Annotated in this window: 59 protein-coding genes, 1 tRNA gene and 1 pseudogene (1 of these 61 only partly in view); 37 read left to right on the top strand and 24 right to left on the bottom strand. The window is 52.7% G+C overall.

The window, feature by feature from the left end:
- Positions 1-40, bottom strand: partial view of a TolB-like translocation protein gene (locus O0S09_RS00300; protein ID WP_268921874.1) — the 5' end (the start) only. It extends 1,154 nt beyond the left edge of the window; the window shows 40 of its 1,194 coding nt (coding positions 1-40); it begins with the start codon at positions 38-40; the stop codon falls past the left edge of the window.
- Positions 41-193: 153 nt separating this feature from the next.
- Here O0S09_RS00300 and O0S09_RS00295 point away from each other — a divergent pair, with 153 nt between their 5' ends.
- The 6 genes from O0S09_RS00295 to O0S09_RS00270 all read left to right on the top strand — a co-directional run bounded on the left by O0S09_RS00295 (position 194) and on the right by O0S09_RS00270 (position 6,096).
- Positions 194-1,051 (top strand): hypothetical protein, encoded by an 858-nt coding sequence (locus O0S09_RS00295; RefSeq protein WP_268921873.1) that lies wholly within the window; start codon positions 194-196, stop codon positions 1,049-1,051.
- Positions 1,027-1,965, top strand: a complete 939-nt coding sequence (locus tag O0S09_RS00290) for a hypothetical protein (RefSeq protein ID WP_268921872.1) — start codon at positions 1,027-1,029, stop codon at positions 1,963-1,965. Before O0S09_RS00295 ends, O0S09_RS00290 begins: the two co-directional genes overlap by 25 nt.
- On the top strand, positions 1,940-2,725 hold the full coding sequence (locus O0S09_RS00285) for a winged helix-turn-helix transcriptional regulator (RefSeq protein WP_268921871.1): 786 nt from the start codon (positions 1,940-1,942) through the stop codon (positions 2,723-2,725). Before O0S09_RS00290 ends, O0S09_RS00285 begins: the two co-directional genes overlap by 26 nt.
- A 109-nt stretch (positions 2,726-2,834) precedes the next feature.
- Entirely contained in the window at positions 2,835-3,815 is a 981-nt protein-coding gene (locus tag O0S09_RS00280) for a magnesium transporter CorA family protein (protein WP_268921870.1), read from the top strand.
- Positions 3,816-4,526: 711 nt separating this feature from the next.
- The gene (locus tag O0S09_RS00275; RefSeq protein WP_268921869.1) at positions 4,527-4,757 is read left to right on the top strand and encodes a hypothetical protein; all 231 of its coding nucleotides are present in this window, start codon (positions 4,527-4,529) and stop codon (positions 4,755-4,757) included.
- 97 nt (positions 4,758-4,854) lie between these two features.
- Positions 4,855-6,096: a cache domain-containing protein gene (locus tag O0S09_RS00270; RefSeq protein ID WP_268921868.1), complete on the top strand. Its 1,242-nt coding sequence runs from the start codon at positions 4,855-4,857 to the stop codon at positions 6,094-6,096.
- A gap of 77 nt (positions 6,097-6,173) precedes the next feature.
- On the opposite strand, the gene O0S09_RS00265 is transcribed toward O0S09_RS00270, so the two are convergent.
- On the bottom strand, positions 6,174-7,190 hold the full coding sequence (locus tag O0S09_RS00265) for a BMP family lipoprotein (protein WP_268921867.1): 1,017 nt from the start codon (positions 7,188-7,190) through the stop codon (positions 6,174-6,176).
- Positions 7,191-7,253: 63 nt separating this feature from the next.
- Here O0S09_RS00265 and O0S09_RS00260 point away from each other — a divergent pair, with 63 nt between their 5' ends.
- Positions 7,254-9,257, top strand: coding sequence for an Nramp family divalent metal transporter (locus O0S09_RS00260; RefSeq protein ID WP_268921866.1), 2,004 nt, complete (start codon positions 7,254-7,256; stop codon positions 9,255-9,257).
- On the top strand, positions 9,247-10,443 hold the full coding sequence (locus tag O0S09_RS00255; RefSeq protein ID WP_268921865.1) for an ABC transporter substrate-binding protein: 1,197 nt from the start codon (positions 9,247-9,249) through the stop codon (positions 10,441-10,443). Before O0S09_RS00260 ends, O0S09_RS00255 begins: the two co-directional genes overlap by 11 nt.
- Positions 10,444-10,466: 23 nt before the next feature.
- Here O0S09_RS00255 and O0S09_RS00250 read toward each other — a convergent pair whose 3' ends face one another.
- Positions 10,467-11,186 (bottom strand): SAM-dependent methyltransferase, encoded by a 720-nt coding sequence (locus O0S09_RS00250; protein ID WP_268921864.1) that lies wholly within the window; start codon positions 11,184-11,186, stop codon positions 10,467-10,469.
- A gap of 261 nt (positions 11,187-11,447) precedes the next feature.
- On the opposite strand from O0S09_RS00250, the gene O0S09_RS00245 reads away from it, so the two are divergent.
- Positions 11,448-12,410 carry an EamA family transporter gene (locus tag O0S09_RS00245; RefSeq protein ID WP_268921863.1) on the top strand — a complete coding sequence of 321 codons (963 nt, stop codon included), beginning with the start codon at positions 11,448-11,450 and terminating at the stop codon, positions 12,408-12,410.
- 171 nt (positions 12,411-12,581) lie between these two features.
- On the opposite strand, the gene O0S09_RS00240 is transcribed toward O0S09_RS00245, so the two are convergent.
- Positions 12,582-13,073: a hypothetical protein gene (locus tag O0S09_RS00240; RefSeq protein ID WP_268921861.1), complete on the bottom strand. Its 492-nt coding sequence runs from the start codon at positions 13,071-13,073 to the stop codon at positions 12,582-12,584.
- A gap of 218 nt (positions 13,074-13,291) precedes the next feature.
- Positions 13,292-14,236: an ROK family protein gene (locus O0S09_RS00235; RefSeq protein WP_268921860.1), complete on the bottom strand. Its 945-nt coding sequence runs from the start codon at positions 14,234-14,236 to the stop codon at positions 13,292-13,294.
- Between the two features lie 161 nt (positions 14,237-14,397).
- Between O0S09_RS00235 and O0S09_RS00230 the strand changes: the two genes are divergently transcribed.
- Positions 14,398-14,988: a hypothetical protein gene (locus O0S09_RS00230; protein WP_268921859.1), complete on the top strand. Its 591-nt coding sequence runs from the start codon at positions 14,398-14,400 to the stop codon at positions 14,986-14,988.
- A 6-nt stretch (positions 14,989-14,994) separates the two neighbouring features.
- Positions 14,995-15,204, top strand: coding sequence for a helix-turn-helix domain-containing protein (locus O0S09_RS00225; protein WP_268921857.1), 210 nt, complete (start codon positions 14,995-14,997; stop codon positions 15,202-15,204).
- Positions 15,205-15,211: 7 nt separating this feature from the next.
- On the opposite strand, the gene O0S09_RS00220 is transcribed toward O0S09_RS00225, so the two are convergent.
- Both O0S09_RS00220 and O0S09_RS00215 read right to left on the bottom strand, forming a co-directional pair.
- A complete protein-coding gene (locus O0S09_RS00220; RefSeq protein ID WP_268921855.1) occupies positions 15,212-16,363 on the bottom strand; it encodes a winged helix-turn-helix transcriptional regulator in 1,152 nt (383 codons plus the stop codon).
- A 53-nt stretch (positions 16,364-16,416) separates the two neighbouring features.
- On the bottom strand, positions 16,417-17,796 hold the full coding sequence (locus O0S09_RS00215; protein ID WP_268921854.1) for a winged helix-turn-helix transcriptional regulator: 1,380 nt from the start codon (positions 17,794-17,796) through the stop codon (positions 16,417-16,419).
- A 108-nt stretch (positions 17,797-17,904) separates the two neighbouring features.
- Here O0S09_RS00215 and nadX point away from each other — a divergent pair, with 108 nt between their 5' ends.
- The 5 genes from nadX to O0S09_RS00190 all read left to right on the top strand — a co-directional run bounded on the left by nadX (position 17,905) and on the right by O0S09_RS00190 (position 21,250).
- A complete protein-coding gene (gene nadX, locus O0S09_RS00210; RefSeq protein WP_268921852.1) occupies positions 17,905-18,663 on the top strand; it encodes an aspartate dehydrogenase in 759 nt (252 codons plus the stop codon).
- The gene (nadA, locus tag O0S09_RS00205; RefSeq protein WP_268921851.1) at positions 18,660-19,562 is read left to right on the top strand and encodes a quinolinate synthase NadA; all 903 of its coding nucleotides are present in this window, start codon (positions 18,660-18,662) and stop codon (positions 19,560-19,562) included. The genes nadX and nadA overlap by 4 nt, the downstream gene beginning before the upstream one ends.
- On the top strand, positions 19,562-20,389 hold the full coding sequence (gene nadC, locus O0S09_RS00200; protein WP_268921850.1) for a carboxylating nicotinate-nucleotide diphosphorylase: 828 nt from the start codon (positions 19,562-19,564) through the stop codon (positions 20,387-20,389). Before nadA ends, nadC begins: the two co-directional genes overlap by 1 nt.
- A 140-nt stretch (positions 20,390-20,529) precedes the next feature.
- Positions 20,530-20,955: a hypothetical protein gene (locus O0S09_RS00195; RefSeq protein WP_268921849.1), complete on the top strand. Its 426-nt coding sequence runs from the start codon at positions 20,530-20,532 to the stop codon at positions 20,953-20,955.
- A 4-nt stretch (positions 20,956-20,959) separates the two neighbouring features.
- Positions 20,960-21,250 (top strand): hypothetical protein, encoded by a 291-nt coding sequence (locus O0S09_RS00190; RefSeq protein WP_268921848.1) that lies wholly within the window; start codon positions 20,960-20,962, stop codon positions 21,248-21,250.
- Positions 21,251-21,551: 301 nt separating this feature from the next.
- Here O0S09_RS00190 and O0S09_RS00185 read toward each other — a convergent pair whose 3' ends face one another.
- On the bottom strand, positions 21,552-24,059 hold the full coding sequence (locus O0S09_RS00185) for an InlB B-repeat-containing protein (protein WP_268921846.1): 2,508 nt from the start codon (positions 24,057-24,059) through the stop codon (positions 21,552-21,554).
- Positions 24,060-24,988: 929 nt separating this feature from the next.
- On the opposite strand from O0S09_RS00185, the gene O0S09_RS00180 reads away from it, so the two are divergent.
- From O0S09_RS00180 to O0S09_RS00165, 4 genes are all read left to right on the top strand, one after another.
- Complete coding sequence (locus tag O0S09_RS00180; RefSeq protein WP_268921844.1) at positions 24,989-25,288, top strand: hypothetical protein; 300 nt, start codon at positions 24,989-24,991, stop codon at positions 25,286-25,288.
- 53 nt (positions 25,289-25,341) lie between these two features.
- Entirely contained in the window at positions 25,342-25,632 is a 291-nt protein-coding gene (locus tag O0S09_RS00175) for a ribbon-helix-helix domain-containing protein (RefSeq protein WP_268921842.1), read from the top strand.
- A gap of 132 nt (positions 25,633-25,764) precedes the next feature.
- Positions 25,765-26,430 carry an ADP-ribosyltransferase family protein gene (locus O0S09_RS00170; RefSeq protein WP_268921841.1) on the top strand — a complete coding sequence of 222 codons (666 nt, stop codon included), beginning with the start codon at positions 25,765-25,767 and terminating at the stop codon, positions 26,428-26,430.
- 8 nt (positions 26,431-26,438) lie between these two features.
- Positions 26,439-26,600 (top strand): hypothetical protein, encoded by a 162-nt coding sequence (locus O0S09_RS00165; RefSeq protein ID WP_268921839.1) that lies wholly within the window; start codon positions 26,439-26,441, stop codon positions 26,598-26,600.
- Positions 26,601-26,810: 210 nt separating this feature from the next.
- Here O0S09_RS00165 and O0S09_RS10015 read toward each other — a convergent pair whose 3' ends face one another.
- From O0S09_RS10015 to O0S09_RS00150, 4 genes are all read right to left on the bottom strand, one after another.
- Entirely contained in the window at positions 26,811-26,984 is a 174-nt protein-coding gene (locus O0S09_RS10015) for a nucleotidyltransferase domain-containing protein (protein ID WP_425438229.1), read from the bottom strand.
- Positions 26,985-27,145: 161 nt separating this feature from the next.
- The gene (locus tag O0S09_RS00160) at positions 27,146-27,475 is read right to left on the bottom strand and encodes a nucleotidyltransferase family protein (protein ID WP_268921838.1); all 330 of its coding nucleotides are present in this window, start codon (positions 27,473-27,475) and stop codon (positions 27,146-27,148) included.
- Between the two features lie 91 nt (positions 27,476-27,566).
- Positions 27,567-29,063 (bottom strand): hypothetical protein, encoded by a 1,497-nt coding sequence (locus O0S09_RS00155; protein WP_268921836.1) that lies wholly within the window; start codon positions 29,061-29,063, stop codon positions 27,567-27,569.
- Complete coding sequence (locus O0S09_RS00150) at positions 29,053-29,742, bottom strand: hypothetical protein (RefSeq protein ID WP_268921835.1); 690 nt, start codon at positions 29,740-29,742, stop codon at positions 29,053-29,055. Before O0S09_RS00150 ends, O0S09_RS00155 begins: the two co-directional genes overlap by 11 nt.
- A 169-nt stretch (positions 29,743-29,911) precedes the next feature.
- Here O0S09_RS00150 and O0S09_RS00145 point away from each other — a divergent pair, with 169 nt between their 5' ends.
- The 7 genes and pseudogenes from O0S09_RS00145 (at position 29,912) to O0S09_RS00115 (ending at position 36,919) form a co-directional block, all read left to right on the top strand.
- Entirely contained in the window at positions 29,912-31,408 is a 1,497-nt protein-coding gene (locus O0S09_RS00145) for a class I adenylate-forming enzyme family protein (protein WP_268921834.1), read from the top strand.
- Between the two features lie 656 nt (positions 31,409-32,064).
- Positions 32,065-32,499: pseudogene (locus O0S09_RS10010) on the top strand (ABC transporter ATP-binding protein); the annotation flags it as partial.
- A 45-nt stretch (positions 32,500-32,544) separates the two neighbouring features.
- Positions 32,545-33,384, top strand: a complete 840-nt coding sequence (locus O0S09_RS10005) for an energy-coupling factor ABC transporter ATP-binding protein (RefSeq protein WP_425438230.1) — start codon at positions 32,545-32,547, stop codon at positions 33,382-33,384.
- Positions 33,381-34,151, top strand: a complete 771-nt coding sequence (locus tag O0S09_RS00130; RefSeq protein WP_268921833.1) for an energy-coupling factor transporter transmembrane component T family protein — start codon at positions 33,381-33,383, stop codon at positions 34,149-34,151. Before O0S09_RS10005 ends, O0S09_RS00130 begins: the two co-directional genes overlap by 4 nt.
- 5 nt (positions 34,152-34,156) lie before the next feature.
- Positions 34,157-34,588 carry an N-acetyltransferase gene (locus tag O0S09_RS00125; RefSeq protein WP_268921831.1) on the top strand — a complete coding sequence of 144 codons (432 nt, stop codon included), beginning with the start codon at positions 34,157-34,159 and terminating at the stop codon, positions 34,586-34,588.
- A gap of 109 nt (positions 34,589-34,697) precedes the next feature.
- Positions 34,698-35,780: a radical SAM protein gene (locus O0S09_RS00120; RefSeq protein WP_338148494.1), complete on the top strand. Its 1,083-nt coding sequence runs from the start codon at positions 34,698-34,700 to the stop codon at positions 35,778-35,780.
- A gap of 131 nt (positions 35,781-35,911) precedes the next feature.
- Positions 35,912-36,919 (top strand): FkbM family methyltransferase, encoded by a 1,008-nt coding sequence (locus O0S09_RS00115; RefSeq protein ID WP_268921829.1) that lies wholly within the window; start codon positions 35,912-35,914, stop codon positions 36,917-36,919.
- Positions 36,920-37,045: 126 nt separating this feature from the next.
- On the opposite strand, the gene O0S09_RS00110 is transcribed toward O0S09_RS00115, so the two are convergent.
- The gene (locus O0S09_RS00110; protein WP_268921828.1) at positions 37,046-37,939 is read right to left on the bottom strand and encodes a methionine synthase; all 894 of its coding nucleotides are present in this window, start codon (positions 37,937-37,939) and stop codon (positions 37,046-37,048) included.
- 296 nt (positions 37,940-38,235) lie between these two features.
- Here O0S09_RS00110 and O0S09_RS00105 point away from each other — a divergent pair, with 296 nt between their 5' ends.
- Positions 38,236-39,870: a cache domain-containing protein gene (locus O0S09_RS00105; protein ID WP_268921827.1), complete on the top strand. Its 1,635-nt coding sequence runs from the start codon at positions 38,236-38,238 to the stop codon at positions 39,868-39,870.
- A gap of 172 nt (positions 39,871-40,042) precedes the next feature.
- Here O0S09_RS00105 and O0S09_RS00100 read toward each other — a convergent pair whose 3' ends face one another.
- From O0S09_RS00100 to O0S09_RS00075, 6 genes are read right to left on the bottom strand one after another with little or no spacing between them, the layout of a single operon-like run.
- Positions 40,043-40,732 (bottom strand): site-2 protease family protein, encoded by a 690-nt coding sequence (locus tag O0S09_RS00100; RefSeq protein WP_268921826.1) that lies wholly within the window; start codon positions 40,730-40,732, stop codon positions 40,043-40,045.
- A complete protein-coding gene (locus O0S09_RS00095) occupies positions 40,733-41,917 on the bottom strand; it encodes an aconitase X catalytic domain-containing protein (RefSeq protein ID WP_268921825.1) in 1,185 nt (394 codons plus the stop codon).
- A 13-nt stretch (positions 41,918-41,930) separates the two neighbouring features.
- Positions 41,931-43,172 (bottom strand): UbiD family decarboxylase, encoded by a 1,242-nt coding sequence (locus O0S09_RS00090; protein WP_268921824.1) that lies wholly within the window; start codon positions 43,170-43,172, stop codon positions 41,931-41,933.
- A complete protein-coding gene (locus tag O0S09_RS00085) occupies positions 43,169-43,717 on the bottom strand; it encodes a UbiX family flavin prenyltransferase (RefSeq protein WP_268921822.1) in 549 nt (182 codons plus the stop codon). Before O0S09_RS00085 ends, O0S09_RS00090 begins: the two co-directional genes overlap by 4 nt.
- 5 nt (positions 43,718-43,722) lie before the next feature.
- Positions 43,723-44,928: an HD domain-containing protein gene (locus O0S09_RS00080; protein ID WP_268921821.1), complete on the bottom strand. Its 1,206-nt coding sequence runs from the start codon at positions 44,926-44,928 to the stop codon at positions 43,723-43,725.
- 6 nt (positions 44,929-44,934) lie between these two features.
- The gene (locus O0S09_RS00075) at positions 44,935-45,327 is read right to left on the bottom strand and encodes a hypothetical protein (RefSeq protein ID WP_268921819.1); all 393 of its coding nucleotides are present in this window, start codon (positions 45,325-45,327) and stop codon (positions 44,935-44,937) included.
- Between the two features lie 141 nt (positions 45,328-45,468).
- Between O0S09_RS00075 and O0S09_RS00070 the strand changes: the two genes are divergently transcribed.
- The 4 genes from O0S09_RS00070 (at position 45,469) to O0S09_RS00055 (ending at position 47,249) form a co-directional block, all read left to right on the top strand.
- Entirely contained in the window at positions 45,469-45,861 is a 393-nt protein-coding gene (locus tag O0S09_RS00070) for a winged helix-turn-helix transcriptional regulator (protein WP_268921818.1), read from the top strand.
- Between the two features lie 78 nt (positions 45,862-45,939).
- Positions 45,940-46,021: transfer RNA gene (locus tag O0S09_RS00065), tRNA-Leu, on the top strand.
- A gap of 56 nt (positions 46,022-46,077) precedes the next feature.
- Positions 46,078-46,668, top strand: coding sequence for a flavodoxin family protein (locus O0S09_RS00060; protein WP_268921816.1), 591 nt, complete (start codon positions 46,078-46,080; stop codon positions 46,666-46,668).
- Positions 46,665-47,249 carry a flavodoxin family protein gene (locus tag O0S09_RS00055; RefSeq protein WP_268921815.1) on the top strand — a complete coding sequence of 195 codons (585 nt, stop codon included), beginning with the start codon at positions 46,665-46,667 and terminating at the stop codon, positions 47,247-47,249. The genes O0S09_RS00060 and O0S09_RS00055 overlap by 4 nt, the downstream gene beginning before the upstream one ends.
- Positions 47,250-47,406: 157 nt before the next feature.
- Here O0S09_RS00055 and O0S09_RS00050 read toward each other — a convergent pair whose 3' ends face one another.
- From O0S09_RS00050 to O0S09_RS00035, 4 genes are all read right to left on the bottom strand, one after another.
- Positions 47,407-47,790, bottom strand: a complete 384-nt coding sequence (locus O0S09_RS00050; RefSeq protein WP_268921814.1) for a hypothetical protein — start codon at positions 47,788-47,790, stop codon at positions 47,407-47,409.
- 96 nt (positions 47,791-47,886) lie between these two features.
- Positions 47,887-48,111 carry an alpha/beta hydrolase family protein gene (locus O0S09_RS00045; RefSeq protein ID WP_268921812.1) on the bottom strand — a complete coding sequence of 75 codons (225 nt, stop codon included), beginning with the start codon at positions 48,109-48,111 and terminating at the stop codon, positions 47,887-47,889.
- Positions 48,108-48,962: a tRNA pseudouridine(38-40) synthase TruA gene (gene truA / locus O0S09_RS00040; RefSeq protein ID WP_268921810.1), complete on the bottom strand. Its 855-nt coding sequence runs from the start codon at positions 48,960-48,962 to the stop codon at positions 48,108-48,110. The genes O0S09_RS00045 and truA overlap by 4 nt, the downstream gene beginning before the upstream one ends.
- A complete protein-coding gene (locus O0S09_RS00035; protein ID WP_268921809.1) occupies positions 48,959-49,678 on the bottom strand; it encodes a CehA/McbA family metallohydrolase in 720 nt (239 codons plus the stop codon). Before O0S09_RS00035 ends, truA begins: the two co-directional genes overlap by 4 nt.
- Before the next feature lie 105 nt (positions 49,679-49,783).
- Between O0S09_RS00035 and O0S09_RS00030 the strand changes: the two genes are divergently transcribed.
- From O0S09_RS00030 to O0S09_RS00020, 3 genes are read left to right on the top strand one after another with little or no spacing between them, the layout of a single operon-like run.
- A complete protein-coding gene (locus O0S09_RS00030) occupies positions 49,784-51,211 on the top strand; it encodes a DUF4346 domain-containing protein (RefSeq protein ID WP_268921808.1) in 1,428 nt (475 codons plus the stop codon).
- A gap of 47 nt (positions 51,212-51,258) precedes the next feature.
- On the top strand, positions 51,259-51,855 hold the full coding sequence (locus O0S09_RS00025; protein ID WP_268921807.1) for a GNAT family N-acetyltransferase: 597 nt from the start codon (positions 51,259-51,261) through the stop codon (positions 51,853-51,855).
- Between the two features lie 5 nt (positions 51,856-51,860).
- Complete coding sequence (locus tag O0S09_RS00020) at positions 51,861-52,790, top strand: adenosylcobinamide amidohydrolase (RefSeq protein WP_268921806.1); 930 nt, start codon at positions 51,861-51,863, stop codon at positions 52,788-52,790.
- 7 nt (positions 52,791-52,797) lie between these two features.
- Here O0S09_RS00020 and O0S09_RS00015 read toward each other — a convergent pair whose 3' ends face one another.
- Positions 52,798-52,983, bottom strand: a complete 186-nt coding sequence (locus O0S09_RS00015; RefSeq protein WP_268921805.1) for a DUF1858 domain-containing protein — start codon at positions 52,981-52,983, stop codon at positions 52,798-52,800.
- A 116-nt stretch (positions 52,984-53,099) separates the two neighbouring features.
- Here O0S09_RS00015 and O0S09_RS00010 point away from each other — a divergent pair, with 116 nt between their 5' ends.
- Positions 53,100-55,016, top strand: coding sequence for an OB-fold nucleic acid binding domain-containing protein (locus tag O0S09_RS00010; RefSeq protein WP_268921804.1), 1,917 nt, complete (start codon positions 53,100-53,102; stop codon positions 55,014-55,016).
- On the top strand, positions 55,013-55,609 hold the full coding sequence (locus O0S09_RS00005) for an RPA family protein (protein WP_268921803.1): 597 nt from the start codon (positions 55,013-55,015) through the stop codon (positions 55,607-55,609). Before O0S09_RS00010 ends, O0S09_RS00005 begins: the two co-directional genes overlap by 4 nt.
- Positions 55,610-55,836: the final 227 nt, after the last annotated feature.

The raw sequence follows: 55,836 nt of genomic DNA, 5'->3' as shown, positions 1-55,836 counted from the left end.
TGATAAGGAGAAGAAAAACGATGATACATATTTTTTTCATATTTTTTCTTTTTTAGTCGGTAGTATTAATAATCTCTCACATTTTTCTCAAATCATTTCTTGTTTGGAATATTTTGATAAAATTGTGAGAGATTATTTATGCCATCCCTTACCCATTTGAAAATTAGTCAGATTCTTTCTGGCACAAAATTCGATGTATAAAGTAATGAAACTAATGAAAATCTCCCTGCTTGTATTTTTTGTTTGCATAACATTGTTGATAGCTACTACGCCCGTCAGTGCAGATGCAGGCATCCCTATCCCGATTACAGAACAACAGCGTGATGCAATCATTGAACAGATTAACGGAGCACCAATTACTACCGAGCAGTACCTTGCCATTGTTTGGCCTGAAATCTACAAAAAAATGGATTCTACGGATAAAACAAAGTTATCTACAATTTACAAAGTTTGGAATATGACTGAAGGTGAGAGAACAGCTGAAAGCCTGCTCATCACGTCCACCCATGATGGTCCAATCAGGGCCGCCGAGAGAAATGTGCTTATTGATGTTCTTGACGGGCTGGATATTACCTATGGTGAATTCATGCAGATTGTATGGCCTGAGCTTTATGCGACGATGCCTGACGATATGCGCCAGTCAATGATGACAACTCCCCGTCCAAAGTCCGCCTCAGCCATTAAGGAGAAGCAACTCATCCCAAGAAGTATAATCATTTCTGCAAATGCTAATTTACCAGTACAAAATGGTCGTTTTATGACATACGGAGCAAGTTCCACTGTCTCTGGTAACACTCCTGATTATCACTATGTTGAAGTATATCTGAAAAATGAAGTAGATACCACCGTTGACAGTACAGGATACGGAAAATGGCTCATAGATTATGAGAGTAATCCTTCACAAATGATGACAGTGAGTGCTCAAAATACGATCATGGATTTATCTACCAATTGGTATCGAACCCGTGCGGAAAGTCAGGCTCGAATTGGGGTTGATACCACATACAGTACCCCTGTATACAGCCAGTGGATGAAATACACGGCCGTCTAACCCAAATCATCGTTTATTTTTTATTTGTATGTCAACTTCACATTGTATTCTTCGACAAAATTGTGAGAGATTATTTATGTCGTTCTTTCCAAAGAAAAAATCATATCAAAACAGGAGGTGTCAAACTTTTGAAATCGTTTTCGAAAAAAATAGTACCATTCGCTCTCATCGTGATGGTCTTTCTGGTGATTGTATCTCCCACTGCTGCTCTCAGTGTTCGTGAGGAAAATTACCAAAAAGTACAGAACACTTTTGTTCTCATCGACCAACTCAATGGATCGAAAATGACGTCGGCCGAGTTCATGAAAACAGTATGGCCACACATCTATGAAAAAATATCTCCAGAATACCAGAAGAAACTCTCGGACATTACTCACTCTTGGGAGCTGACAAAAGGAGATACCAGCCACGGTGGCCTTCTTCTGACCAGCAGTATGGACAGTCCGGAGAAAAAGCAGGAACGATTACTTCTCATAGATGCCCTTTGGGGAGTGGAGATGACGGGTCTTGAACACATGGCAATAATTCAAACTGAGTTCTATCATGCCATGACTGATGAAGATCGGCTCAGTATAGCCGCTGAAAAATATCAGTCCGGTAAAGTTCCCCCGCAAAACCTCATTCGTGAAGGAGAAAACCAGTGGTACTCTACTAACATCTCGGAAAACATTACGCTCCTCACCTTCCGGTTGTGGTGGGAGAACGTGCAGGAGATTGAAAACAATCTCAGCATTACCATCTACTCTCCGGATCACGCGGTTTTTGGTCCCTTTGCCAATCCGGTTGCAGTTGCCGACACCCGGAAGATGCTTCTGGAAACAACCATCTCCCGCGAACAGGGGATTGCCGAAGGGGAATGGTGGTACTGTGTGAAAGGGGTGAAAGTCAATGGTTCGCAGACATACACTATCTAATGTCCTTGCCGTTCTGATGCTCCTCCTCCTTCTTTGCAGCGCAGATGCAGCAGCAGAAGAACAGATCGCCGCCGGTGACACACCCCGCAGTATCGCCGACGTTCCTTCCTGGATCACCGGAGAGATACGTACCTACACACCGGAATCCCTAGGGTACAGCGTAAACGGAGACAAACATCGTGACGGCTACTCCCTCCAGAACCCGCCCGGTACCGAACGCACCGCTGACGAACTCCCGCTCTGGATTCAGGTTGCCGGAATCTCCGGCACTCTCGTTTTTCTTCTCGCTCTCATCCATTTCCTGCCTGTCATGATAGGCCGCATCAAAAAAACGGATCCAAGTCCTGTCCGTGATTCACTGTATGCTGCCATTCTTGCCTCCCCCGGAAGTTCCGCTGCTGATCTCCGGGAAAAAACCGGCATCCACCATGAAACTCTCCGGTATCACCTGGCTGTTCTCGACAAAGAACAAAAAATCATCTCCCGAAAAATCAGCAGAAGCTATCACTACTTCCCAAACGGTTCCTCCCTCAGCCGTGCTGACACCATCCGCATGACTTTGTGCCAGAACCCTACCACCGAAAAAGTTCTTGGCCTCATCGAAAAAGAACCCGGTATCTCCGGTACCGTTCTTGCCGCCCGTGCCGGTATCAGCTCGGGAACCCTTACCTGGCATCTCGGACGCCTTCAGAAAAACGACCTCATCACCATCTCCCGTGTTGGTCGCGGCATGCGGATATTCCCGCAGGATCACACCTGATCCCCGTATCACTATTTTTCCGGAGATTTCAGTACTTCCCGATAGACTATATAGTCTCCATACAAATCAATCAAGTAGTACCGGCACAAATACTGCCGAGGAGATCCGCATGCTGGAAATCTACCGATCCGCAGACGCCCCGCATGGCCCGTCCAAAATTGACACCATCGAAAGCGGCAGCTGGATTCGCATGATCCAGCCCACCGAAGATGAGATCACCTACGTCTGCACCACACTATCCATTCCCCGCGACGACATCATCACTCTGCTTGACGATGAAGAAAGCCCCCGCATTGAACACGACGACGGCCGGACCCTCATCATCGTGGACACACCCTACGTGGACGATAGCACTGACCCTGAATCCCGTCCCGCAAAAACTGCCGGCATTACGAGCTACACAACTGTTCCGTCCGGCTTCATCGTCATGCAGGACACTATTATTACCGTCTCTCTTCGGAAAAATCCGGTTCTCCAGACCTTCATCGACGGAAAAGTAAAGAACTTTTCCACGGTGAAAAAAACCCGATTTCTTCTGCAGTTTCTGTACCGCAATGCCCGACTCTTCATACAGCACCTCCGGCAGATCGACGATCTGACCAACACCATTGAACACACACTCTATACAGCCACCAAAAACGAGGAACTCTTTGAGATGCTTCGCATCTCAAAATCCCTCGTCTATATGACAACTGCACTGAAAGCGAACGAAGCAGTGCTGGAAAAACTGTACCGGTTCCCTACGCCGGAGGTCCGCATGTATGAAGAGGATGAAGATCTTCTCGAAGACACCATCATCGAAAACCGGCAGGCACTCGAAATGGCCCAGACCTACAGCAGCACTCTTGGCCACATCATGGACACCTGCGCCTCCATCATCAACAACAACGTCAACAGCATCATGAAGCTGTTCACCGTCGTTACCATTCTTCTTACCATCCCGACGATGATCGCAAGCTTCCTCGGTATGAACGTCCTCATCCCGGATGATCTTTCCCAGAACCCGTTTGCCTTTCCTCTGCTCATCACAGGATCTCTCAGCATCTCGGCGGTTCTCCTGTGGCTGCTGTTCCGGAAAAAAATCATCTGACGGGATCCGTTCCGGAACCGGAGTGGCCCTGTTCCGAAAACACCGTTTCCCGGAGATACCGGCATGTCGCATCGTCATCCCTCACTCCCCGTAAAAACGCTTCAATTCCCAATTCAGTCAATATCGTTGGTTGAAAAAGTGCCCTCTCCCGATGACAGATAAACGCGCCCCGGCATTGCATCCTCCTTCTGCCGCCCGGCAAGCCCCGTTCCGCCCGATGTCGGGACATTTTTGAGAGAAAAACGGGTCGGGAGCAACGATGCCCAGTTGCGGGATACGGGCCTGCATGTACGGCAGGAAACGGCATTCTCCGTATGGGGGAAGGTATTCCATCATCGAAAACGGTGGCCGGGCTGAAACGACGTGTAAGAAAATCCGGCAAAACTGACCGAATGCGGACGTACAGAGAAATTCCTGGTGGAGCGTATTACCAGACACCACGTACGAATATTTGTGTAAGGTTGGTAAAAAATACCTGATACGGTATACCAACTGTTTGGAAAAATCGCATCGGGAGAGGGAATTTATCAAATATATTTATCTATACTTGGCACAATAGATATAATGTGATGTGTCGGTATGACCTGCAAAAAATTGTTTGAAAAATATCTGGTGCCGATAATAATCCTTATCATTATAGTTTGTGCCTGCATACTTTTTTTCTTCCCTCAGGGTTCGGGATACACGATACTAACAGACCCCCCGGAGGATATGCGAAGCACATCCGACACCATTACGCAGGATACCCGGAATCAGCTGAATACCGTTGCTGCTGATCTCAAAAACCTTGCCGACGGTCTCACCGGCCTTACGCCGGACGATCCCCTGGCTCGGGAACAACTCTACCTGCTCTATGAACAATATCCGAACGCAGCTGCAGTCGCCTGGGTTGACAACAATAACAGATACCACCCTCACCGCTCCGGCATTTTCCCTGACTGAGATCCTTTCCTCTCCGGAAATATCGCAGATATGCGAATCATCTTTCTCCTCTGATCCCCTGCTGCTCGTTGGTCCGGTTAACTCGGAATCACTGGGCATGATGCCCTGCTTCGTCGTACCGGTACGCGGAACAGACGGCAGTTACACAGGTTTTGTCCTCATGCCGTATGCCGCAGCTCTCTTTCAGCAAAATATCGCCGTCCCGAAAACCAGCCGGGAAAATCTCTGGACCGACGTATGGGTCATCAACAGCAAAGGAACACTCATATATCACCCGGATACCGGGACGATCGGTCAGAATCTCTATCAAGGCTACTTTGTAACCAAACATCCGGAACTCAAAGACGGTCTCTTCTACATCATCGAACATCCCGCAGGCTCGATCAACTATCGGGCATATGATCTGGCCGGTACACAGGTTGTGGAAAAAACCGGTGTCTGGCAGACCATCTCCTTTGGAGGACAGGATCTCCGCGTTGTTACGGAACAGTACCCCATCCCGCCCCAGGTGTATCCGTATGTGGAACATGCAGGGCCGGCCGATCAGGAGGAGTTCGTCCATAAGATGTACCACTATGCAAAAAGAGTGGGAATGGAAAAGGCAGTTGCTGAGTTCAATGATCCCAACGGTGCCTTTGCAGGAACAGGATACGACCTTTTCGCCTACACCATGGACGGCACGGAACTCGTTTCAGCCAAACAGGTTCTGCTTGGAGCAAACCGCCTCAATTACCGTGATGCGTACGGTATCCGCCCCGTCAACAGTATGATTCTCCGGGCCGAACAGGGGGGAGGATATGTTCATTACTACCGCATCGTCCCCTATACGGAAAATCAGGCGATACATACGTCATCCTATCTCCGGGCGGTTACGGAAGACTGGTTTGTCGGTGCCAGCAGAGTTGCCAGCGCAGTCCCCCAGACCTACACCATCAGCCAGCGCGAGGCCGTGACCAAAACGGTCCGGATAATTCATGGCTGGGTCACCGATTACGGAAAAGAGACCGCCCTCTCCATGATAATGGATCCCGCGCAGAACTCCGTCATCGGCCCGGCACGTATTCTTGCCGTCACCTATAACGGAACACTCCTCGCGGACACTCAGTATCAGGACAAAATCGGGGAGGATATCTTCTATCTTACCGACAGGCACGGTGTATCAACCATCCGAGAAGGAGTGATGATGGCGAAACAGGGAGGAGGATATTTGTATCTGGAAAAAAGCAATCCGGATGGAAATACGATTTCCCTGGTCTATGTGGAGCCGATGGATGGCAGCTGGTGTGTTCTGAGCATGATACGTCTGGAAACATATAACGTTACCGCGGATTTACTGTGAGGTGTGCGGCCCCGGTGTACCACCGAGAAAATTTCGGTCTGCTGCACACCTCCGCTTTGCAAAAGATCCGGCGGAAATTATTTCGCCGCGTACTCCTCTGCCGTTGCCGGGGGATCGATTCTTCCTTTTGCAATCTGCTTTGACAACTCCGCAATCTTTTCCGCAACCGCATCCGGAACTGCCGGATGCAGAGGTGCAAGTCCCGTCGCATTGTTCGCAATACCGAGCCAGATCTCCTGACCGTCATGGACTCTGCCGGCCGCATACTCAGTGATCGTCTGATACACCGCTTCTTCCAGGTTCTTCGTAACACTCGTCAGCATATTCTCCGGCGCAAGATCACGCTGATCCCGATCCGCACCGATCACATATGTCCCGCTCTCCTTCGCCGCCGCAATCACGCCGAGTCCCGCATCACCTGCCGCCTGTAAAATCACATCCGCACTGGTATCATACATCCCGTCCGCAAGCAGCTTTGCCGCTTCACGGTCATAGAAGTTACCGACAACAGCCCGCTCCACCGAAATGTACTGTCCCCGCTCTGCGGCTGCGGCCTCAACTCCTGCACGATACCCGTAGTAGAACCGATCTACTGCCGGAATATCCATTCCTCCGATAAACCCGACGGTGTTCGTCTTCGTCATCATCCCTGCCAGATACCCTGCCAGATAACTCGGCTCCTCTGACCGGAACAGCACATTCATCATATTCCCGGGCATTCCGGAACCCGCATGAAACACTCCGTCAAACGTTGCATAATGCAGATCCGGATTCTTCCGTGCAGATTCTGCTAAATACTCCGTCAGACTGTGGCCGGTGGAAAGAATCACCGCCGGTCTCTTCCTCTCCAGTTCGGCAAACGCCTCTGCTGCTTCACGGTCACTGTTTACCACATACAAAAGCGGGACAACAACTCCCTCCTCTGCGGACCGGTTCAGTCCGGCAACCGTCTGTGCATTAAATGAATCGCCTGCGTTTCTGATATCGACCACCAGTCCTGCGGATTTTTCCTCTGTTCCGGGTACAACACATCCCGCCGCACCTATGACGGTGATCAGCAGCAGAACTCCGCATATCTTCCAGAATTTACTCATCGCCATCTCCAAGATTATATATCTTCTCGTATCCTATAATAAAAAAACTCTGGCATCCGGACCATGATTGAAGTACCCGCCCTGCAAAAATTGAAAAAATGGTTTCGGGAGACCTTCGTCTTCTTCGGCCCCGGTCTTCTCCTTGCGATCACCGCAGCGGGAGAAGCAGGCGTCACCGAAGCAATTGAGATTGGTGCTCATCACGGTCTGACTCTTATCTGGGCGGTGCTGTTCACTCTTATCTTCAAATACGCATTTACCAACGGTATCGCCCGCTACACGCTTGCAACCGGCCACACCATATTCGATGCTCTAAGCCGCATCCCGGGCCCCAAGTACTGGGGTTCGGTACTCATCATCCTTGTCTATCTTGTTGAGATGCTCGCAATCGGCGCAATGCTGATGTTTGCTGCGATATTCCTCGACTATCTTCTGCCGGGCGTCTATAATGCGGTACTCATCGCACTGTTCCTCCTGCTCGTCTGCCTTGCCCTGCTGCGTACCAACTCCTACGAAATCCTTGAACTGATCGTAGCTGTACTGGTCGGCATTCTTGTCCTTGCCATTATTTTCTGCCTCTTTGAGTTCCCGCTCTCCCTCGGTCTCTTCGCTGCCGGTCTCGTTCCCAGCATCCCCGAAGGTTCCGAGATGGCAATTCTTGCCATCATCGGTGTTGTCGGGTCCGGTCTCAACCTCATGCTCTACTCTGTCTGGCTGCATGAAAAGTCCCGCCATCACTCTGAAACGGAACAGACCTGTACCCTGCTCAATGAATCCCACTTCCGCAAATACATCCGCAGTGTCAATCTTGACGTGCTGATCGGGTTCTTCTTTGTTGCAGCAATCACGATTGGTTTCATGTTTCTCGGCTTTTCCGGGCACGCCGTCTCCTTCATGGGACACGGAGCCCACCTCAGCCTTGACACGCTGATAACCCAGGTACTCTACATTGTCGGAACGCTGCCGTACGGAGCCTACCTGTTTCTCGCCCTTGTCACCTTCATCTTCTTCGGCGCAGTCGTCGTCAGTATGGATGGTCGTGCCCGTGCGGTTGCCAAAGTTATCCGGGGAATCGGAGCCGAGTCCGGCCATGAACTCCCGTCCGAACACAAACTCTACCAGATCATACTTCTCGTCTTTTCGGGAATCATCATCGCATCCTTTCTTATCAGCGATCCCATGCTCATCATCCGGAGAATTGCTGCATTCTCTGCGATTGTCTTCGGTGTGTTCGGGTTCATCGTCATCTATCTGGACTTAAAACTCCCGGAGTACGCACGGGGCAACCGCCTGTGGCTGATGATCATGGGCCTTGGCAGTGCGATCTCAATTTACGTCGCACTCCTGCTGGAGTCCGCATTTCTCACCTATGGTGTTCCGTTAATCGAGAGAATGATTGTAGTCGTGTTCGTGCTCTACATCTTCTCCAAAACCGAGCTGTTCCGTAAACTCATTTCCGGTCGTGCCGATATTCTCGACAAGTTCTGGACCGTGATTGTGTTTAGTGCAATCTCCATGTACGGGACGTTCCGCGGCATTCCGGTTGAAGGCGTCATCATCAACTTCCGCGATGTAGGGCCCATGATCGCCGGTCTTGTCGGCGGGCCGGTGATTGGAGGGGTTGCCGGTCTCCTCGGGGGTCTGCACCGGTTTGTACAGGGCGGCGATACGGCGCTTCCCTGTTTTGTTGCGACCGTTGCTGCGGGAGTCATTGCCGGATATGCCATTTACCGCTGGAAAGGAAGGATTACGCTCCTCCGCGTGACCCTGCTTGCTATCGGCGTTGAGTGTCTGCATCTGCTGGTTATCTTCCCGATGCTTTCCATTCCGTCCGGCGTCATGGCACCTGGTGCGGTGCTGAACATCATCTCGATTACCCTTCTGCCAATGTGCATGGTAAACATCGCGGGTCTGTTGATCTTCGCATACATTGTGCGGCGGTGCGAGGTGCTTTTCGTTCCGGAAGAGAAGTTCAGTCTGGAGAAACTGAAAGAAGAGTTCCGGCAGCTGATCACGCCTCCGGAAAAGAAGACAGATGAAGAGGAGGAAGAGATACATGTCAGGTAATCATGAGCGCTCTCCCCGTACGAAGTGGACCACACTGATCGATGTATTGATCGTTACCGCGGTCTGTGTACTGTTTGTGGTGGGAGTCCATCCGTTCGGGACTCCGCTTTCCGAACCGCTTCCGGAAGACAAGATACGACTGGCAGCTATTCTTCCGATGGAAGGAGCTCTTGCAAATTTCGGTGTCGGCTACAAGCAGGGAATGGAGATGGCGGTGGAGGATATCAATGCAGCCGGTGGTATTCGCGGTGTTCCGCTGGAGGTTGTGTACTTCGACGATAAAAGTGATCCCGAACTTTCGGTGGAGGCCATGGAAGCGGTTCATGATTCCGGTATTCCGGTGGTGATCGGGGCAATCGGGAGTGAAAATTCTCTGGCGATTGCGCCGTATGCCGGAACGTTTGATATTGTGATGCTGTCGCCTGCGTCAACGACCGGGGCACTGACTCTGTATCCGGCAGTGTACCGGACGGTTGCATCCGATGTGTATCAGGGCGGAGGTATGGCAAAGATCGTCGGCGGTATCGGGGGTGTGGACTCGATTGTGGTGGTGTGTCTGGACAATCAGTACGGCAAAAGTCTGATGCAGTCGTTTGAGCATGAGAGCGAGAACTATCTGATCAATGTTGACAACATCACCGAGATTGAGATCGATGACGATGAGCCAATGGATGTGAACTGGGTTGTGGAAACAATGGCGGAGGAACATCCGGATGTGGTGATTCTGATCGTGTATCCGGAGCAGGGTGTGGAGATCATGCGTGCTGCAGAGGCTGCGGGTCTGGATCCGGTCTGGTTCGGTTCGGATTCGATGACGTCAAGTGATGTGCCGGCGCAGGTCGGGTTGTATGCGGAGGGGATGATCGGGTTTACGCAGGCACATAAGCTGACGGTTCCTTCGTTTGCGAAGCGGTATTATCAGACGTATAATGCGACGTCGATCAGTTTCCCGGTCTCCTACGGGTATGATGCAGTTATACTTCTTGCAGCCTGTATTGAGGACGGCGGTTATACGTATGCGGGCATCCGGGAGTCACTGGACAATATCCGGCACGTGGGCATCTGCGGTCCGCGGGTGTTTGATGCGAACGGGGACGTGCAGCCTGCGTATGATCTGGTGATTCTTGAGGACGGTACGTGGCGGACGCTGAAGTGGAATGAAATCCTCACAAACGACGTATTATGATGTCGTTGATTTCGTCTGAATGATTACTGCCGGAATATGAACAGTCCCCAGCCCATGTACTCCCGTCCGTAGGCGAGGTATTCGTCCTGAATCTGTTCGAGGTAGGCGGCAAGTTCGTCGGCAGCCGGTTCGTTTTCGTGGAGGTCGATGTATTCGAGGGCACTGGTCCAGATGGATGATTCGTAGGTGTCCCATTCGTCAGGGGAGGCGGTGATCATGCCGGCAAGGGTGAAGCCGAGTTCGCGGGCAGTTACTGCGAGTTCGTAGGCGGTCGGGACTTCTGTCCATTCCCGGGCGAACTCCGGAGGAACCCGGTCGGTCTGCCAGAACCGGTCGCCGATGAGAACGGCACTGCCGTTCTCGTCGGCATATTCGGCGAGGTGGGCGAGGGCTTTTTCTGCGCTGCCGAAGATGAAGGATGTTCCAAGGGCGGTAACGATGTCGTAGGGTTCTTTGGGTGCAAGAACGGAGGCGTCGATACAGCGTATTTCGATTGGTGTTCCGGCAAGGATGTTTCGGGCGCGGGCAGCGGAGGCGGGGCGAACTTCAATGCCGGTTCCGGTGATGCCGAAGGTTTTGTGCCAGAGGGAGAGTGCGGTTCCGTTTCCGCACCCGATGTCAAGAACCCGTTTGCCGGCGGCGAGCCCCGCGATCTTTCCGGCCCGCAGCAGTTTTTCCTCGGAGATTGGGTTCATGATTTCGAGCGCCCCCTGCGTGATTGTTTCAATTTCCGCAAAATCCATAGTACTCAATAGATGTTGCCTGAAGGTGAAGTAGCTTTGCACGGGTCCATTCCTCAGGTATACCGCGTATCTCTTATTCAAAAAAAATCAACGTCAAAGTCTTTTTCTTCTGCTGTTTTTGATCCTGCAGTAAGCGATGTTTTATGCTTTGGAGGATATCCTCTACATCTTTAGTTGTGCACTGATCTATTTTTTCTGAGTTACTGCAATTGAATGCATAATTATTATACGATTCTCCACCCACTATACGTTCAGATTGGTATGGATCTGAAAAAGCTGTCCGGATCAGTTGTGCTGTGTTCGCTTCTTGTGCTGCTTGCGGCCTGCTGTTATGGTATTTTATCGACGATCGTAAAGATTGCTGTTGGAAACGGAGTGGGTATTCCGGTTATTCTGGTCGGTAAGTTCTTCTACGGTCTGATTATTCTGTTCGTTTTAGTGATTCTTGTTTATTTCCTGTTCCCGAGAAAGGACAAGCCGGTAAAGAGTACGATGCCTGCATGGAAACGCGGTGTGGTTCTGTTCTTCACGGGCATTGTGATGTGTCTGGTGACGGTCTGCTACTTCTATTCGGTGAGTTATCTGCCGGTTTCGGTGGCAGTTATTCTGCTGTTCCAGTTCTCGTGGATGGGCGTGGTGATTGAGGCGGTGGCAAACCGCAGGATGCCGTCGCGTAATCAGCTGATTGCGGTTGTAATCATCTTTATCGGTACGATTCTTGCCGGAGGAACAACCGGTTTTGGTATGGAGATTAATCCGGTTGGTGTGATGCTCGGTCTGCTTGCAGCCTTCTTCTATGCGCTGTTTGTGTTCCTGAGCGGACGGGTTGAGCCGTCGATGACCCCGATGAACCGGAGTTTTTTCATTGCGCTTGCGGGTTTTATCTTTGTGTGCGGTCTGATTGCCTGCATCGATACTCCTGCGGCAATTCCTGCCGGTATCTTTGCGGGTGATTCTCTGATTTACGGCGTGGCTCTTGGTCTGTTCGGTGTTGCGCTGCCGATTCTGTTCCTTGCAATCGGTGCGCCGCGGATCAGTACGGGTATGGCAACGATCCTGAATGCGGCGGAGCTGCCGGTTGAAGTTCTTGCGGCTGCGATTGTTCTGGTTGAGGCTGTCTCCGGTCTTCAGTGGGTCGGTGTGCTGGTAATCCTCGCCGGTATTGCGTTCCCGCATCTGATGGAGAAAAAAATTTCCAGCGGCCTTGCCGAGGACGCTGCATAATTTTTTTTGAAAATATTTTTTTCTGAAATTTTTTTGAAGCGGGTTCTGCGGTGTGGTTGTCACCTTCGTGAGGCACACGGGTTTTCGTCCCCTTCATACTATTTTGATTCTGTGTACCGGGTTATCTGCAGTTCGCAGTTGATACTGTCCTCCCTTACATCCCGGTTCCGGTTAACACCACATACGTTGTACGTATTGATATATCTCATTAAATCCGAACGACACCACTATCAAGGCCATGCCAATCATCATCCCATAGAGATATACCAGTTGTGTGAACCCGCTATGGGTTACGGGCAGAGAGGTGTATGATACTATCGCACCCCAGACTGCGATCACAAGAACAGTGCAGACAAGGGAGTAATGTACTATCTTTACGAGCATTCCCGGTTTTTGTGGGAGAGTTCCCAACTCCGGATTGATCGTTAGATATGCTTCCAATATGGGGATGACCGCCACGATACTGCCGCCCAGCAATAAACCGATGACGTAAACCGCAAGAGAGTATTCTGCAGTCTGCTGCAGGGTGTATGCATACTGCACGATGGGAAACTGGAGTGATTGCAGTGATACGAATAGTATTGCAAAAATAATTAGGGGGATATTTTTTCTTTTTATTTCCATTTTTGCGTCTCTCTTATCTGATTCCTCAGGAGGATCCATGGTATGGGTTGACGCCCAGTATCCAGGCGTATGGGTATGGACCGTTCGTAATCCTTTGGTGAGAGTTATTTTCCGCAAATATTATTTCTGTTGATCCCAGACTGACACATCTTCAAAAAAATTTTCCGGACTGCTGTGATCCTGATTTTATTCCGCCCTTTCCGCAGAACTTTGTTCTGTTGCAGGGTGATGATTCTCAGCCGGAGCCGCGTTTCGGGTTACTGTCCCGTGATCCGAAACGCTGCGGCAGCTGCGCCTACCAGCGGTGCTTTTCCGTCCAGCGTGGTGATCCGGATCTCCGGCACCCGCAGGTACCGCTCAATGGATGCGATCATTTTTCCTGCGACAAGCGAGGGATAGTTTCTGATGATTGGCCCGTCAAGGATGATCAGGTCTGGATTGTATGCGTTGATCACCGCGGAAAGGCCCCGGCCGTTGATCGTTGCCAGTGCTTCGACGAACTCGCAGCAGAGAGGGCTGCCGATCTCTGCCGCCCGTAAAATCTGTCCGGCGGAGATGTCCGCCTTTGCCGGACAGTGTCCGCCGCATTTTTTTGCATGCCAGGCATGGAAGAACTTTGGGATTCCTGCACCGCTTGCATACGCTTCCCAGTGGCCGCTTCCTCCGCAGCCGCAGCGGATATCATACCCGGTATCAACGACGATGTGTCCCACCTCGCCCGCGTTTCCGTCCGCACCCGTCAGCAGGGATCCGTTTGCGATGACGCCTGCGCCAATGCCGGTGGAGATGGTGAGATAGACAACCGTATGCGCGGAGTCTGCGCCGCCATAGAAGTACTCGCCGATAACTCCTGCCTTGCAGTCCGAGAGCATGACTGCCGGAACATGAAACAGACCTGCAAGAGGATCGCGGAGCAGAATCTCCGAGCAGTGCATGTTCGGCGATCCGACAACCGATCCGGCTTTTTGATTGACCGGGCCTGCGGTACTGATGCCGATTGCATCGGGCGTTGTGCCTGTCTCTTTCTCCATCGAAGAGATCATCGCGGCGATCTTTTCGGTTACCGCACTCCCGTCCGCACAGGAGTTCTTCGGCACCTCTTCGGCCCGGAACGCGATAACGGTTCCGTCTCTGCGGATGAGTCCGGTGCGGATATTCGTCGCACCGAGATCGACGGCGGCGACATGCAGATTCTCGGTCATTTCACTGGTGTTATATTGTGTTCCTTCGCAGATGAACTATTCCCTGTCAGGGGAATATATGTTCCTCAGATAATATTTATCGATAAACGATAATTTATTAATCTGAAACAACGTATAGACTGGTGAGGAGTTCCGGCATCTCTGTCCGGAACGTCTATCCTATGAATGAAACTGAAATTCAAACCAGTATACAAAAGAGTGCAAAGATTGCCGACATTGCCTTAAAGATCGGAAAGATTCTGATTGTTCTTACCACTCTGCTGCTTATCGCCGCCGTTGCTTTCACGCCGTTCATCTACGGAGTGGAAGGGCCGGCCGGTTTTTCCCAATGGGTCGTGGAAGAGGATCTTATGAGTACGTTTGGTCCCGGCGTTGTTGTTCCTGCCGGTGTCGATCCGGCAGCCGCGTTCATGCAGGCATCTGTGGTGTTTCTTGCCTCGGCACTCGCCTCTCTCGTACTTCTCGCCGGTATGATCTGGCCTGCGGCGACGATCTTTGCAGAGATTCGCAAAACGGGACTGCCGTTTACCTGGTTCAACGGGCAGCAGCTGAAGAAGGTTGCGATCTTCATGGGTCTGATTGCCTTCGTTCCCTCTGTCATTGAAGCTGTCGGCAGCATCATAATTCAGATCCCGCTGAATACCGCTTACCTCAGTATTGAGATGCTTCTTGCCGCAGCTATTGTTTATGGTATTGCCCATGTATTTGAGTACGGAACGCTCCTGCAGCAGCAGGCCGATGAGACTCTCTGAGGTACTATGCCCATTATTCTCCGACTTGATCGTGTCATGGCTGACCGGAAGATGTCGTTAAACGAACTCTCCGAGAAGGTCGGCGTGACCAACGTCAATCTCTCCAAGATTAAAACCGGCAAGATCAGTGCGATCCGGTTCTCCACGCTGGAGGCTATCTGTAAGGCGCTCAACTGTCAGCCCGGTGATATTCTGGAGTACCAGCCGGACGATTGAGTCCTGATCAGCTGTTCAGTTCTTCCCACACCTCTGCGGCTTCGGGCGTAAGCGTCCAGCCGCCGGAGGTTCTGGTGGCAATGCCCGATTTTGCAAATCTGCGGAGATGCCAGGCGAGTGTTGTCCCGGCAATTCCGATCCGGTCTGCCAGTTCTTCCTTTCCGATTCCGGGCGTCTCTGCGATCCCGCGAAGTATCTGTGCAGGCCGCTTGCGGGTGAGCACGGTGCGAAGGGTCCTCTCCATCGCCGAACCTCCGCCATTGGGTACCGGGAAGTAACGGATGCTTCTGAAGTAGGCGGCAGCCCTCACGATCTTTTTTCGTTCCAACCGATCCAGATTGTAGAGAATGGATCCACGGGAAAATCCTGTGGCGTCTGCGATCTCTTTCTGGGAACATCCGGGATGCTCCGCGATGAATGCCGCAATCCGCTGCGGTCGTGATGCGGGGTCCTGGGGGAGTTCAAGCATCCGCGAAAATCCGAGAGCGGCAACCCCTGCGATACAGAGCAGCAGAAGAACGGACCGGAGATAGTTCGGATGTTTCTTTGGCGGGATGAAGGGTTCTGTCGGGAAGTCCGGGCCGACAATGATCGTTGCGCTGTCAGTGCTGGTCCCGATCAGATACACTGATCCTCCGTACCGGAACTTGGTCGGGAGTGCAGGTAGTCCTGCATGAGCCATCGAGGCATTCCACCAGGTATAGATACGATCAATTTCCTCCCGCGTCGTAGTGTTCCTGACATGGATCGTGATCGCTGTGCCGCCGAACTTGATGAGGTTGACCGGCCCGTCCTCGATACTTCCGTAATATGTTTCAATGCTCTTCCAGAACTCTCCGCTCAGGTCCGTCACACAGGAGAACCAGTCCCTGGCCGCTTTTTCGTCATAGTCCTTCCCCGTCCACTCCCATATTTCGAGCGGTGTTGCTCCGTAGGAGACAATAACCGAGTCGCAGTAGTCCTGTTTGTCATCCCGCATCATGACTACCCTCATCACGGTTGCATTCTCCGGAATCGGTACCGGTACGGGAGTCATGACCGGTTCTGCGGCGTCTGCGGTATTTTGCTGTACTGTTATCTCCGCCGGAACGAAGAGCAGAACGGCAGTACCAATACTGAACAAAAGAAGGAGAAGAACTGCCGTCTGCTTCGGTGACATACGTAAGGTAAAATCAGTTCTCCTCCATTAAATCAAGTGTGATCAAAGAGTAATCACGCATCCGGCCGGCTCCACACCTCCGCGGCTGCGGACGAGAGTGTGCAGCCCTCGTCATACCGGTCGATGATCCCCGCATCATGCAGTCGTTCGAGATGCCAGACAAGGGTGGTCTCGGTGATTCCGATCCGTTTTGCCAGTTCTTTTTTCCCGATTCCGGGAGAATTTGCGATCTCACTGAGTATCTGTGCAGGCCGCTCCTGCGTAAGTACGGTACGGAGTGTCCTCTCCAGTGCCGAGTCCGGATTTTTTCTTGGGAAGTAGCGGATGCTGCCAACGTATGCGGACTGCCGCACAATCTTTTTCTGTTCAAGCCGTTTCAGATGATAGAGAATGGATCCGCGGGAGAATCCTGTTGCGTCCCTGATCTCTTTCTGGGAACATCCGGGATGTTCCGCGATGAAATTTGCAATCCTCTGCGGTCGCGACGCGGGGTCCTGGGGGAGTTCCCGTACCCGCGAAAATCCGAGAACGGCAACTCCTGCGATACAGAGTATGAGGAGAACGGATCGCAGATAGTTTGGCTGCGGCGGTCCGTGGATCACGGAATCCTTCTCCGACGCGAGCGTGAGTCCGCTGACGGTAAATACGCCGCCGTACCGGAACTGCACGGGAATCCCCCGGAGACCGGCGGCTTCCATCGACTCGTTCACCCAGCCGTAGATGCGATCCATCTCTGCCGCGGACAGGGGATCGGTCAGAATGGTGATTGTCCAGTCGTACTCAATCCGGTTTATCGGATTGTCCGCGGCAGATCCATAGTAGGCGTTTGCCTTCTCCCATACGTCACCCGCGTACCGGTTCTCCTCGTACCAGTTCCAGAGACGGGTGTAGTTGTACTCCTTTCCCTCCCGTTCCCATATCTCCTCCCAGGTATCACCGTAGGTTTTCACCGCTGTGTTTTTCGGTACTGTCCGCGTCACAACCGGTCCCGGTCCGATTCTGAGATCACTGCCTTTGAACTGTACCGCGACATTATACAGTCCTGCCTTTGCCATCGATTGGTTCATCCAGCCGTAGATACGATCGATCTCCGCGATCGTGGTTCCGGAAGGAACCAGAAGGGTTACTGCCCACCCGAGTTGCATTCCGTATACCGGGGTTCCCGTGCCGTATTGTGCTGAGTAGTACATCTCTGCAACCGTACGGAAATCATCAGTGTTATTTTCTATCCATTCCCGTATTGTTGCGTAGTAGGATTCATTCCCGCTGTGGACCTGTGCCTCCTCCCACGTTTCTCCGTAGGAGATCGTCATGGAGGAGTTGATCACCTGTGGTCCCGGCGCCGGCGGCAGCTCTGCCGGAACACACAGCAACGTGAACGAGAAAATACCAAGCAGAACTATCAGAAGAACCACCACAGATCGGGAGAACATACTCATGATACCTTCGGTTGTTCTGCATTAAATCAAGTGTGATCAAAGTATCGGAGATCCCTGGTACCGGCATAATCCTTAACTACGTACACTCTGATATTTAGTAGTATGATCACCGTCGGTCTGCTTGGATGCGGAAATATCGGCCGCGTCATTGCTGCAGGTCAGGAAAACTTCAAAATAACGGCTGTGTATGATGTAGTTCCGGCGCGTGTGGAGGAGTTTGCTCGCGAGTTCGATGCAAAACCATTCTCGGACTTTACCGCGTTCCTCGCCGAACCAACCGATATTATTGTTGAGGCAGCGTCTGTTGTTGCTGCCACCGAACATGCGCAGGAGGTGCTGGAGTCGGGTAAGGACATCGTCATTATGAGTGTCGGGGCACTTGCGGACAAGGAGTTCCGGGCACATCTCGTTGCGACTGCCCGTGATCTGAAACGAAAGATCCATATTCCGTCCGGCGCCGTCATGGGACTGGACAATATCCGTATCGGCCAGATCAGTAGTATCAACAAGTTCGTTCTGCGCACGACCAAGAACCCGAAGTCGCTTTCCCGCGAGGCAACCGAGCGGACGCAGCTGTTTTCCGGAAAGGCACACGATTGTGTCCGCCAGTATCCGAAGAACACGAATGTTGCCGAGTCGCTGTCGATTGCCTGCGGCCGCGATGTTGATGTGGAGCTGTGGATGGATCCGGAGGAGGACCGCAATATGCATGAGATATTCTTCGAGGGAGAGTTCGGCGAGGCGTATATCAGAATCCGAAACCTCCCGTCACCGGACAATCCGGCTACGAGTTATCTTGCGGCTCTGTCGATTCTTACCCTGCTGAAAAATCTTGACAACCCGCTGGTGATTGGTGCATGAACTACGAGCAGCAGATCAAAAAACTTGCCGCGGAAAAGAACGCGGTGATCCTTGCCCACAACTATCAGCCGCCGGAGATTCAGGATGTCGCCGATATCTGCGGCGACTCGCTGGAGCTTGCCCGGCTTGCAAAGGAGGCAAAGGAGTCCACGCTTGTTCTCTGCGGTGTGTACTTCATGGCGGAGACGGCAAAGATTCTTTCGCCGGAGAAGACGGTTCTTATTCCGCGTCCGGAGGCGGGATGTCCTCTGGCGGATCAGCTGACGCCTGAGATTGTGCGGCAGGCAAAGGCGGCCAACCCCGGTTCGCCGTTTGTGGTGTACGTGAACTCAAACGCGGCGACGAAGGCGGAGTGCGATATCACCTGTACTTCGGCAAACGCCGCGGCGGTTGCGGCGTCGCTGCCGGAGAAGAAAATTCTCTTCGGCCCGGATGCGAATCTTGCCGGCTGGGTGCAGCGCCAGCTGCCGGACAAGGAGATTATTCCGGTTCCGGCTGACGGCGGGTGCCCGACGCATCACAACTTTACGGTGCGGGATGTGGAGTCTGCCCGCCGTGCGTATCCGGACGCGACGATCATCTGCCATCCGGAGTGTTCAGCTGCGGTGCAGCAGGCGTGCGATCTGGTTGGTTCGACCGGGTATATGGTGCGGAACTGCGGGAGTGCGGATGAGTGGGTGATTCTGACGGAGAAGGGGATTGTTCATCCGCTGGAGAAACGGTATCCGGATACGGTGTTCCATGTGATGGATACGGCGGTCTGTCCGAATATGAAGCTGATTGAGCTGTCGGATCTGTATGTGACGCTCCGTGACGGGGTGTATCCGGTGCAGGTTGCGGATCACATCGCGGGAAAGGCCCGGATGGCAATTGAGAAGATGATCGAGGCGTCGAAGTAATGCTGCCGACCGATCAGCTGCTTTCTTTTTTTGCGGAGGATGTTCCCGCGGGTGATATTACGACGCTTGCCCTGGTTCCTGACAGGGTTGTTTCTGCCCGGGTTGAGGCGCGGGAGGAGATGGTTCTTGCGGGTGTTGAGGAGTGTGTCTGGCTGTTTGAGCACTTCGGTGTTTCGGTGACGGTTGCGGCGGAGGACGGCAGTCGTGCTGCGGCCGGAACGAAGATTCTGGGGCTTGCGGGTCCGGTTCATGCGATTCTTTCGGTGGAGCGGACTGCGCTCAATCTTCTGGGACGGATGAGCGGGATTGCAACGGCGACGGCGGCGGCGCAGGAGCTTGCATCACAGGTGAATGATCATGTGCGGGTTGCGGGGACACGGAAGACGGCACCTGGTCTGCGGTATTTTGATAAGAAGGCTATCCGTATCGGCGGGGGGGATCCGCACCGCGATTCGCTGTCGGATGCATTTCTGATCAAGGATACGCATCGTGCTCTGCTGCCGGTTGCGGATGCGGTTCGCCGTGCGAAGGAGTATTCGGCGTATCATAAGGTGGAGTGCGAGGTGGAGAGTTTGATCGATGCGGTTGCGGCTGCGGAGGCGGGCGCTGATATTCTGATGTTTGATAATATGACGCCGTCTGCGGTGCACGGGGCGATTGCGGCCCTTGCGGCACGGGGTCTGCGCAACCGGCTGGTGCTTGAGGTGTCGGGGGGGATTTTGCCCGAGACGATTCATCTGTGGGCGGGGGTTGATGTGGATCGGATCAGTATGGGGGCTCTGACGCATTCGGTGCGGTGCGCTGATGTGAGTCTGGAGATTGAGTGATCGTGGTATAGAGGGTAACAGATGTTTTTTCGTGGATTTTACTCTGAAAGTCAGGGGTGTTTCAGGCTTTTGGAGCAAAGCCGCCGTGACAATAAAATCTATTATCTCATCACCCCCATTATCTGATAATCATGCAGGCGATGGATCAGAGGCCACAAAAAACGAGTATCACCGTCTCGGCACACATTAAAGAGCGTGTCTGTTCCAAAAAACGCGGAAATCAGACGTATGATGATGTTCTTGAGCAGATGCTGGACGTGCTTGATATCGGCGAGACAGGAGAGGAGGGGGGTGTTGTCTTCCTGCATACGGTCTATGTCCACGATGAGTTAAAAAAGCTGAAGCGGCCCATGCCGCTGAAAATCACGATTCAGGAGGATGAATCGTTAATTTTAACGAATGATGAGTATTCTTTTCTGATAACCTGCAGGACGCTTTCCGAAGGTCTGGAAAAGGCCAGGCTGATGTTTGCGGATGATTACGACATATTCACTGATCCGGATACGCCGATGTATCCTTCTGCTGCTGCGTATGGTAAACTGCTGAAAGATAGTGTGTGGATGTGAGATTTTGGCAGTTCTGAAAGCGGATAAGGTACAGAGTGCTCTGAAAAAGAAGGGTTTTCTCGTAAAGCCGGGCAGGACGGATCACTGTCGCTTCGTTTTCTGTACTGAGGGACGTATGGTCAATGTGAAAACCCACATGAGTCACAATGGTCAGGAGATTGGGGATGAGCTGCAGTCCCGTATGGCTGAACAGCTTCACCTGTCGAAGTCTGAATTTATTGAGATGGTTTCCTGCAGGATTGGACATGCCGAGTTAGTCGCCCGCTATGCCGATCTTGATCTTATGAAAGACTAATCTTTTTCTGGTGTTGATGATTCAGGAGTACACGGGCATGGTGAGCGACCGGATTTTGTGCCGGTTTCGGCAGGCAGTCTGCAAAGGTGTGTGCTTGTTTCGATGAACGGAATGCTTGTGTTTACGAATTTTATGATGATTTACGATTTTTTTCAGACAGGATTCCCGGACTCCCCGTCCGGGACTGCTCCTGAGGAGGCGGGAACGGTGGTTCCCCTTTCCGTTCTATCGTTTGCAGAGTGCCTTCTGCCGCCGGCCGGTTTTTTTGCTCTGGGTTGTTTTGGAAAAATAGAGGAAGAGATTAGTCTCTTCTTCTGATGAGGATTCCTGCTGCGAGGAGTCCGAACAAGAGTCCTGCGGCCGGGGCGGGTGCCTGCGTTAAGACGGGCGTGACGCCTGCGGCCGTGGTGGTGACCGGTGCTGCGGTGGTGGCAGCGCCGTTCTGGGACTGCGTCGATACCGGGGCAGAGGTTGGTTTTGTTGTTGCCGTTACGGTGGGCTTTGCAGTCGTGGTAGTTGTGCTGCCGGAGGCTTTGGTCCACTTTGCGTAGAGGGTCATGTCTCCGTTGATGCCGGAGGCGAAGCTCCAGCTTTGCGTGCATGCGCTGTCCGTGTACCAGCCGCCGAAGGTGTAGCCGTCTTTGGTCGGTGCGGGCGGCTGGCTGATCTTGTCGCCGTAGGAGAGACCGGTTGAGGGACTGATGAAGCTGCCGCCGGAGGTCTCGAAGAGGACACGGAAGGCGTTCTCCATGTTGCCGTCACCGGAACTGTAAACCGGCTGCGGTTGCGGTCCCGGTGCAGGGCCGGAGGATTTCAGTCCAAGTCCCCAGGGTGATGCTTCGGTGGCGGTTATGGTGAATACATAGTTGGTTCCATCTTCAGTTATCTGGGGAGCACCTTTGTCCACTATCTTCGTTCCGTCGAAGTGATAGGCACGGACTGCACTGAGGTCTTTTCCGGCGAACCATGACTTGGGTACTTTGAAGGTGAGGGTAAGTACCGGGTTCTTGGATTTGATCTTGGTGATGTCCACGGTGACCATGGAGATCAGGGTGGCTGTTTCCTCAAGTTTGGTTTTTGCATCTTCGTTGATCTCGGTGGAGATGGTTGGAAGATTATCGGAATCGAGGAGTTCCGTACCGGATGTTACCGCAAGGGTAAGTTTTGCCTGAACGGCTCCGGAGGTATCCGGAACAGTTATCTCATTGTACACAGCTTTCACATTTGAGAGATCGGCTGGATCTTGAGGTGTAACGGTCTTTCCATCAGTAGAAACAGTTGGTGCCTTCTCATATGTCAGTGTCAGGATTACTTTGTCGCTGCCGGTTGGAATGACGGTTACTTCGTTGGGATTTGTTGTGGATGGTACTGCCGTTCCATCAGATACACTGACCACTTTAGTTGTTTCATCACATGTTGCAGGGGTCTCCTGTTTTTGTACAGTGATTGGAGCGTAGTACCCGTCTTTGACCGGCGTGTCACTCATGGCGTGATTTTCTGCATACTGAACTTTTGGCTCTCCAACGAGAAGTTTAGCGTAGGAAGGTGCAAGATAATTTCCACCGCTGAGTGTAAATGTGGATTTTGTAAATGCTGGCGTTTCTCCAGTGTATTTCTGGTTGGCAATTGCTGCTGCTGTTCCTTCAATCTTTGCAGATTCTTTTATCTCTACGGAGAATGTTTTGGAACTCAGATCGCTGTCACGAACATAGTTACGGATGGCAACTCCTTCCTCGCTGACGATCTTTGCCGTGCCGGAGATGGTCAGGGCGATGTTTCCACTATAACTATCCGTCGTCCGCAGGACAATGCCGGAACCGTCTTCCAGAGATCCACTCGAAGGTGCTGCAACATTTTCTGAGTAGTCGCCATTACCGGTGATTGTTCCGCCCGAAATGGTGTAAGTTCCCGAAACAATTTCAAGACCGCTCTTTCCGGTAACAGAACCTCCGGTCATGGTCATCTTACTGTCTTTTGCGGAAAGGAAGATTGCAGCTCCCTCAGTGCTGGTGAGTGTACCGCCCTTGATCTCAATGGTAGGGGGCGTGTGTGTTCCGTCTCCATTACCACCAATGACCGACTGTGGTGCAGTCAGTGTGATGTCTTTGGTATCGATGACGATCTTTCCGTAAGTGCTCACAAAGAACAGTGTTGCCTCAGCAACTCCTTCTTTCTTGAGATTAATTTTACCATTGCCAACACTGTCAGTTACTCTGAGTGACCCCTGATTCGTCTCTTCTCCACTAATTTTTATGAACCCCTTGTTGTCCTTGGTGTTCTCTGTCATCCCTGCAGGAGTGTTTCTTGTCACCGTCAGAGTTTTTCCATTCAGATCGAGTATGGATACAACTTTGTCAATGTAGACTCTGTCGGAGTCGTCGGTGTAGGTGCCATCAATGTTCGTACCAAGAGTTACAGTACCACCGTTTTTCAATTGTTCTTTTAACACGGAGAATTCAGTAACAATAACTCCGTCTGGAACAAGGTATCTCAAAGTTGCTTCGTAGCTCTTTTCGGATGCATCAACAACCTTTCCACTAGTATATCCGGTGAGGGTATTCTTTGAAAGAATATTTTTCATCTGATCAGCGGACAGTAATTTGTTGCTGTCAGTGTCACAGGAACGAATAACAAATGTAGTATCGACTCCATTGATCTTCGCAATTTCTGTTCCCAAGTTATTGTCTTCAATAACTGGGAGTTTTTCCAGTGAATTGGGATCCCACCCTGAGTTTCTCTTACCTGTAAGGTAGAGCGCTCCATTAGTAATCTGGTTATTGATAATTTTTGCCGTTTCACCAGATGTCATGGCATTTCCGGCACCATTTACAATACAAACAGTTCCGTTTAGAATATTATTCTGTAGGGTATAGGAACCAACACCAGAGGAGCCAATGTAAATAGGAGCAGCTGTATCATCATTCCCAGTGAGATAACCCTCGATCTCGCAGTTCTGGATTGTCACATTTGTCACTGTAGAGTGAATAGAGTCCACAGCAATTACTTCAACAACTTTGTTGGGATAATCTTTAATCGGGTTAATTTTGAATCCATCAAGAACTACATTGCTTGCTGCAATGTAAACGGTCTGCTGTGCATAACCCATCCCACTTTTCTTTTGTGCATTCAGAACTGGTTTTTTGTCAGCGTCTTTTGCTTTGATTGTGACAGATTTTGTGATGTACAGGTTGGTATAACTATTCTCTCCAGATTCCGTTTGGACCCCCGGTCGTGCTGTGTCCTTTGTGTTCTGGCATGTTACATCATACGTCCCATCAGCTACAAGAATTGTATCTCCGTTTTCTTCAACGTTGCGTGCTGTATCAACAGCTTTCTGAATTGTTTTAAATGCTGTCTCAGATGACAGACCATCATTTGTATCAACACCATTTGTGTCATCAACAAAGTAGGTTTTTGGCGTAGTATCGGCATTTACATTCTCTGCACTGACAACTCCTGTCATCAGCACACAGAGTAGCACGACAGCTACCGCTAACAATACATGTTTTTTCATAGTTCGCCTCGTGATCATTCATCACCACACTGAATCTTCAATCCGGGCCACCCATCATAGGGAACAGCCGTAATGTGACCTTCTTATCCTCAGTTCTTGGTGATTAATAACATCACACTAATCATTGTACTTCTGACATATTATTAATCTATCTTATAATGGAGTCAATTTGAATGCAAAAACAAGCCAAAAATGAGTATGTATTCCCGTCAAACTGCTAACAAATGGGAAGAATACCCGGAAGACCAATCAAAACACGGATTACGTATTATGCGCGTCCTGAAATCGTGAAGATCATCGATGACATGATCCGTGCGGGAAAATTCAATAACAAAAGTGACGTAATATCCGCTGCAATTCTGGATTACTCCCACAATCAGGACATTGACTATGTTCGTGAGCTGGAAGAAAAATATCTCCGCCTTGAAGAGCGTCTTCACCTGATGGAGGAAACATATGCCTCTCTCATTGCAGCATTCTCTTCCCTGGAACAGAGAAATGAGGATAACACCCCACCCAAATAACACCCTCCCCACTCAGCAGACGAACAAAACATCTGTAACCATACCTCACAGAAATGGCACGAATCCCTGGTCAACCAATTAAAACACGAATCACCTACTATGCTTCTCCTGACGTTGTCGCGATCATTGACAGCCTGATAGATGAAGGAAAATTCAACAACAAAAGTGATGTAGTCTCGGCAGCCGTAAAAGAATACGCCCATGTCCTGAAAATGCGAAGAGTTCAGGAACTGAAAAAACAATCAGATCTTCTTGAAGAGCGCCTCGCAGCCATGGAAGAAAAATATGACGCCATGATCTCCGTCGTCTCCTCCCTGCAACCCAAAGAGTACGGCAGCAAATAACTCCGGCAATATTTTTCCCGCATCTCGGATGTAACCGCTCTGTAACCGGCATGCCGGCACACTCCGATCTCTTTTGGAACAACGCCTTCCGCGGGGGAACTCTTATATTTCTCCACAACCGATCCCTTCCTCATGTCCGGATATCCTCTGCCAGCAGAACAGGACACCCGCGTTGAAGAACCGATCCCTCCCTTTGATCGTCGCGGGACGTACCCTCACCCTCCGTACGCATCGCGAAAGGATCTCACCCGCGAAGAAATCCTGGCACTCTTCGGCTATCAGGACATCGGCCTCCCCGAACACCACTGGGACTGCTGCCTCTCCTCCGAACGGCATCAGGACTGCTTCGTCATCAACCGGGCACTGCGGGACGAACCCTTTCTTGCATCTCTCTCGCCCCATGACAAAAACCTCTTCTGGCAGCTCCGGGATCTCCTCGACAGCGCAATTCTGAAAAGTACGCTCTCGGAAGATGTATGGGTGATCAAAGGTCTTGGAGACCCCGGCTGGGTTTCGGGCATGAGCGAAACTGAAGTTATCGCGGATCCCGGTTATGGAAGCTTTTCTTTGCATCCGGGTGTTGCAAGGCAGTATGCCGGATACAACCCGGACAACGAACGTGTCTTTCTCACCCGCAGCGTCCTGCGTGGAACTCCGGCATTATACATGGATGCAAAAGAACAGGAAGTACTGCTTCCGCGTGATATCCGGTATGCCATTCAGGAAATAATTCACAGTCCCGCTGGTGAATTTCTGCCTGACGACGAGGCGCTTGTTTATATCCTCACAGCACTATAATGTAGTATATGAAACCGGCATCATGTGAGACAATGTTCAGTCTCGGACGCGTCTTTCCCGACACCCGCTCGCCGGAAGACAAAAAGCGCAACCACGAAATAGCAATGGAAGCAATGGCAGCGCTGAAAGAAGCGGATCGAAAATACTCGGAAATGCTTAAGACCGAATAAACCCGCATTTTTTAAATCTTTTTATAAATCATCACGAGTACGTCATTCCGGATCACATGTCGCAGATATCCACCAGGAATGAATACAGCTCTTCAACATCTGTCTGTGCATTTCATATCAGCTTTCATGCCAAAGCCTCCCCTGTCTGGAACAGAATCATATCCTGCTCAATATACGGACGAAGAAGTGGATCCATCCATCTCACTGGTACTAAATCCATCGTTCGTCCGAATAACTCCTCCAGATACCGTTTGAATGCAAAAAACTCCGTAGCGGCAGACCACCAAAACGAAATGCATACAGAACATCAACATCACTTTCCGGCGTGTCCTCTCCCCGCGACACAGAACCGAATATTCCTATGGTCTCGTGGGAAATATTCATCCGTTCCCATCAGTTCTCTCCCGGAAAAAACATACCGACTGTGTTTTTTCTCATCCCATTCCCGGTGAGTTATTCGGTGACGTCTGTTGACGTCGTGTGAATTGCGTTCAGGGTTTCAAGAAACGGCGGGATTTTATCCGAAACCGGGGATGTATTCATGGTCACGCAATGCTCATCTCCCGTCCATAGAGAATAGCATCATAGGCGACTGCATCACGGATAAGCGGTGACACATATTTGAGAGAGACCAGCCCGACTTCTCTCCCGAAGAGATCTTCCAGATAATACTTCAGATTGGCCATGTCCCGCATTCCTCCATGACCCGCGGAAAAGGAATACAGAACATCAACATCGCTTTCCGGCGTATCCTCTCCCCGCGACACAGAACCGAATATACCAATGGTTTCAATACCAAATCTTTCCTGAATTTCGGGAAGATGTGTCTTTAGTTTAGAAAGAACGTCGTCTTTGATACTTTGGTAGGGGGACATCTGGCTATGTATGTTTGTTGGTTGGTAGACATTATGATATTTTGCCTCATACCGTGCAGCCCGTCCCCCTTTGATCCTCGAAAAAAATATTTCAGATTCCCGGAATGAACGTCTTATCCTCAACAAAGTACGGAACGTACACAATCCGTGAACCCTTCACCGCAAACTCATACCGGAGCACCTGCAAAATACCCGGCTTCTCCTCCTCATACCGGAGGAACAAAAACTCCGACAGATCCGTTGCCGTATTCTGATTAATCACAACCGGCTTCAGCTCCACCCGCTTATCCAGCGGCAGCTCCGTAAACTCCGGATTACGGATCGTCAGATCGATCTCCCACCGCTCCGCAAGATACCGGGGAATATCCGCCGCACAGATATAATAACTGCGGCTGCCGGAGATATCCGGCAGCCCCGTCTCCGTATCGCCGCCCCGCAGCTTATCCGTCACCGCAATCCCCACCTCAAACTTCCAGAACGGAATGTACTCCGGCTCACTCTCCATCGCCGCCTCCGCAAGCATATCCGGCCGGGCAATATCATACGGCACCACCTTCACCTCATCACTCGTCACATTCAGCAGCCGGTGACACTGCTTACAGACCGAAATCACCTCGCCCCATGGCTGCTCCACCTTCTCACCGCAGACCGGACACAACAGAATCGTCGAATCACGTTTCAGAATCTCATGATCCGTCAGCTTCTTCGGCACCCGCACCGCCGGCCGCAGACTCGTAATATTCTTCATCGTCCCCGAACTCACAAACGTCCTGCCCTCCTTAAACGCCGGATACGCCGCCATCGACATCGCAATACCGAGCAGCAGCAGAATCACCTGAAACATCTCCGACAACGGATGCGTACCTGCATGCAGCAGCATCGCAAGCGACGACCCGATCATAATACCGCCCGCCGCAAGCGACAGAATCATCATCCGTGATCGCGCCGTCAGATTGATCGGTGCCGTCCCTCCGAGAATCTCCCCCCGCACCGCATCAAGAATCGCCGTATAATCTCCGCCCTGATACGCATAGTGGGCAATCCAGACCGGTGCATACACCAGCTCAAACACCTTCGGCAGCAGAAACGACTTCTCCAGCGTCAGCGTATCAATCCTCTTCGCTGCCGTATCATCAATCATCTGCCGGATAGCCTCGCGTCCCCGTCTGCTCGCCTCAACAGCCGACCCTCCCGGTTCCATCGCAACAACCCTGCCCGGCGTATAGGCAATCTCACCTCCCGGCTCAAGCCAGAGCTTTGTGATACCGTACTTTCCCGTATCACAGGCAACCTCCGTCCACACAAACTCATCATCGATCAGCTCCTTGTAGATATTCCGTATCGTATTACCGGTCTTCTCATCATACTCCGAGTACCCGCAGGCAACCGCCTTCCCCTGCGCAACAAACCGCCAGAACGGAATATAGATCAGATACAGCTCCGTCATCGCCGCCTTGTCCGGCAGATCCGGTGCCTTGATACCCTTCGTGAACCAGTCACGGATCGTCCGGTCGGCAACACCCTTCGTCACCCGCGGCCGGTACATCACCTCGCCGACGCGATCCTCAATCGAACGCTCAAGGCCCATGCGGCTCCTCCTTCTCCGCAACCGTAATAATGCCGAGCATCTCGCTCTGATACAGGAAGATGAACAGCAGAATCACCACGATCACAAAGATCCACGGATTAAAGTAAATCGCAACAAGACTTAACAGAAACATCGGAATAAACGCCGTAAGTGCCGTCTTCTTCCAGTTCACCGGCTCCTTGACCGGATGCCACTCCGGAAGAACCTGCCCGGAATGCGCCTCCACCTCAATCATGTAGATATTGTGCTTCATCTTGTAACTGATCAGCCACAGCGGCACCCCGATCAGCTCCTCACCGCGTGCAATTCCGTGAAGTTCTGGCAGATACACGGAGGAATCCACGGTCACCGGCAAAACAACCGCATCCTCCGGTGTTTCGATAATTTCCGCGTCATGGTAGTATTTCATATTCTGCAGTCCCGTCAGAAGCGTACCACAGGCCGGCCGGTAGATCGTCTTGTCCTCGCCGCCGTCCTCACGCCGGTACCGCCAGAACGGATAGTACACCAGTACCGCCTTCCCGAACCGCACCTTCTCGATTGGAACAAAAGGAATCTGATCAGAGCCCAGCCATTTGCGGACAATACCGCGTGCGGTCTCCTCATCAATCTGCGGGGGAATTACCCGTGAGCAGACCGGCCGCTCATACGAAATTGTCCCCTCTCGTGCATCTGCCATAGATACGTGAATATATGCGTGTTTTGGAAGATAGATGTTTTGCAAGTGACGGCTTTGTACTTTTGTCCGCGGTCTGCTCCGGAAGAAAAGTGCAGAACCACCAAAGCGATCACATTTATATCTTTGATGAACATAAATATACATCAACGTCTGTAAGTAGTGATATGTGATGCTGAATATAACCACCTTCCTCGATGCAAATACCTGCCGCCTTGCAAAGCCGGTTTTCCACTGCCCCGAGAGAAACACCTCCTATACCTCATCCGAGATTCTCGGAATCATCTCAGGAATTGCCCGCACCCTCAAATCCTTTGGAGTTGCCAAAGGCGACCGGGTCATCCTCTACCTCAACAGCAGCCCCGAATACCTCTTCTCCTACCTCGCCCTCTGGCGGATCGGCGCAGTCGCCGTTCCGACCAACCGCGTCTATACGGCAGGCGAACTTGCCTACATGATCGAAAATGCCGGAGCACACGTCTTCATCACCGACGCGGACGGCGCAGCCGCAGCAAACGATCTCGGTGTCACCGTGTATGTCCCGGAAAACATCGAGGAGCTTCGCACCTCCCCGGTACTTTCCCCGGAACCGACCGGCGCCGATGACCTCTGCCAGCTCCAGTACACCAGCGGCACAACCGGAAAACCCAAAGGTGCCATGCTCACCCACGGCAACTGGCTTGCCGCAATTCACAACGTCTGCGACGTCCTCACCCTCAAACAGGACGACGTCTATCTCGGCATCTACCCGATGGGGCACGTCGGCATCTCATGGGGCATTGCCGCCATGCGTGCGGGTGCCTGCTACGTCATGATGGAACGCTACGACCCGGACAGATATCTCGCGCTCTGCAAAAAACACCAGGTCACCGTGCTTGCCGGCATGCCGCCGGTTATCCATTCACTGGTGGAAGCCCCCGCCGGAACCGAAGACGCAGTTGCAACCGTCCGCGAGATCATCTCCGGCGGCGGCCCCCTGCATCACGAAATCTGGAAAAACTTCCATCACCGCTACAACATCCCGGTCATCAACGCCTACGGCCTTTCGGAGACGGTTGTAATCGGTACTGGTACCGTCATCCGGCCTGAGGATTACGCCTCCGCCGACCGGTTCCAGAGTGTGGGACATCCGGTCTGCTTCTCTGAAGTAAAGATCGTTGATGAGACCGACGCTTCCCGTGAACTTCCCCCCGGAACACCGGGCGAGATCGCCCTCCGGGGTCCTGCGGTCGCCAAAGGATACTGGAACATGCCGGAGGAAACCGCCCGTGCATTCCTTGCGGACGGCTGGTTCCTCACCGGCGACGTCGGGTATCTCGATCACGACCACCGCCTCTGCCTGACCGACCGCAAAAAGGACATGATCGTCATGTCCGGCTGGAAAATCTATCCGACCGAGGTCGAAGAAGCCCTCCTCAAATACCCGGACGTCGCAGAAATTGCCGTCTTCGGTGTTCCCCATCCCCATCGCGGTGAGATTCCCGTTGCCGCCGTCGTATGGCGGGCGGGCCGGGACGGCTCGGATCGGGATGCCGGACTTCTTGCATTCGCCAAAGAACATCTGGCAGGATACAAAGTTCCCCGAAAACTCTACACGGTGGACGCTCTCCCCCGCGTAAACGGCTGGAAGCTCCTCAGACGCGAGCTTCGCGAAATGTTTGCCCAATAACAAAATCACGGAAGTACATTATTATGAAATCACGCGATATTGCCCTGGTAGGTATACTGCTTGCCGCAGGGGCAATCGCCCGGTACATCTCGCTCTTTGTGCCGGGAGCAATCGTTGCAAACTTAACGATTGCCTTCTACTGTCTTGCGATCATCCTCGTTGTCCCGAAGTTCCGGGAAGCGGTTGGTATCGGTCTTGTGGCCGGTATCATTTGTGCGGTCTTCTCGCACTCCGTCTTTCCGCTGGGAAATCTCATCTCCGAACCTATCGGTGCGGTTGTGTGTCTTGCGGTCTATAAACTGATCAAGGATCACACGCGGCTTGCTCCGGCAGTGGCGACCGCGGTCGCAACTCCTGCGAGCGGGTTTTCCTTCATCGGGATCACCTGCTGCGTGATGCTTGCAACCTCGCCCGACGCCACGGTCGGGACGGTGCTCGCATTCGCGATTGCCATGGTTCCGATCGTTGCCAGTGCCGTGATTGTGAACACCATCATTGCCCAGATAGTTGCCATGCCGGCAACCACCGTCATGCAGAAGACCCGCACTGTGACGAAGACGGAACACACCGTCCCCGCGCTTGCGGGAACACCGATCGTTCTCGATCACGTCGGTTTCACCTATCAGGCAGCCGACACCCCGTCGCTTGATGACGTCTCCCTTACCGTCAGGGAAGGCGAGTTCATTGTCATCAGCGGCCCGTCCGGTGCCGGAAAGACCACGCTCGCCCGCGCCCTTTCAGGAGTTCTCGTTCATGCCTACGGCGGCGATCTGACCGGTTCCATTTCCATCGCCGGAAAATATGCCGACGAGTATGAGGACGTAACCGATCTCTCCCGGCAGGTCGGCATGGTCTTCGACGATGCTGACGCCCAGCTGATCTTCACGACCGTTGAAGAGGAGATTCTCACTGGTCTTGAGACCCGCGGTCTCTCTGCGGACGAGGTTGCGAAAAAACTCGATGAGATCTACACGATTACCTGTACCGGTCATCTCAAAGACCGTGCTCCGCACGCACTTTCCGGCGGACAAAAACAGCGTGTTGCCATGGCCGCGGCCCTTTCCCGCGAAACGCCGATACTTGTTCTCGATGAGGCAACCTCCGAGCTTGACAAAAATGCCCGTCGTCAGGTGTACATGCTGCTCAAAAGTCTTACCGACCGCGGTCACAGTGTTGTTCTCGTTGAACACATGACCGGTGAAACCCTCGGTTATGCGACCCGCATGATCCGGCTGGAGAACGGGAGAGTCGTGTACGATGGTGAACCGGTCGCAGAAACCTTCACCTGCCCGGAGATTCCCAAGACCTCCGTCCCCGGCGAAACAATTCTTTCCGCTGAGCACCTGACCCACCGTTTCGGCGAGGTTCTTGCGCTGGACGATGTCTCGCTCACCTTTGCGAAAGGTGAGATTGTTGCCATTCTCGGTGAGAACGGTTCTGGTAAGACGACGTTCGTTAAGCATCTCAACGGTCTGCTTTGCCCGGACTGCGGGCATGTTGTCCTGAACGGTGAGGACATCACCGGAAAATCCGTCTCTGAGATTGCCAAAACCGTGGGGCTTGTGTTCCAGAATCCGGACACGATGCTGTTTGAGAACACCTGTGAGCGGGAGATTCTCTTCGGTCTCAAAAATGTCGGCAACCCGGACCCGGCCGCCGCCCGTGCGGCGCTTGTCGCCGTCGGGCTGGGCGGCAAGGCACATGTCAATCCCCGCCACCTCAGCCGCGGCGAACGCCAGCGGCTGGCTCTTGCGTGTGTGCTTGCTATGGATCAGCAGATTGTCATTATGGATGAGCCAACTACCGGTCTTGACATGCAGGAATCGTATGAGATTATGCGGGTACTGACCGGCATGCGTAACGCCGGAAAGACCATTCTGATGGTCACCCACAATCCGGCACTCGCCGAAAAGTTCTCGGACAGGATTGTCGAGATGGAAGCGGGTCATGTGACCGCCGTCCGCGGAGGTGCATGAACATGGAAGATATCATGCAGTACATTCCGGGCGACCGGTTTGTTCACCGTCTCTCTCCGATGACGAAGATCATCTTTGCGGTCGGTATGATGTTTGCCGCGATCTTCACGACGAATCTTGCGATTCTTGCGGGACTGATTGCGATCGTTTTGATCGTTGCCGTCGCCGGAGGACTCTTCAGGGTTCTTCTCCGTCAGGTACCGCTCTTAATCATCCTTGGTCTTGCACTTGTTGTCCTGACGATTCTGACGAACGCTACGGGAGATGTTCTCTTCTATCTGCTGCCGGACGGTCTTCTGCCGGTAACAACCGGTGCAATTCTGTTCGCGGTTCAGATGGCGCTGCGGTTTGCGGTTCTCATCTTTGCGTTCCAGCTGCTGGTCATCTCGACTCAGCCGCGGGATCTGGTGAACGCTCTCTACACTCTGCGGGTTCCGGGAGACTATGCGCTGATGTTTCTGATTGCCATTCGGTTCATCCCGACGCTGCAGCGGGAGGGTGCCCGGATCAACGAGGCACAGCTTTCCCGCGGATACTTCCCCGGCGGCGGTGTGATAGGCAAGGTCAAACAGCTCGGGCCTGTGATGCTTCCGCTGATGCTGAACTCGCTTGCAAAGGCCGATACCCTCGGTCTTACGATCGATATGCGGGGCTACCGTCTCGCGTCCGAATACCGGAGGAAGCTGACGTACCATGCGGCGGATGCGGGTGTGATCCTTCTTGTGGCACTTGTTCTTGTCGGGGTTGCGGCAGTAACCTTCCTCTGATTTTTATGATCCGCCTGTTTACTCCGGAGGATGCCGGGAGTGTGATGGACATCTGGCTCTCCGCAAGCATCCACTCCCATGATTTCATTCCTGCTTCGTATTGGCGGGAACAGTTTTCCGTCGTGCGGGACCGGTATCTGCCGGTTTCCGTGACGTATGTTTTTGTAAAAGAGGATCGTGTCTGCGGTTTTCTCAGTGTTCTTGACGGAAATACGATCGGTGCACTGTTTGTTGCGTCGGATTGTCAGGGCCGGGGAGTTGGTTCTGCCTTGATCCGTTATGTGCAGGAGAGCACAGACGATCTCATGCTCTGTGTGTATGTGGAAAATTCTGCGGCACGTATGTTTTATGAAAAACGAGGGTTTGCGGTTTTGTCCCGCCGCAAGACCGAGACCGGCCATGATGAGTATGTGATGCGGTGGGTTGCATCGTCCTGACGAACCCTTATATTTTATGTATATTGAATCCTTCTTGGGTAGGATTTCAAGATGAGCTGTCCCGACTCAGACTCAGCTTCATTTTGAGCCTGATTTTTCCGTTGCATATTTGTCAGTCCGTGGTGTTGAAATAATTCCTTATTTTTTGCCCGAATTATCATCAATAAGTATCCACGTCACTCTCATATATTTCTACTGCCCTATTTACTACCCAAGGAGGATTGTATGTGAGCTGACGAATGCATGCAATCTCTCGTGTATCATGTGCGGCAGAAATGCCGTTGAATTTCATCCAACCCAGTTCAAGTTAGAGTGGTTGCAAAAGTTGTCACCTCTTTTTTCTCACTCTGGAGAAATAACTTTGATGGGATGGGGTGAACCTACTATCCATCCGGACTTCATGGGGATATTGAAATACGTGGATCAGTTTCCCTTGAAGAAATATTTCTGTACAAACGGCATGAAACTTGATGATCTGACGGATGCAATTTTTGATTATCATGTGGATATCATTGCAGTCAGTCTTGACGGCTCCACTCCGGAGATGAATGACCGGATTCGTAAGGGGGATAGTTTCCAAAAGATCACCGAATCTTTGAGAAATATTATTTCCATCCGCAATGCTCGCGGTCTTACTGCTCCGTACATCAATTTTGTGTTCACCGCGATGAAAGACAACTATCATCAGATTCCGGAGATGGTTGATCTCGCGGCAGACATTGGTCTTGATGAGGTAAAGATCGTCTATTTCACCTCGTTCAGAAGTGATCTTGACTCTCAGACGCTATTCAATATGCAGGATGATGTTCGTGCTGTATTTGATCAGGCTGCCGCAAAAGCCGACTCCTCTGGTATCAAATTAAAGCTTCCCTACATTCAGGGTGAAGATCCTGCAGAGTCAGCACTTCACCGGCCCTGCTATGTTGGATGGCGTGATTTGTTTATTGGATCTGATGGTTACATCCGCCCGTGCATGTCAACTCCCATAAAATTTCTGCATATTGATGAGATGAGCACGTGTGATGATCTGTGGAATCATCCCTTGTATCAGTCATTCCGTGCGACAGTGAATGATCCCGGGGCTATGCCTGAATCCTGTAAAACCTGTTATCAGTCGTCTGTTGCCAACTGGAATCTGCCAAGATCCTTTATTCAGCACGGATTAGTGTTCGGGCCTGAGTGGGAAGGGTGACTTGATACATTTCACCTTAGAATCGATGTGGTGCAGTTTGGGGATTGATTCTTTTTTATACGCGTCGTAATCTGATGGGGTGTTATGTACTATTTCCTGATCATTTTTTTCTTTAGAATATTTTATGTCATTTGACATGTGAGTATATTGTAGGATGTCGCAACAGCAGAGCAGAGCAGAGCAGAGCAGAGCAGAGCAGAGCAGAGCAGAGCAGAGCAGAGCCTATAGAAACCTATTATCAATCTCTCAAAACATCAAAAACTGAAAATAGTGGTATTCGTTTTGGACAATGGTGTACAAGCGCATGGAATAAATGTCCCTTCAGGCATTCTCGATGCGCCACCTCTGTTTTGTATAAACTCAGACGAATAGTGTATGGTAAAAGAGATCAGCAGGTTGGCTATGGTGGTTCTTACAAAATACTGGAACATGAGAAAGAGTACAAGAAACTGTATGATCTTCTCAGTGATGAAAAATCTCGAAAAACCCTGATGTGCATTCTGCGATATAGAATCACCGGAGATTTTGAACTGCTCCATGCTGAGAGTGATTTCATATTCAACCAGTACTTCGACAAGAACATTATGCAGTTCACTGACAGTGAAGTTTTTGTGGACTGTGGCGGATTTGTTGGAGATACTACTGAGATGTTTATCAGCCGGATACGAAATTTTTCAAAAATCTATCTCTATGAACCAGAAAAAGGGAACTATGAAAAGGCATCCCACTATCTCTCAACATGGGAAGGAGAAGTATTTGATAAAATTGTTTTGAGAAATGCGGGTGTCGGAAAAGAAAGAGCATCACTCAAGATATCATCAGGAGGTTCAGGATCTCATATCTCACAGTCAGGAGATCAAGAGGTTCAGATAACTTCTCTTGACGATGATATCAATGAACCTGTCACGTTCATCAAAATGGATATCGAAGGATTTGAACTGGATGCTCTGACGGGAGCAAAAAATCATATCATAATGGAAAAACCAAAACTCGCAATCTGTGTGTATCACAAACCCGACGATCTCTGGCAGATTCCCGAATACATCCTGCAATTAAATCCGTCATACAAACTCTATCTCCGGCAGTACAAAGCGGGTGATGGAAACAATGCGTGGGAATCAGTATTGTATGCGGTTTAATATCAGGATGAACTGCTGATCTGTTCCTGATGTGCATGATCCTCAACCAAATTTTATTTCCGGAATTGAACTGATGAAGTCAACAAGAAAAAAATACAATTGGTGAGTAACCCCGCCTTTCCTTTCTTACAGCTCAGCCCTAACGTTCCTCGCTGCCTCGCACATATTCGCGAGTTTCGCAAACGCCACCTCCGGCGTATGCATCCGGAGGCCGCAGTCGGGATCGATCAGAATATTTTTCGCGCCGAACACCTCCACACAGGATCGGATCCGTTTCTCGATCTCCTCGACCGGCTCCACCTCCGGCTCGGAACTCTTCACACATCCGCAGCCGATCTTTTTGTTCCGCAGATCATGACGCGAGATGTCGGAGAGATTGTCTGGGCTTACCGAGTACTCGAAATCGATCACATCTACCGGCAGCCGCGTCCACTCCGACGAGATCGTATTCAGCCGTCCGCATGTGTGAATACACGACGGTGTTGCAATATCCCGGAAAATAATTTTGAGCGCTTCTTTTGCCGTCTCAATATCCATCGCGCCGGTCGAGAGGATCGGCTCGTCCACCTGAATCATGTATGCGCCGCTCGCTGCAAGGAATTTCGCTTCCGAGTGAAGGGCCGCCGCAAGATCCAGTACCAGCTCGTCCCGGTTCCGGTAGGCGGGTGTTGCAATCTTAAGCGCATATGCAAGAGTACACGGCCCGGTCAGAATGCCTTTCACATACTTCGTCTGTGTTAAAGCATACCGGGTATCCGCAACCGTAATCGGTTTTTCCGAGATGCCGATTGTCCCGGTAACCGTGTTTCCGTTGATTCCCGGAAGCTTTGAGACGAATGCCTGTACCATATCGGCCCGTACCTGTCCGTCGGAGATGATGTCCACGCCTGCCCGGAGCTGCTCGGCGACCGCAAACTGTACCGCTTTTTTATACGGATCAAAAAGTGCCGAAAGGCCGGTTCCTTTCACGCACGGAAAAGATCCGACAACCGTGGTCGGGAGAAGTTTCGGAAGCTGCATATCTACAGCATTCGGGAAGAAACATAAAAAAAGTTTGGGTATGTACCGGTTCTGTGCCGGTCGCCCTCTTCTCTTCACCCTGCATGCACCTATACCTCTAAATACAGGGGTGCTTAATATTACAACTCAATAACTGAATACATTCGGGATGAGTTTTTTCAGAGTAATACAACTTCTATGAATTCATTGTGTGTGTTTTTAAAATTGAGGAGAAAATGGTACATTTACAGGTACGGCGGAATGGAACCGACACCCGCCAATACCGGAGGCATGGCAGAGGAATACTGGTTTGCACAGTGCTGGCGCTGACCCTCATGGCGTTCTCGGCGGGATGCATCAGCCAGCCGCTGCAGACCCATCATACACTGGAAGAGGAGTATGCGGATCAGCTTGCGGTTGCGGAGAACCTGACGCGTGCGGTCGGGGTCTCTGTCACCATGGCAAACCTTGCCTTACAGGACGCTGCGAACACAATCGCGGAAGATCCGACCAATGAAACACTGGTACATCAGGTGTTCGGCAGTCTGTACCTGAAGTATACGTCCGTGAAGGCTCTGATGATTGTGGATACGGAGAAGCGGATTACCCTGGTTGAACCGACGGCAAACCCGTTCATGTCCTCTCTCCTCAACGTTACCATTGAGGATCCGCACTTTACCTACTCTGCCAACTCGCCGCCTCTGACGCTGGTCGACTGGACATACGGCTTCAATGTCACGACCGCGATTCTCCCGATGGTCACCGGAGACGGTACGTACGCGGGGATCCTGATTGTGGCACTTGATCCCTCACTGTACTATGAAAGCCTCGTCCACTCCTATGAGCCGGCAGAAAAGTATGATGTGTGGATCGTGGATGAAGCGGGATACGTTATCCACAGTCCGGAACATGATCTGAAAAGCGAAAATATCCATGATATACACACTCCGGATCAGACGGAACTGGCCCGGGTACTGGAAAAGATTCTGAGTACGAAGTCCGGCGTGGAAACCTATGCTGCCTACAGCTACGGCGCCCTCAGTGTGGTAACTAGGGTTGCTGCCTGGGATACGGTTTCCCCCACGGCGGAGCGGAATATTTCCGGACCTACGGTTATTGTGACCTCGGATGTTGGGACGACCCAGCAGGTGGGTTACCCGACCCGGTCCACCGATCTGAAACTGGAGGAGTTTGTCCGGGAGGCCTATCTGTTTGCCAAGAAGACCGGAAAAGAAGCGGCGCTTGCGGAGTTCAGCAAACAGGACGGACAGTTTACGACAAAAGAATATTACACGGTTGCATTTGATATGAACGGCACACTGCTGGCAAATCCGTTCTACCCGCAGGGAATTGGTATGAACTGGATGCTGGAGGAGGATGAAAACGGGGTGGCTGCGGTTCTGGCATATACCTTCCGGGCAGGACAGGGAGGAGGATATATTACCCATGTGCATGAGAATCCGGAACATAATCTGAACGTGGAGGTCATGCTTAGTTATATTCAGCCGATCGACGAGACATGGTATATCGCTGCAGGCGAGTATCATCCGGAGATTACCGCGGTGGTTCCCGCCAGTAAGCGGCTGGAGATGCTGAAGTACGCCCGGGAGATTGCCGCCTTCATTACTATCGAGGGGTGGGAGCCTGCACTGGCGGCGATGAATAACGGTTCGTACTATCGTGACGATATCGAACTCAGCATCTACGACTTTGCCGGAAATTCGATTTATCATGATCCGGAGCCGTGGTCCACCGGAAATCTTCTGGGTGTTACGGATATCTACGGGGCATCCATCGGTCGCGGAACGATTGCCCTGGCGAGGATCGGCGGAGGGTTCGGCTATATTAATCTCCCGTCGGAGAGCCACGGTACAACCCAGCTGTCTCTGAAGTATATGCAGCCGATCGGTGATGACCGGTTTATTCTGCTCACTATCCCGATGAATACCTGAATCATTGGTATTCCGTGTCCCGCTCCTCTGGCAGCGGGACACGGATGTGACCGGGATCTCTGCGCCTTGAGTCTCGGTTCTTTTTTTCATATCCCTTCCGGTGATACCCGTGCTGCTGTAAAATGAGACCGCGGGGGTTCCCGACAAAAAAGAGAAAAGTCCCCGCTCCTCTTCAGAGCAGCAGGGCAACAAACATTCCCGGCTGCAGCGAGACGTAGAGGACAAGAAGCGACACTGCAATCAGGGCAACAAATACCACCGCGTTCCAGCGGAGGATTTTTCTGCCGTCCAGGGGACCGACCGGCAGCATGTTGAAGAACGCGAGCATCGCATTCACCTGGAATCCTATCATGCCCAGATAGAACAGGAATCCCGGGAAGGTGAACACACTGATCGATGCGCCGCCGAGCAGGACACCTGCAATCAGGCACGCAAGGAACGGAACTGCAAGAATAAGATTCGTCAGCGGCCCTGCAAGAGAAATAATACCGTTCTCCTTCTTCGTCATCTCGCGTCCGGCGGTATTGATCAGCGTTGCTCCCGGCGCGGCAAACACAATACCCGTAATGACCGCAACCACAACCGCGATCAACAGCATCTGCGTATTCTTGCGGAACTCTGCCCAGTACCCGTATCGGATTGCCACAAATTTGTGGGCGAGTTCGTGCAGCACGAACGAAAGCCCTACCGTCACCACCGCAACAACGAAGGTCATCACCAGCATATTCACCGAGATTTTGCCGACATCCGTGATCAGCGCAAGACCGCCGGAGATACCGAGCGTAAACGCGACCGCCAGACAGAACCAGGCGAACAGGAGATCACGCCGCTCAAACGGAGATATTTTTTCCAGAAAACTCATTTACTCACCACATCCTACCCGGACGCACTCCTCAAGCGTTCCCATCCGAGGAGTGACACCGCACATACCCGGCAGATAGGAAAACGCCTTGCCGGAGCTGGTCATGACCGTTCCCGCATGATCCATCAGAGGCGAGACCACCATGCAGGTGTCAGGCACAATCTTTGCACCGGACCTTGCGATCACCGCAAGCTCCTCTGCACAGGAGGCCCGCATCTCCTCGGCGACGAACACATAAAACGGCATCACCGTCTTTTTACCGGCAAGGAGTTCCGCAACACGGGCAACCTCCTCGCGGGAAAGGTGAGGACAGCCGATCGCAACCGCAGAGACCTCCGTCTCTTTGAACACATCCAGCACGTCCGCGACCTCAATCGTCACCACCTCGCGCTCGTCCTCGGCAATATGCTGCTTGAAGAACGGGAACCGCGTCTCCGGCGTAATCTCATTCACATGATACAGCGCAACCGCGCCGGACGCAGCCATTGCTGCACCGAGACTTTTCAGCATATCGCGGTTCGGTCGAAGCCCCATAAACAGCGGGATACGGTTCCCGGCAATCGCACCGGCAACCACACCGAGCGCTCCGTACTCGGCGTTCGTCCACTTCTTTGCCGCCTCTGGATCATCCAGCCGGAACTCGATCTGCGGCAGACGATTCTTCACAATATGCAGGCCGTACTCCGGTGTCTTGCCGGTCAGCGCTGAGGCAAGCGCGGACGGCCCGCCCTCGCGGTTCGTCCGTGCGCCGAGCACCGAGTTCGCGTAGCTGACCGCCGAACTCTCCGACCACGCAAGGTGATCGCCGCGTTCCACGATACTGAAGTAGTACGGCGTACAGGTGCAGGTCGGCCTGATGCCGAGCCGCATATACGCCTCGTTCACCTGAATCTGCTTCTCCGCAAAACTCTGCGGGATGCCGAGCTCTTCCCAGCCGTTCCGGGGCATACCGATCGGATTGAGGAATGCCGGCACCACTGCTTTTGCATCGATGCTCGATAACCACTCAAGACCGGCATCGCCGATCGTCTTGAACGACGCTCCGGAAACCTGCACACTCTTTACCGGAATAAATCGTTCCGCATCGTAAATCTTGCCGAGCGCCAGCAGAATCTCCATCATTTTCTGACGGCTCTCGCCGTACTCGCCATCCAGCAGCGCCTGATCGTACGTATCCAGTTCCATATTCACTCCTTACTTATTCATTCCAGTCTGCACGGATAAATTCATCCTCGTGCCCGAGCTGCATTGTTGCATCGATTCCCATCTTCACGTTCATGCCGTCACCGATCCGGCAGGGATCGAGCGACGAGCCGCGAACGCCGGAGATGATCATCACATCCTGATCCGCCCGGACGCGGGTTGCAATGGCAAACTCCACATCGTTTGGATCATAGATGTTGATGTCCTCGTCCACGACCACCACATGTTTGAGTGAGGTGTGCGCCGCAAACGCGGCCATGATCACATTCTTGCCGTCGCCGTTGGTCATCTTTTTTATCTGCACCACCGCATGGAAGTAGCCCGCTCCGCCCGGCGTGAGAAACACATCGCGGACGTTTGTCACGTTTGCTGCCGCCTGATAAATCCGCGGTTCGTAGGGTGCGCCCATCAGCATCTTGTGTTCCGCTCCGGCAGGCACAATGCCGTGATAGATGAAGTCCGGCTTGCAGGCCATTCCTTCAAGTTCAATTACCGGCTGCATGCGGACGGGATCATACGTACCGCTGATGTCCACAAACGGACCTTCCTCATGCAGGTCTGCGGTCATGTACCCATAGAGTACAATCTCTGCGTCCGGGACACGGATACCGTTCGGGCATGCATAAAGAGGCATGTCCTGTTGGAGAATCTCTGCCGCGTACGCCATCTCCTTTCCTTCCGGAACCCGGGTACATGCGGCAAAGGTCACCGCAGGATGTGCGCCGATCACGATTGCGACCGGCAGCTTTTCACCCGCAGCCTTTGCCTGCTGGAGCAGCTTGTAGGTGTGACGGCCTTCCACGATTCTTCCGATCAGATGCGTATCGTCGAGAACTTCCATGCGGTGAATCGATGCGTTCTCCACACCGTCCCACGCGGAAAACACAATGCCGGAGGTAAGATAGCGGCCTGCGTCTTTGGGGAAGTGTTTCATGATCGGAAGCGCGGAGAGCTTTGCCGGAACGAAGGTCAGCGGGCCTGCGTCATGGGTTTTCCCTGCGTACGTGCATGCGGCAAGCGTTTTGACGAGTCTCTCCTCCGGAATGCCCAGTGCGACCGAGAGGCTTTTGCGGTCCGCGATCGCGTTCATCACACATTTGTGTCCGTCGCAGTTGTGGAAGTAGAGCATTTTTTTACTGAAAAATGCCCGCTTCGGCGCTTCATATACCGACGAGACCGGTTCGGATATCTCCTCAGCCAGTCCTTCGGCAATCATTCGTTTGATAAAATCTCTCATTCTTTCCACCGTGATCCAATAGTGTGGGGTATTCCGCAGTGATCCAGTACGCGGGCGGCGATCAGGTCTGCGAGATCGGCAATCGTCTGCGGATGTGTGTACAGCGGAGGGGAAGCGGGCAGGATAACCGCTCCTGCATCGTGGGCGGCAAGCATATTGGTCAGATGCACGCGGGAGTACGGTGTCTCCCGCGGCACGAGGATCAGTTTCCGCCGCTCTTTGAGGGCTACGTCCGCCGCACGGGCTATCAGGGTTGTTGAGTAGCCGTTTGCAATTGCTGCAAGGCTCTTCATACTGCACGGAATGACAACCATGGCATCAAACAAAAACGATCCGCTGGCTATCCCCGCGGAGAGATCGCAGTTCTCCTCGTAATGCACGGGGTAGCCGGAAAGGTCCACCTCTTCCAGACGTGCGACGGTTCTTGCGGTGTCGGAGATGATCAGATACACCTCGATGCCGTCCGTTTTTGTGAGGGCTTCGATCAGCCGCTTTGCGTACAGCGTCCCGGAAGCTCCGGTGACTCCGACAACGATCCGCTTCATCCTTCTTATATTATACCTGTGAGTTTATGTTGTTTTGTTGCACGCCGCAGTGCGAGTACCTCGCGTGCGGCGTCGCCGACCTTCTCGCGAAGGTCGGCGGGTGCGTACACGCCGAGCCGCCACTGTCCCTGACGGGTGGCGTTCATCATGGCTATCATCGGGACGATCTCCTCAAACGGCACAAGGTCATGGTGATTACGCACCTTCACATCCATCTTCATCTCCTTTCGCAGAGGCGGAATGTCGAGGATGATCTTGTCCGGAGACACTCCTGCGGTCTCCGCGATTGCGGTGTGCATGCGTTCAATGCCGCTTGCGGTATGCGGCAGATGGTCGCGGTCCACGAGTTCGCGTCCGGCATAGACTGCTCTCTTATAGAGGTTTCGCGTACGGATACGGATCATCAGGTCGCGGGTGATGGGTTCCGGAGAGTTGAGCAGAAGGGCGGTTGCGGTCACATCATCCAGGGTAAGAAACTCCCGGACCGCGTCCGTGTTGTCTCCGAAATGTCTGCGGCATGCAAGCAGAAACATCTCTTCTGCGATCCGGCAGGCATGATGATAATAGACGGACGGGCCCATCAGTGTCCGTGCGATCAGTAGCGACTCGGCTGCCGAGATGCCGGACTCATTGAGGACAAGGGTGTCCGCAACAATCGCGAGGGATTTTGTCAGCCGTTCCGCATCGAAGTTACCGTACGGAGCTCCGGTATAGTGAGCGTCCCGCAGGAGATAGTCCATCCGGTCCACGTCAAGGTCGCCGTGAATGATGCCGGCATACCGGTGGCTGCCGGAGATGAGGGCTGCGACCTCGTCCGGGCTTACGGCATTTTTTTCCAGCTGCGCCGCAAGTGCAGGCTGATTCAGCTGTTCGCGAATGTCATCATGCGAAAACTGTGTGTACTCCTGCATCAGCCGCTCGCTTGCATGCGAGTATGGGCCGTGGCCGATGTCATGCAGGAGTGCGGCGCAACAGATTGTCCGCGTTTGTACTTTGTCAAAGTCGAGGCGTCTGCATAAAAGAGATGCGAGGTGCATCGCTCCAAGAGAGTGTTCAAACCGGGTATGGTTTGCTCCGGGATACACCAGATATGCAAAGCCCAGCTGCCGGATGTGGTGAAGACGCTGCAGTGCCGGTGAGTCTACCAGCGGCAGAATTTCTGCAGGGACTTCTATATATCCATGGACCGGGTCTTTGATCTGTTTTGGCATGAGGATCTATTTCTGTCCGATCGCTGGCAGATGGAACAGCATGGATCCTACCGGCGAACTGAGAAGTCCGGCGGCATGGTTGAAGGTGATCGGGGCGGACTGCTCACCGGTGATCTGATTGCCTTCGACGGTGTAGACAATTACATTGTCCGAAAATCCCTGAAAGGCGCTCATCATGGAGCGTGCATTGATGTAGATTCCGTCTGCGGTGCGGAACACGACAATGCTTGAGCCGTCGGTTGCAGTAATTTTGGTAAGTTCGGTACCGGTCTTTTCGGAAAGCCCCTGTACGTAGTGTCCGTTTGCCTCTTCAATGATGAGTCCGCCGATTCCTGCGCCAAGACCACAGAAGACGACGAGTACTGCGAATGTTACCGCAATGATTTCTGTTTTGTTCATTCCCATAATGATAATTATATGCGCGTATCTGTTAAAGAATCTTTACACTGGATTTTTTCAACGGCGGGGTGGTTTCCTTTTGTTACTTAGTGTCAGAATTTATCCTCCGGGAATGCCTATGAATATCGTAAGGTGATCTTTTTGGAGCATACGGCGACACCCGACAATCCGGAACATCTTGAGATCTGTTTCTGTCCTCTGCACGGACTGCTGGACACGATCAGCAAAAAATGGGCGCTGATGATTATTGCGGTTATCGGTAACCACGGTTCTGCAGGATTCAACGAGATGAAACGTTATCTCTGCAACGTCAGTTCAAAGACCCTGTCGAATACGCTGAAGGATCTTGAGGAGAAGGGGCTTATTTATCGTCAGGTGGTGGATCAGACTCCGCCGGTTGTCCGCTACTATCTCACCGTCTCCGGATGGGAACTGCGGGAACTGCTTATTCCGCTGCTCGCATGGGTGATGAAGAACGGCGGTCATGCGGATGAGGGGTGCCCGATTCACTTCAATGCGGAACAAGTCCGGTAAGGTGGTGAAGATGGTGGCGGATGTATCGTCTGCGACAGGTTGATGTTCCCTTCTCTCCAATAGAGTAACCGTATTTTTGCGAGGGTATCCAAGTGGCCAACGGAGGCTGACTCAAGATCTGCTCTCAAGGAGTTCGCGGGTTCGAATCCCTCCCCTCGCACTGTAATCTGGTCTGTTCCATTTCTTTTATTTCTCCTCCTGCCAATATACACATAAATGATTCCCCATATCCTTGCCATCTCCACCTCTCCCCGCCGCCACGGCAACTCCGAGTCGGCACTTGATACCATTCTTGCCGAGACCGGCGACCGCGTTTCCGCAGAAAAAGTAGTGCTCACCGATCTTTCCATCGCCCCCTGCAAAGGCTGTGGGGCGTGTGAAAAACTTGGCCGCTGCATTCAGGAGGATGACTTTCAACCCCTCGCACAGAAAATCCTTGATGCTGATGTGTTGATCCTCGCAACTCCCGTGTACTCCATGTCGGTCTGTGCGCAGTCAAAGGCGTTGATCGATCGCTGTCAGGTGTTCTGGTCACGGAAGTACGTGCTTCATACCTTTGAGGAACCGGCCGGAACAAAACTCGGCCTCTTCATCGCAACTGCCGGACAGACCCGCGACCACATTTTTGATCACACCGTGCCGGTCGCCCGTTTCCTCTTTGACGTTGCGGGCATCAAACCGAAACACACAATGCTTCTCCTTCTCAATGGTCTTGATAAGAAGACCGACTTTTTGGAAAACCCTGCGGCTGTTGCCAAAGCAAAAGATACCGCCGCCGCTCTTCTTGCATCCCTTGAGGTAGTATGACACAGATCACCGCAGTAAACGGAAGCCCCCGCAAACATGGAAACACCGATACGGTTCTTGATGCCTTTCTTCGGGGTGCGGAACGTGCAGGAGCCGTAACGAACAAAATTTCGCTCGTGGATATCGATCACAAAAACTGCCGGGGCTGCAATGCCTGCCACAAAAAAGGTGTCTGCATTCTTACGGATGATCTGACGCCTATCTTTGATGAGGTGCTTGCCGCAGACATTCTTGTTCTTGCCTCCCCCATCTACTCCATGACCGTCACCGCGGAGATGAAGTCCTTCATTGACCGCGGACAGTTTCTCTGGGCACAGAAGTTTGTCACAAAAACCCTTGCGTTCTCTGACGATCATCTCAGGAATCACATCGGCGTGTATCTTGGCACGTCCGGGCAGGATATCCCGCACATCTTTGATGCGGCATTCCCGGTCGTGCGGGCATTCTTCAATGATGCAGGATTTTCGTACACCGAAAATGTTCTGTTCGCAGGAATGGATCAGCACGGCGGTGTCAGGGGATGGCCTGAATCGGTGGCGTTTGCCGAGGCCGAGGGAAAACGGATCGCGAAGATGATCTGATCTTTGATCTTCGCTCCATTTTTTTAAAAGAACTCCGTGATGTTCTCCTCCGGCTTTTTTGATGGGTCGGGAAAAAAAGCCATAAATGAGATTTTTTCCGAAATCCATAATAGACGGGGGAACCGTCTGTTCCCCAGGTATCTCCGCGGGGTCCGGTTTAGCAGTTTTCTTCTATCCAGCTGTGCAAAACCTTCAGTTGCTCGGGTGTATGGAACCAGTGCTCCCCGCCTTTCATAATCGTCAGATGACAATGGAACCGTCTGGAAAAATCATCGACCACAGAGAGGTCGATCAGGTTGTCATTCTCTGCGTACAATATCCGGGTTGGCTTCTCCCAGCTCGCAATCGGATGTTCCCGCACATAAGTCAGATACTTCCATGACAGCGCCTGGCCGGATTGTGTGGGGATTATCTGTTCTTTCTCCAGTTGTTCATCCGTTACGCCCGCCTGCCGCATCATATTTTCTATCAGATAGTTCATGTCCGGAACCGGAGACACAAAAAGACAGCGTTCCAACGGCTCGTTCTCAAAACTCATCATACAAAACCATGCGCCGATACTGGTGGCCCGGACTGCTATTCTCTCCCAGCGGGTCTGTGCATACGCCAGAACTGACTGCAGCTCCGGAACAACCTGTCAGGGCACAAATCCGTCTGTGTCATGTTTGCGCTCTCCATGTCCCGGCAGATCCAGACTCAGTACCTGCCATCCGCGGGGACAGACGATGCTGCTGAATGACTCCGCCTCTTCTTTGCAGCCGCAGAGGCCGTGCACATAGATGTAGAGTTTTTCCGCGGGCTCACCCCAGAGGATAGCCGGAATCTTTCCAATCGTTACCTGTTTCTGTGGTATCTCTGTCATGTTGATCTCTGCCGCAGGTCGGGATACTCCCGTACCAGCCGCCGCCGCCAGATCTCCTCCGGAGGTTCATTCATCAGTGCTTCTGCGACGTGCAGTTCTGCCCGGGCCGCTGCCGATGCCCGTCCGAGCATCCGCACTGTCTCTCTTGCCTGCCGCATCGGCGTAAACGAGACATCACACTCCGCGTCCCAGAAGATCAGTGCCTCTGCCGGAGCCGGATGCACGCGGTGTCCGGCTTTCGTCAGCAGATCGCCTGCCGTCTCCGGTTCGGCCACTCCCGCGCCGACCGACGCAAGAAATCCTGCCATGCCCCGCACCATATTCCAGAGGAAACTTTTCGCCGCAACCTCAAACACCGGGCAGCCGTCCGGCGCTGCAAACACCCTTGCCTTTGTTACCGTCCGGTTCGGATCGCGCCCTTCTTCCATTTTGGAAAACCGCGTGAAGTCATGTCTCCCGATAAACTGCCGGGCTGCTGCATCCATTGCAGCAACGTCTGCCGCGTAGGGAAAATAGTACCGGTAGGTCCGGGATGTCACCGCATAGCGGGGATAAAAATCCGGTGACACCTCGGCCGCCCCGAGACACCAGATGTCGTCCGGCAGCCAGAAGTTCAGGGCATCGACTGCCTTCTCTGGATGATCGGTTGTGACGGAGACGATCTGTTTGCGGGCGGACACTCCCTTGTCCGTCCGTCCGGAGATGCGGAAGTGCGCCTCCTTTGCATCGGCAAAGAGACCGAGGCCGACACCCGCCGCAATGAACTCTCCTTCCACCGTCCGCCGGTTTGGCTGCGCCTGTGACCCGGCGAAATTATCCCCCTTGTATCCTACAGCAAATGCGAGCTTCATTTTTTCCGGTGGATGATTCTCCGCCGCGGCCGGTGACGGAACTGCGGCACGCGCCTGCGCACCTTACGAACTGTATTGTCCCATGACTGCCGGGTATAGGTACGGAGCGGCGTCTTTTTGCAGGTGCAGGAGACACGTCCTGCCCGAATTGCATCAAGAATTGCCGCAACCGATCGTTCCCCGGCTTCTATCTCAGTTACGCCGAACCCGACAAATTTACAGTTGTGGGCATCCGAACCTGCAGTTGCTGGTCTGCCATACTTTTTTGCCATCTTTGCGGCTTTTTGGTTTGCCGTTCCGATAATGTAGCGGCTGTTTAGTGCCTCAACCGCGTCTGCTGCGATCAGCGCCTCTTTACACCGGAGACCGACCCCGTGCCGCCAGCGGTGGAACGGGTGGGGAACAATCGTTACCGCCCCGAGTGCTTTCGCTTCCGCAATCGTTGTCAGCACATCCTGTTTGGGTGCAAGAACCTGTGTTGTTCCGAGCACCAGCAGATGTCCCTGTTTTGTCGAAACCTCAATGCCGGGGATTATCAGAACTCCCGGATTCTGTGCGGCGAGTGCCGCAATCGATCCTTCCGTTGTGTCGTGATCGGTGATGGCCACCGCATCAAGCCCTGCCGCCGCCACTGCCGCCAGTACGGCCTCAACCGAACTTTCCCCGTCCCTTGATGCATTCGTGTGGACGTGCAGATCACATTTAAGAAGAACCATTTCGCGTACTAAGGGGATTCTCTTTCATTGCAGATTAATATTCCTGCTTTTTTCTGCCGTGCAAACCCTAACTATTTCGGGTTCGCCGATCCAATAAGAAACCATATGCATGTTCTCTTTCCCACCGGCCGCCAGAGTGAAACGGCACTGCGTTCCGCACTTGACGGTACAGACGCGTTTACGTACTCCATTGTGCCAACGGGAGAGATTGCCTCATTTCTGTCTCCGGGAGTTCTGTCCCGTCTGCTTTCGGCAGACCGGTATGATCTTGTCGTGGTCTCCGGTATGTGTACCGCATCGTTTGCGGAAGTGGAAGCGTCATGCGGTGTTCCGGTTCGGAAAGGCACGCGGCATGCCGCGGACATGCGGCTCTGCGTTCCGCTGATCCTTTCCGGCGGTCTTTCCGCAACCTCTCCGGCGGATGATCTTCTCAGTGATGAACGGCAGAGACAGGCTGCCGACCGGTTATCGGAGATGGAACGAACTGCCGAACCTGCGTTTGTGCTTCGCGGCGTTATGTTCGGCGGCACGTCCCGTATCAAGGTCATCCATGAGATCATGGATGCCCATCGGCATCCCGCCCTGCGGGATGCCGTGCTTGCCGCTGTGACCGGCGGTGCCGACGTGGTGGATCTCGGCTTCGGGTTTGACGCAACGCCCGACGACGTCCGCCGATGCTTTGCGGAGGTCGCGGACCTGGACATTCCGCTCTCGGTTGACACACTTGATCCCGCACTCATCGAGGCCGCGCTGTTCCGCTGCGATCTGATCTTCTCCCTGACCGCTGCAACGCTTCCTCTTCTTGCTGCGAAGGTCGAAGCCGCAGGCGCAGCGGCTGTTCTGATCCCCGGCGATACTTCCCTCACCGACACCGTCGCCGCCGCAAAAAAACTCGGCCTGTCGAAGATTCTTGCCGACCCGCTTCTTCAGCCTCCGCTCTCCGGCATGATCGCCTCGCTTGCCGGATACCTGCCGGAGTTCGGCTGTCCCAAAGTTCTTGGCTGCGTCAACGTGGTGGAGATGGTTGACGCCGACAGTCCGGGCATGTGTGCTCTGCTCGCCGCCGCAGCTGAAGAGTGCGGTGCGGCTGCTGTCCTCGTCTCCGCACACTCCGACAAAACCCGCGGCGCAACCCGCGAGATGCGGCGTGCTGTTGAGATGACCGCACTCTCGCGGGGACGGCCCTATCCCAAGGACGCCGGCGTGGACGTCCTGATCCTCAAGGAAAAACGCCGCCGCCGCGAACCACCGCTGGTCTACACAACCATCTCTGACGCACCCAAAGCATCAGACGATCTTGCCGCATATGACCCCTGCGGCAACTTCCGCATCGGCGTTGAGGACGGCAGAATCGTCGCCGTCCGGGGCGGTCATGCCATCTCCGGTACAAACTGGTATGACGTCTTCTCCGCAATCCTTGCCGAAGACGGCGTTTCACTGCTCGATCACGCCGCGTATCTTGGAAAAGAACTCTACAAAGCAGAACTCGCCCTTCGGTTCGGCAGAAGTTTTGAACAGGACGGCGCGTTCTGAAGACCGGATTGCTCTTATACCATAATCATCCCAATAACTGTATTAGCATGAATATCACCATCCGTCCCTACGAACCATCCGATCTCTACAGCGTCATGACGGTCTGGAACTCCATCATTGCCGAGGGTGATGCATTTCTTGAAGAAACCCCTCTCTCCCCGGAGGAAATGGGAACCTTCCTTGATCAGTTCCGCGGCGTCTTTTGTGCAAAGATCGGCAGTGAAGTTGCGGGCATCTATCTGCTCCGCAAACTCAACCCCGGCAAAGGATCGCACATCGCCGAGGTCATCTATGCGGTGAAGTTCTCCTTCCGCAACCTTGGCGTCGGCAAAAAAATGTGCGAACACTCCCTACAGACCGCCCGCGACCTCGGCTTTGCCGCGATCGTCTGTAACCGCATCCCGGCTCTCAACCCTGCCGCGATGAACTTCCTGACCAAATGCGGGTTCGTTCCCGCCGGTGAAATTCCCCGCGGGTACCGGAGTGTGAAAACTGTCACGGTTGACCCCGAACCGGCTCCCGCTGCGGATCAGAAGAAAGGAATCCTCGGAAAGATCTTCGACAAAAAACCCGAACCGCAAGCCCCGGTTGAAAAAGCAATTGTTGAGTATTTTTCGCTTTACTCCTACCTCAAAGAAGTCTGACGTCCATGCGATACTATCTCAGAGATGATGTCCTGATCGTCCGCGGTAATTTTCGTGCGGCAAGCAGCGGAATTGACGGCGGCATTGCCGACGTCAGAACGATCCTGAACATCACCGTTCCCCGGAACTTTTCCGGTGATGCCGCGCTTGCGATTGATCGGGTCGCAACTGTGCAGGGATTTCTTCAGCCGCACTTCGGACTACTGACTGCAGTTCCGATCACCAATCTCTGTGTTGCCCGCTATGACTACATCACCGTATTTGTCACCGCGGGTGTTTCGGACAGCAACCGCACCATCAATATTATTGTCACCTCGGACAGGCCGTTGTCGGACACGGCACTGCTTGGGGCAATGATCACGGTGACGGAGACAAAGATGCAGGTGCTGATGGATCGAAAACTTCCCGCCGGCGCATCGCCTACCGACGCCGTGGTGATCGCCGCGGAAAAATCCCGTTCGGCCCCCGAGATGTTTGCCGGCATTCTCACCGATACCGGCGAACGGATTGCAAAAGCCGTTCGTCAGGCCCTGACCGAGGCACTGGTCAGGTTTGACACATATCTTCTCTCTACGTGGGGCGTCTCCCGCGGATGGTCGCGGGGCTCTCCTGCGATTGTCCGGCGGACACGTCCCTCCTTTTTTATTTACAGCCGGTACGGCGGCGACCACTGGACGGAGTGGGTGCCGGAAGGCTGTCCCTACTATCCGTGCCACAACTACCCGCGGCAGCAGTGCAGTTTCTGCTACTGTCCCCTTTACCCCTGCATGGATTCAGAGCTTGGAACCATGATAGAAACACCGCACGGTGCGGTCTGGAGCTGTATGGACTGCCGTCTTGTGCATATCCCCGAGGTTGCGAATCATCTGCTGAAAAATCCTGAAGCAGGTATTTCGGAACTGAAGAATCTTGCAAAAAAGCTGGGAGAAAAATAAAGTATTTTTAGATGCCGAGCTTTTTGGCAAGCTCTTCTAAGGGGATTCCGTGAACCATTGCGGCCTCGCGGATGGTTTCGTTGTTTGCGATTGCACAGCCAAGGCATCCCATGCCGAAGCTCTGCAGAATTGCGGCACTCTCCGGTTTTTCGCGGAGCAGGTCAGCGATAGTTGAATCGATGGTAATTGCCATGTATACTACATTGGCAATTCGACTACTTGATGTTTCCGAACATAGCACAGGCACTTTCAGTACGCGGGGTCAGGGGTTAATATGGTATGACACCAATGAATCTGTTGGAGATCATAATGGACCCAAGTCAGATCCAGCAGATTACCGACAGAATCTCCCAAAAATTAGAATCCAAAGGAGTTTCGCCGGACAGGCAGAGCATTACGGATAAACTTGCAAGCTATATCAATGAGTTTGGTGTGGTGGCATATGAGGCGGAACGGAAAGTTTTGTCCGATCAGATGCGGCTGTACGAGATTCCTGAGGATGATTCGCCTGCCGCGCCGTCAGCAGCACCGGAAGGCGGGGTCTATTCCCTTTCCGAGATTCAGCCGGGTGAGTGGGTTACGGTTGAGGTGAAAGTGGTGTCTTTGCAGACGCCGACATCTCCGTCGATCGCACAGACCGGAGTTCTTGCGGACAGTTCGGGTGCCGTCCGGTTTGTGGTGTTTGCGAAGGCAAGTGAGATTCCCCCGCTGGAACTTGAGCAGTGGTACCGGATTGAGTCGGCGGTTGTTGATTCGTTCCGCGATGTTCCGAGCCTGAAGCTTCATTCGGGTTCCCGTGTCACACCGATTGCCGATGATCGGAGCCTGATGCCCGCCGCACCGGTTCGTCTGAGTGATCTGACTCCCGGAGTTGCGGCATCGATTCAGGTGAAGTTCATTGAGGAGTGGGAGACGCGGAGCGACCGTATGCTTCAGACGGGTCTTGTAGCGGATGTTTCCGGGAAGATGAAGTTTGTTCTGTGGAAGGATGAAGGTCGGGAGAAGCTGACTCTCGGGTCGGTCTATAATATATTCTATGCGAGTGTGGATACGTTCGGCGGTCGTCTGTCGCTCGCACTGAATACGGGTGTGTGGATGGAGGATGAGGATACGGATATTCCGGTACCGGTCGTGATGCCCGCGCCCAAAGAGGATCTGCCGGTGACAGCTATCCGTGATCTTTCTCCCGGGTATGCATCTGTTAGGGTGAAGTTTGTTGAGGAGTGGGAGCTGCGGAGCGATCGCATGATGCAGACGGGTCTTGTTGGTGATGAGACCGGGCGGATCAAGTTTGTTCTGTGGAAGGATGATCGCAAAGAGAAGCTTGTTCCGGGTCAGGTGTATCTGATCAAGAATGTGAAGGTGGATGAGTACAATGGCCGTTTGTCTCTTGGTCTGAACAGTGCGGAGTACTCCATCGCTGATGACGGCGATGATATTGTTGTGCAGGGAGTTGCTCCGTCAGTGCCGCTGCCGGTGACAAGCATCCGGGATCTTGCGGTCGGTTTTGCTTCTCTTCACGTGAAGTTTGTTGAGGAGTGGGAGTCGCGGAGTGAGCGTATGCTTCAGACCGGTCTGCTGGGAGATGAGACCGGGCGGATCAAGTTTGTTCTGTGGAAGGATGATACGAAGGAGAAGCTGGAGCCGGGTCGTGTGTATCATGTTACGAATGCGAAAGTGGATGAGTACAACGGTCGTCTATCCCTTGTTCTGAATAATGCGGTGTATGAGGCGGATGAGCCGGATGTCGATATTGCGGTCGGTACGGTTTTTGATGCGTATGCGGGAACAATTGTGCAGATCTCCGGAGGTTCGGGTCTGGTGAAGCGGTGCCCGGTGGAAGGATGCAATCGTGTACTGTCACGCCAGAACTTCTGTCCGATTCATGAGATTCAGAATGATTACCATTATGATCTGCGCATCAAGGCAGTTTTGGATGACGGTCATAAGGCGTACAATGTGCTGATGGGCCGCGAGGTTACGGAAGCACTTACCGGGATGACAATGGATCAGGCGATTGATCTTGCTTCGGAGAGTCCGCTCGGACTTGAGGAGGTACAGGCACAGTTCACGGAAAAGTTGTGCGGCCGGTATGTGCGTTGTTTCGGTAATGACTTTGAGGGCAGGATTCTGGTGAAGTCTGCCGAGTTTATTCATCTGGATCCTTCCGCAACTGCGGAACTGATGAATCGCGCGGGGACTTCTCCCGGAGGTGAGGAACAATGAGTGATGCAGGTTCGAATTTTATGTCGTACGAACGCGAGCCGGCGAAGCGTGTGTTTGCTGCTGAACTTCGCGAGGCGACGAAGACGTTTAAGGATACCGAGGATGAAAAAAGTCCGCTGTATGTTCTTCTGCCGACAGGCGAGCGGTGTAACCGTGTTCTGCTGGTCGGAACGATTACGCAGAAGGATAAAGTCGGGGATCAGAATATTCTGTATCGCGCGCGCATTTCGGATCCGACCGGCCTGTTCTTTGTGACTGCGGGTTCGTATCAGCCGGAGGCGATGCATCAGCTGGCAAAGATTGATCCGGAGACGCCGGTGTTTGTGGCGGTTGTCGGCAAGCCGAGTGTGTACACGACGCCGGAGGGAAAAGTTTTCACTTCTGTGCGCGCCGAATCGGTTCTTGTGGTGGATCAGGAGACACGCGATCTCTGGGTGCAGGATGCAGCGCGTTCAACGCTGGACAGGATTGATGCATTGGCCGGGGAAGATGTCGGAAGTGATGTTCTTCTTGCGCGCGAGACATACCGGTTCGATTCTGAACACTGGCGACGTATGGTGTATGATGCGCTGAGCAGGATGATGACTCTTTAATCCTCCCTATTTTTGTCTTTGTTTCTGCATAGGCTGGTTCTTTCTCCGCATTTTTGCTTTGTGCCGTTCCGGAATTTGGATCTGCTGTTTTTATTTGTATCAATGATCTATGTTGTTACCTCACAGTCTGCTTGTCTGTTTGTGAGGCGCAGCTGAGTTTTTTCAGCTGTGAATGTATCAGAGCTGGTTCGGTGGGTTTATATTCTCCCTCGTCCAACTATGTTACC

The organism is Methanocorpusculum vombati, from assembly GCF_026891935.1.
Lineage (GTDB): Archaea > Halobacteriota > Methanomicrobia > Methanomicrobiales > Methanocorpusculaceae > Methanocorpusculum > Methanocorpusculum vombati.
Note: the sequence above shows the minus strand (reverse complement) of the source record. Positions and strands in the feature narration are given on the sequence as shown.

Excerpts from the sequence above, each read along its gene's own strand:
- O0S09_RS00100 (WP_268921826.1), bottom strand. The coding sequence starts at position 40,732 with ATGAGTTTTCTGGAAAAAATATCTCCGTTTGAGCGGCGTGATCTCCTG.
- O0S09_RS00175 (WP_268921842.1), top strand. The coding sequence starts at position 25,342 with ATGGCACGAATCCCTGGTCAACCAATTAAAACACGAATCACCTACTAT.
- O0S09_RS00010 (WP_268921804.1), top strand. The coding sequence starts at position 53,100 with ATGGACCCAAGTCAGATCCAGCAGATTACCGACAGAATCTCCCAAAAA.
- O0S09_RS00165 (WP_268921839.1), top strand. The coding sequence starts at position 26,439 with ATGAAACCGGCATCATGTGAGACAATGTTCAGTCTCGGACGCGTCTTT.
- O0S09_RS00225 (WP_268921857.1), top strand. The coding sequence starts at position 14,995 with ATGCCCATTATTCTCCGACTTGATCGTGTCATGGCTGACCGGAAGATG.
- O0S09_RS00195 (WP_268921849.1), top strand. The coding sequence starts at position 20,530 with ATGGATCAGAGGCCACAAAAAACGAGTATCACCGTCTCGGCACACATT.
- O0S09_RS00295 (WP_268921873.1), top strand. The coding sequence starts at position 194 with ATGTATAAAGTAATGAAACTAATGAAAATCTCCCTGCTTGTATTTTTT.
- truA (WP_268921810.1), bottom strand. The coding sequence starts at position 48,962 with ATGAAGCTCGCATTTGCTGTAGGATACAAGGGGGATAATTTCGCCGGG.
- O0S09_RS00275 (WP_268921869.1), top strand. The coding sequence starts at position 4,527 with ATGCGAAGCACATCCGACACCATTACGCAGGATACCCGGAATCAGCTG.
- O0S09_RS00005 (WP_268921803.1), top strand. The coding sequence starts at position 55,013 with ATGAGTGATGCAGGTTCGAATTTTATGTCGTACGAACGCGAGCCGGCG.
- O0S09_RS00050 (WP_268921814.1), bottom strand. The coding sequence starts at position 47,790 with ATGATGAGTTTTGAGAACGAGCCGTTGGAACGCTGTCTTTTTGTGTCT.
- O0S09_RS00055 (WP_268921815.1), top strand. The coding sequence starts at position 46,665 with ATGACACAGATCACCGCAGTAAACGGAAGCCCCCGCAAACATGGAAAC.
- O0S09_RS00220 (WP_268921855.1), bottom strand. The coding sequence starts at position 16,363 with ATGTCACCGAAGCAGACGGCAGTTCTTCTCCTTCTTTTGTTCAGTATT.
- O0S09_RS00145 (WP_268921834.1), top strand. The coding sequence starts at position 29,912 with ATGCTGAATATAACCACCTTCCTCGATGCAAATACCTGCCGCCTTGCA.
- O0S09_RS00030 (WP_268921808.1), top strand. The coding sequence starts at position 49,784 with ATGCATGTTCTCTTTCCCACCGGCCGCCAGAGTGAAACGGCACTGCGT.
- O0S09_RS00250 (WP_268921864.1), bottom strand. The coding sequence starts at position 11,186 with ATGGATTTTGCGGAAATTGAAACAATCACGCAGGGGGCGCTCGAAATC.
- O0S09_RS00150 (WP_268921835.1), bottom strand. The coding sequence starts at position 29,742 with ATGGCAGATGCACGAGAGGGGACAATTTCGTATGAGCGGCCGGTCTGC.
- O0S09_RS10005 (WP_425438230.1), top strand. The coding sequence starts at position 32,545 with ATGCTGCTCAAAAGTCTTACCGACCGCGGTCACAGTGTTGTTCTCGTT.
- O0S09_RS00020 (WP_268921806.1), top strand. The coding sequence starts at position 51,861 with ATGCGATACTATCTCAGAGATGATGTCCTGATCGTCCGCGGTAATTTT.
- O0S09_RS00240 (WP_268921861.1), bottom strand. The coding sequence starts at position 13,073 with ATGGATCCTCCTGAGGAATCAGATAAGAGAGACGCAAAAATGGAAATA.
- nadC (WP_268921850.1), top strand. The coding sequence starts at position 19,562 with ATGCTGCCGACCGATCAGCTGCTTTCTTTTTTTGCGGAGGATGTTCCC.
- O0S09_RS10015 (WP_425438229.1), bottom strand. The coding sequence starts at position 26,984 with ATGAATATTTCCCACGAGACCATAGGAATATTCGGTTCTGTGTCGCGG.
- O0S09_RS00285 (WP_268921871.1), top strand. The coding sequence starts at position 1,940 with ATGGTTCGCAGACATACACTATCTAATGTCCTTGCCGTTCTGATGCTC.
- O0S09_RS00095 (WP_268921825.1), bottom strand. The coding sequence starts at position 41,917 with ATGGAACTGGATACGTACGATCAGGCGCTGCTGGATGGCGAGTACGGC.
- O0S09_RS00045 (WP_268921812.1), bottom strand. The coding sequence starts at position 48,111 with ATGACAGAGATACCACAGAAACAGGTAACGATTGGAAAGATTCCGGCT.
- O0S09_RS00260 (WP_268921866.1), top strand. The coding sequence starts at position 7,254 with ATGATTGAAGTACCCGCCCTGCAAAAATTGAAAAAATGGTTTCGGGAG.
- O0S09_RS00110 (WP_268921828.1), bottom strand. The coding sequence starts at position 37,939 with ATGCAGCTTCCGAAACTTCTCCCGACCACGGTTGTCGGATCTTTTCCG.
- O0S09_RS00245 (WP_268921863.1), top strand. The coding sequence starts at position 11,448 with ATGGATCTGAAAAAGCTGTCCGGATCAGTTGTGCTGTGTTCGCTTCTT.
- O0S09_RS00180 (WP_268921844.1), top strand. The coding sequence starts at position 24,989 with ATGGGAAGAATACCCGGAAGACCAATCAAAACACGGATTACGTATTAT.
- O0S09_RS00170 (WP_268921841.1), top strand. The coding sequence starts at position 25,765 with ATGTCCGGATATCCTCTGCCAGCAGAACAGGACACCCGCGTTGAAGAA.
- O0S09_RS00075 (WP_268921819.1), bottom strand. The coding sequence starts at position 45,327 with ATGAACAAAACAGAAATCATTGCGGTAACATTCGCAGTACTCGTCGTC.
- O0S09_RS00160 (WP_268921838.1), bottom strand. The coding sequence starts at position 27,475 with ATGTCCCCCTACCAAAGTATCAAAGACGACGTTCTTTCTAAACTAAAG.
- O0S09_RS00085 (WP_268921822.1), bottom strand. The coding sequence starts at position 43,717 with ATGAAGCGGATCGTTGTCGGAGTCACCGGAGCTTCCGGGACGCTGTAC.
- O0S09_RS00215 (WP_268921854.1), bottom strand. The coding sequence starts at position 17,796 with ATGTTCTCCCGATCTGTGGTGGTTCTTCTGATAGTTCTGCTTGGTATT.
- O0S09_RS00185 (WP_268921846.1), bottom strand. The coding sequence starts at position 24,059 with ATGACATCTGGTGAAACGGCAAAAATTATCAATAACCAGATTACTAAT.
- O0S09_RS00035 (WP_268921809.1), bottom strand. The coding sequence starts at position 49,678 with ATGGTTCTTCTTAAATGTGATCTGCACGTCCACACGAATGCATCAAGG.
- O0S09_RS00025 (WP_268921807.1), top strand. The coding sequence starts at position 51,259 with ATGAATATCACCATCCGTCCCTACGAACCATCCGATCTCTACAGCGTC.
- O0S09_RS00080 (WP_268921821.1), bottom strand. The coding sequence starts at position 44,928 with ATGCCAAAACAGATCAAAGACCCGGTCCATGGATATATAGAAGTCCCT.
- O0S09_RS00130 (WP_268921833.1), top strand. The coding sequence starts at position 33,381 with ATGAACATGGAAGATATCATGCAGTACATTCCGGGCGACCGGTTTGTT.
- O0S09_RS00060 (WP_268921816.1), top strand. The coding sequence starts at position 46,078 with ATGATTCCCCATATCCTTGCCATCTCCACCTCTCCCCGCCGCCACGGC.
- O0S09_RS00280 (WP_268921870.1), top strand. The coding sequence starts at position 2,835 with ATGCTGGAAATCTACCGATCCGCAGACGCCCCGCATGGCCCGTCCAAA.
- O0S09_RS00090 (WP_268921824.1), bottom strand. The coding sequence starts at position 43,172 with ATGAGAGATTTTATCAAACGAATGATTGCCGAAGGACTGGCTGAGGAG.
- O0S09_RS00155 (WP_268921836.1), bottom strand. The coding sequence starts at position 29,063 with ATGGGCCTTGAGCGTTCGATTGAGGATCGCGTCGGCGAGGTGATGTAC.
- O0S09_RS00015 (WP_268921805.1), bottom strand. The coding sequence starts at position 52,983 with ATGGCAATTACCATCGATTCAACTATCGCTGACCTGCTCCGCGAAAAA.
- O0S09_RS00255 (WP_268921865.1), top strand. The coding sequence starts at position 9,247 with ATGTCAGGTAATCATGAGCGCTCTCCCCGTACGAAGTGGACCACACTG.
- nadX (WP_268921852.1), top strand. The coding sequence starts at position 17,905 with ATGATCACCGTCGGTCTGCTTGGATGCGGAAATATCGGCCGCGTCATT.
- nadA (WP_268921851.1), top strand. The coding sequence starts at position 18,660 with ATGAACTACGAGCAGCAGATCAAAAAACTTGCCGCGGAAAAGAACGCG.
- O0S09_RS00270 (WP_268921868.1), top strand. The coding sequence starts at position 4,855 with ATGATGCCCTGCTTCGTCGTACCGGTACGCGGAACAGACGGCAGTTAC.
- O0S09_RS00125 (WP_268921831.1), top strand. The coding sequence starts at position 34,157 with ATGATCCGCCTGTTTACTCCGGAGGATGCCGGGAGTGTGATGGACATC.
- O0S09_RS00235 (WP_268921860.1), bottom strand. The coding sequence starts at position 14,236 with ATGACCGAGAATCTGCATGTCGCCGCCGTCGATCTCGGTGCGACGAAT.
- O0S09_RS00230 (WP_268921859.1), top strand. The coding sequence starts at position 14,398 with ATGAATGAAACTGAAATTCAAACCAGTATACAAAAGAGTGCAAAGATT.
- O0S09_RS00265 (WP_268921867.1), bottom strand. The coding sequence starts at position 7,190 with ATGAGTAAATTCTGGAAGATATGCGGAGTTCTGCTGCTGATCACCGTC.